At 67.7% G+C, this 57,671-nt stretch carries 47 protein-coding genes and 1 pseudogene (2 of these 48 only partly in view); 26 read left to right on the top strand and 22 right to left on the bottom strand.

Annotated elements, in window-relative coordinates:
* Both AC1DBN_RS15505 and AC1DBN_RS15500 read right to left on the bottom strand, forming a co-directional pair.
* Positions 1–339: the 5' end (the start) of a M56 family metallopeptidase gene (locus AC1DBN_RS15505; protein ID WP_091719561.1), read on the bottom strand. Its footprint begins 654 nt before the window's first position; 339 of the gene's 993 nt are visible here — the first part of the coding sequence; its start codon is at positions 337–339; its stop codon lies beyond the left edge, outside the window.
* Between the two features lie 6 nt (positions 340–345).
* Positions 346–729 carry a BlaI/MecI/CopY family transcriptional regulator gene (locus tag AC1DBN_RS15500; RefSeq protein WP_015936823.1) on the bottom strand — a complete coding sequence of 128 codons (384 nt, stop codon included), beginning with the start codon at positions 727–729 and terminating at the stop codon, positions 346–348.
* A 260-nt stretch (positions 730–989) separates the two neighbouring features.
* Here AC1DBN_RS15500 and AC1DBN_RS15495 point away from each other — a divergent pair, with 260 nt between their 5' ends.
* From AC1DBN_RS15495 to cydD, 3 genes are read left to right on the top strand one after another with little or no spacing between them, the layout of a single operon-like run.
* Entirely contained in the window at positions 990–2,594 is a 1,605-nt protein-coding gene (locus AC1DBN_RS15495) for a cytochrome ubiquinol oxidase subunit I (RefSeq protein WP_314213395.1), read from the top strand.
* Between the two features lie 18 nt (positions 2,595–2,612).
* A complete protein-coding gene (gene cydB, locus AC1DBN_RS15490; protein WP_426766856.1) occupies positions 2,613–3,662 on the top strand; it encodes a cytochrome d ubiquinol oxidase subunit II in 1,050 nt (349 codons plus the stop codon).
* A 1-nt stretch (position 3,663) separates the two neighbouring features.
* On the top strand, positions 3,664–7,179 hold the full coding sequence (gene cydD, locus AC1DBN_RS15485; protein ID WP_477723589.1) for a thiol reductant ABC exporter subunit CydD: 3,516 nt from the start codon (positions 3,664–3,666) through the stop codon (positions 7,177–7,179).
* 107 nt (positions 7,180–7,286) lie between these two features.
* On the opposite strand, the gene AC1DBN_RS15480 is transcribed toward cydD, so the two are convergent.
* The gene (locus tag AC1DBN_RS15480; RefSeq protein ID WP_314213392.1) at positions 7,287–7,805 is read right to left on the bottom strand and encodes a DinB family protein; all 519 of its coding nucleotides are present in this window, start codon (positions 7,803–7,805) and stop codon (positions 7,287–7,289) included.
* A 23-nt stretch (positions 7,806–7,828) separates the two neighbouring features.
* On the opposite strand from AC1DBN_RS15480, the gene AC1DBN_RS15475 reads away from it, so the two are divergent.
* On the top strand, positions 7,829–8,629 hold the full coding sequence (locus AC1DBN_RS15475; RefSeq protein ID WP_314213391.1) for a GNAT family N-acetyltransferase: 801 nt from the start codon (positions 7,829–7,831) through the stop codon (positions 8,627–8,629).
* Between the two features lie 42 nt (positions 8,630–8,671).
* Here AC1DBN_RS15475 and AC1DBN_RS15470 read toward each other — a convergent pair whose 3' ends face one another.
* On the bottom strand, positions 8,672–11,182 hold the full coding sequence (locus AC1DBN_RS15470; protein ID WP_314213390.1) for a DNA gyrase/topoisomerase IV subunit A: 2,511 nt from the start codon (positions 11,180–11,182) through the stop codon (positions 8,672–8,674).
* Between the two features lie 81 nt (positions 11,183–11,263).
* Here AC1DBN_RS15470 and AC1DBN_RS15465 point away from each other — a divergent pair, with 81 nt between their 5' ends.
* The 5 genes from AC1DBN_RS15465 to AC1DBN_RS15445 all read left to right on the top strand — a co-directional run bounded on the left by AC1DBN_RS15465 (position 11,264) and on the right by AC1DBN_RS15445 (position 19,090).
* The gene (locus AC1DBN_RS15465) at positions 11,264–13,948 is read left to right on the top strand and encodes a bifunctional acetate--CoA ligase family protein/GNAT family N-acetyltransferase (protein WP_477723588.1); all 2,685 of its coding nucleotides are present in this window, start codon (positions 11,264–11,266) and stop codon (positions 13,946–13,948) included.
* A gap of 129 nt (positions 13,949–14,077) precedes the next feature.
* Positions 14,078–14,821: a DUF5998 family protein gene (locus tag AC1DBN_RS15460; RefSeq protein WP_043793886.1), complete on the top strand. Its 744-nt coding sequence runs from the start codon at positions 14,078–14,080 to the stop codon at positions 14,819–14,821.
* Positions 14,821–16,071: an alkaline phosphatase family protein gene (locus AC1DBN_RS15455; RefSeq protein WP_477723587.1), complete on the top strand. Its 1,251-nt coding sequence runs from the start codon at positions 14,821–14,823 to the stop codon at positions 16,069–16,071. The genes AC1DBN_RS15460 and AC1DBN_RS15455 overlap by 1 nt, the downstream gene beginning before the upstream one ends.
* Positions 16,064–16,795 (top strand): thymidine kinase, encoded by a 732-nt coding sequence (locus AC1DBN_RS15450; RefSeq protein ID WP_477723586.1) that lies wholly within the window; start codon positions 16,064–16,066, stop codon positions 16,793–16,795. Before AC1DBN_RS15455 ends, AC1DBN_RS15450 begins: the two co-directional genes overlap by 8 nt.
* Before the next feature lie 135 nt (positions 16,796–16,930).
* A complete protein-coding gene (locus tag AC1DBN_RS15445) occupies positions 16,931–19,090 on the top strand; it encodes an HNH endonuclease signature motif containing protein (protein ID WP_477723593.1) in 2,160 nt (719 codons plus the stop codon).
* A gap of 100 nt (positions 19,091–19,190) precedes the next feature.
* Here AC1DBN_RS15445 and sepH read toward each other — a convergent pair whose 3' ends face one another.
* Positions 19,191–20,576: a septation protein SepH gene (sepH, locus tag AC1DBN_RS15440; RefSeq protein WP_477723585.1), complete on the bottom strand. Its 1,386-nt coding sequence runs from the start codon at positions 20,574–20,576 to the stop codon at positions 19,191–19,193.
* A 192-nt stretch (positions 20,577–20,768) separates the two neighbouring features.
* A complete protein-coding gene (locus tag AC1DBN_RS15435) occupies positions 20,769–21,254 on the bottom strand; it encodes a DUF3093 domain-containing protein (protein ID WP_477723584.1) in 486 nt (161 codons plus the stop codon).
* 138 nt (positions 21,255–21,392) lie between these two features.
* On the opposite strand from AC1DBN_RS15435, the gene dut reads away from it, so the two are divergent.
* From dut to AC1DBN_RS15415, 4 genes are all read left to right on the top strand, one after another.
* On the top strand, positions 21,393–21,914 hold the full coding sequence (dut, locus tag AC1DBN_RS15430; RefSeq protein ID WP_091719580.1) for a dUTP diphosphatase: 522 nt from the start codon (positions 21,393–21,395) through the stop codon (positions 21,912–21,914).
* A 97-nt stretch (positions 21,915–22,011) separates the two neighbouring features.
* Positions 22,012–22,725 (top strand): DUF3710 domain-containing protein, encoded by a 714-nt coding sequence (locus AC1DBN_RS15425; protein ID WP_091719582.1) that lies wholly within the window; start codon positions 22,012–22,014, stop codon positions 22,723–22,725.
* A gap of 4 nt (positions 22,726–22,729) precedes the next feature.
* Entirely contained in the window at positions 22,730–23,083 is a 354-nt protein-coding gene (locus AC1DBN_RS15420; RefSeq protein WP_091723939.1) for a single stranded DNA-binding domain-containing protein, read from the top strand.
* Positions 23,080–23,940, top strand: a complete 861-nt coding sequence (locus tag AC1DBN_RS15415; RefSeq protein ID WP_477723583.1) for a DUF3159 domain-containing protein — start codon at positions 23,080–23,082, stop codon at positions 23,938–23,940. Before AC1DBN_RS15420 ends, AC1DBN_RS15415 begins: the two co-directional genes overlap by 4 nt.
* 295 nt (positions 23,941–24,235) lie before the next feature.
* Here AC1DBN_RS15415 and AC1DBN_RS15410 read toward each other — a convergent pair.
* Positions 24,236–24,925, bottom strand: a pseudogene (locus AC1DBN_RS15410) (potassium channel family protein); the annotation flags it as partial.
* Complete coding sequence (locus tag AC1DBN_RS15405; RefSeq protein ID WP_015936842.1) at positions 24,922–25,596, bottom strand: potassium channel family protein; 675 nt, start codon at positions 25,594–25,596, stop codon at positions 24,922–24,924. The gene AC1DBN_RS15405 and the pseudogene AC1DBN_RS15410, both read right to left, overlap by 4 nt.
* A gap of 119 nt (positions 25,597–25,715) precedes the next feature.
* Here AC1DBN_RS15405 and AC1DBN_RS15400 point away from each other — a divergent pair, with 119 nt between their 5' ends.
* From AC1DBN_RS15400 to AC1DBN_RS15365, 8 genes are all read left to right on the top strand, one after another.
* A complete protein-coding gene (locus AC1DBN_RS15400) occupies positions 25,716–27,692 on the top strand; it encodes an APC family permease (protein ID WP_091719588.1) in 1,977 nt (658 codons plus the stop codon).
* Complete coding sequence (locus AC1DBN_RS15395) at positions 27,689–29,074, top strand: class I SAM-dependent RNA methyltransferase (protein ID WP_314213386.1); 1,386 nt, start codon at positions 27,689–27,691, stop codon at positions 29,072–29,074. Before AC1DBN_RS15400 ends, AC1DBN_RS15395 begins: the two co-directional genes overlap by 4 nt.
* A gap of 180 nt (positions 29,075–29,254) precedes the next feature.
* Positions 29,255–32,068, top strand: coding sequence for an aconitate hydratase (locus AC1DBN_RS15390; RefSeq protein WP_314213385.1), 2,814 nt, complete (start codon positions 29,255–29,257; stop codon positions 32,066–32,068).
* A gap of 141 nt (positions 32,069–32,209) precedes the next feature.
* Positions 32,210–34,183 (top strand): 1-deoxy-D-xylulose-5-phosphate synthase, encoded by a 1,974-nt coding sequence (dxs, locus tag AC1DBN_RS15385; RefSeq protein ID WP_314213384.1) that lies wholly within the window; start codon positions 32,210–32,212, stop codon positions 34,181–34,183.
* A 47-nt stretch (positions 34,184–34,230) separates the two neighbouring features.
* Positions 34,231–34,815, top strand: a complete 585-nt coding sequence (locus AC1DBN_RS15380) for a DUF402 domain-containing protein (protein ID WP_314213409.1) — start codon at positions 34,231–34,233, stop codon at positions 34,813–34,815.
* A complete protein-coding gene (locus tag AC1DBN_RS15375; RefSeq protein ID WP_091719595.1) occupies positions 34,812–35,372 on the top strand; it encodes a hypothetical protein in 561 nt (186 codons plus the stop codon). The genes AC1DBN_RS15380 and AC1DBN_RS15375 overlap by 4 nt, the downstream gene beginning before the upstream one ends.
* A gap of 9 nt (positions 35,373–35,381) precedes the next feature.
* Entirely contained in the window at positions 35,382–36,359 is a 978-nt protein-coding gene (locus AC1DBN_RS15370; protein WP_091719597.1) for an aldo/keto reductase, read from the top strand.
* 74 nt (positions 36,360–36,433) lie between these two features.
* On the top strand, positions 36,434–37,459 hold the full coding sequence (locus AC1DBN_RS15365; protein WP_477723582.1) for a nucleoside hydrolase: 1,026 nt from the start codon (positions 36,434–36,436) through the stop codon (positions 37,457–37,459).
* A gap of 97 nt (positions 37,460–37,556) precedes the next feature.
* Here AC1DBN_RS15365 and AC1DBN_RS15360 read toward each other — a convergent pair whose 3' ends face one another.
* On the bottom strand, positions 37,557–38,981 hold the full coding sequence (locus tag AC1DBN_RS15360; protein WP_314213383.1) for a mycothione reductase: 1,425 nt from the start codon (positions 38,979–38,981) through the stop codon (positions 37,557–37,559).
* Between the two features lie 244 nt (positions 38,982–39,225).
* Here AC1DBN_RS15360 and AC1DBN_RS15355 point away from each other — a divergent pair, with 244 nt between their 5' ends.
* The 3 genes from AC1DBN_RS15355 to AC1DBN_RS15345 are packed head-to-tail and all read left to right on the top strand — an operon-like array spanning position 39,226 to position 42,551.
* Entirely contained in the window at positions 39,226–40,068 is an 843-nt protein-coding gene (locus AC1DBN_RS15355; protein ID WP_314213382.1) for an ECF transporter S component, read from the top strand.
* Positions 40,069–40,080: 12 nt separating this feature from the next.
* The gene (locus AC1DBN_RS15350) at positions 40,081–40,830 is read left to right on the top strand and encodes an energy-coupling factor transporter transmembrane component T (RefSeq protein WP_314213381.1); all 750 of its coding nucleotides are present in this window, start codon (positions 40,081–40,083) and stop codon (positions 40,828–40,830) included.
* Positions 40,827–42,551: an ABC transporter ATP-binding protein gene (locus tag AC1DBN_RS15345; RefSeq protein WP_314213380.1), complete on the top strand. Its 1,725-nt coding sequence runs from the start codon at positions 40,827–40,829 to the stop codon at positions 42,549–42,551. The genes AC1DBN_RS15350 and AC1DBN_RS15345 overlap by 4 nt, the downstream gene beginning before the upstream one ends.
* A 22-nt stretch (positions 42,552–42,573) precedes the next feature.
* Here AC1DBN_RS15345 and AC1DBN_RS15340 read toward each other — a convergent pair whose 3' ends face one another.
* The 9 genes from AC1DBN_RS15340 to AC1DBN_RS15300 all read right to left on the bottom strand — a co-directional run bounded on the left by AC1DBN_RS15340 (position 42,574) and on the right by AC1DBN_RS15300 (position 52,838).
* Positions 42,574–44,751, bottom strand: a complete 2,178-nt coding sequence (locus AC1DBN_RS15340) for a 3-hydroxyacyl-CoA dehydrogenase NAD-binding domain-containing protein (RefSeq protein ID WP_477723581.1) — start codon at positions 44,749–44,751, stop codon at positions 42,574–42,576.
* Positions 44,748–46,043: a thiolase family protein gene (locus tag AC1DBN_RS15335; RefSeq protein WP_091719609.1), complete on the bottom strand. Its 1,296-nt coding sequence runs from the start codon at positions 46,041–46,043 to the stop codon at positions 44,748–44,750. Before AC1DBN_RS15335 ends, AC1DBN_RS15340 begins: the two co-directional genes overlap by 4 nt.
* Positions 46,044–46,171: 128 nt before the next feature.
* On the bottom strand, positions 46,172–47,503 hold the full coding sequence (locus AC1DBN_RS15330; protein WP_477723580.1) for an HRDC domain-containing protein: 1,332 nt from the start codon (positions 47,501–47,503) through the stop codon (positions 46,172–46,174).
* 70 nt (positions 47,504–47,573) lie between these two features.
* On the bottom strand, positions 47,574–48,224 hold the full coding sequence (locus AC1DBN_RS15325) for a DUF3000 domain-containing protein (RefSeq protein WP_091719612.1): 651 nt from the start codon (positions 48,222–48,224) through the stop codon (positions 47,574–47,576).
* Between the two features lie 55 nt (positions 48,225–48,279).
* Positions 48,280–49,377 carry a threonine aldolase family protein gene (locus AC1DBN_RS15320; RefSeq protein ID WP_477723592.1) on the bottom strand — a complete coding sequence of 366 codons (1,098 nt, stop codon included), beginning with the start codon at positions 49,375–49,377 and terminating at the stop codon, positions 48,280–48,282.
* Positions 49,378–49,451: 74 nt separating this feature from the next.
* On the bottom strand, positions 49,452–50,186 hold the full coding sequence (locus tag AC1DBN_RS15315; protein WP_314213375.1) for an SDR family oxidoreductase: 735 nt from the start codon (positions 50,184–50,186) through the stop codon (positions 49,452–49,454).
* The gene (locus AC1DBN_RS15310; RefSeq protein WP_477723579.1) at positions 50,183–51,547 is read right to left on the bottom strand and encodes a DUF6421 family protein; all 1,365 of its coding nucleotides are present in this window, start codon (positions 51,545–51,547) and stop codon (positions 50,183–50,185) included. Before AC1DBN_RS15310 ends, AC1DBN_RS15315 begins: the two co-directional genes overlap by 4 nt.
* Positions 51,548–51,783: 236 nt before the next feature.
* Complete coding sequence (gene msrB / locus AC1DBN_RS15305) at positions 51,784–52,332, bottom strand: peptide-methionine (R)-S-oxide reductase MsrB (protein ID WP_477723578.1); 549 nt, start codon at positions 52,330–52,332, stop codon at positions 51,784–51,786.
* A gap of 14 nt (positions 52,333–52,346) precedes the next feature.
* Positions 52,347–52,838 (bottom strand): hypothetical protein, encoded by a 492-nt coding sequence (locus tag AC1DBN_RS15300; RefSeq protein WP_477723577.1) that lies wholly within the window; start codon positions 52,836–52,838, stop codon positions 52,347–52,349.
* A gap of 138 nt (positions 52,839–52,976) precedes the next feature.
* Here AC1DBN_RS15300 and AC1DBN_RS15295 point away from each other — a divergent pair, with 138 nt between their 5' ends.
* Positions 52,977–54,254 (top strand): alpha/beta hydrolase family protein, encoded by a 1,278-nt coding sequence (locus AC1DBN_RS15295; protein ID WP_477723576.1) that lies wholly within the window; start codon positions 52,977–52,979, stop codon positions 54,252–54,254.
* Between the two features lie 93 nt (positions 54,255–54,347).
* Here AC1DBN_RS15295 and ybaK read toward each other — a convergent pair whose 3' ends face one another.
* From ybaK to AC1DBN_RS15280, 3 genes are read right to left on the bottom strand one after another with little or no spacing between them, the layout of a single operon-like run.
* A complete protein-coding gene (gene ybaK, locus AC1DBN_RS15290) occupies positions 54,348–54,842 on the bottom strand; it encodes a Cys-tRNA(Pro) deacylase (RefSeq protein ID WP_314213370.1) in 495 nt (164 codons plus the stop codon).
* A 12-nt stretch (positions 54,843–54,854) separates the two neighbouring features.
* Complete coding sequence (locus AC1DBN_RS15285) at positions 54,855–55,319, bottom strand: SufE family protein (RefSeq protein WP_091723945.1); 465 nt, start codon at positions 55,317–55,319, stop codon at positions 54,855–54,857.
* Between the two features lie 27 nt (positions 55,320–55,346).
* The gene (locus AC1DBN_RS15280; RefSeq protein ID WP_477723575.1) at positions 55,347–56,270 is read right to left on the bottom strand and encodes a sulfurtransferase; all 924 of its coding nucleotides are present in this window, start codon (positions 56,268–56,270) and stop codon (positions 55,347–55,349) included.
* A 229-nt stretch (positions 56,271–56,499) separates the two neighbouring features.
* Here AC1DBN_RS15280 and zapE point away from each other — a divergent pair, with 229 nt between their 5' ends.
* Complete coding sequence (zapE, locus tag AC1DBN_RS15275) at positions 56,500–57,537, top strand: cell division protein ZapE (protein WP_261620543.1); 1,038 nt, start codon at positions 56,500–56,502, stop codon at positions 57,535–57,537.
* Between the two features lie 51 nt (positions 57,538–57,588).
* On the opposite strand, the gene AC1DBN_RS15270 is transcribed toward zapE, so the two are convergent.
* Positions 57,589–57,671, bottom strand: the end of a protein-coding gene (locus AC1DBN_RS15270) for a benzoate/H(+) symporter BenE family transporter (protein WP_091719630.1). Its footprint extends 1,174 nt past the window's final position; the window shows 83 of its 1,257 coding nt (coding positions 1,175–1,257); the start codon falls outside the window, past its right edge — the gene reads right to left on this strand; the stop codon is at positions 57,589–57,591.

Raw genomic sequence — 57,671 nt, 5'->3', positions numbered from 1 at the left:
GTAGGTCAGCAGCAGGGTGAAGACAAGGTGGGCCGTCAGCAAGGCTGCTGCAGACAGTGCGAAGATGTGCCAGAACCCCAGGGCCGTGGTGGGGGCGTTGAAGAGCACCATGCCGGCCAGGGACCGGAGCCCTGCGATCAGGTTGTCCCCGATGGGCTCCAGGCCGTACACCAGCATGGCACCGATCATCGACAGGCCACCTGCCAGGGCGATGGCCTGCCAGAGCAGCATGGCCGTAAACGGCGACCGCGCGGGCCACTGCGCGCGTGACAGCAGGATGGGTACCGGCCACGCCAGTATGATCGCCAGGACCGCCAGCAGGTATGAGGCCCAGAACATGGTGGGCTAGACGTGACCCAGCAGTTTGCGCAGTGTTTCGGCTTCACCTTCGGAGACGGATCCAATGAACCGGGCCAGTACGGCCTCGCGGTCCGGAGCCGAGCCCAGCACCTCGTGCATGAGTTCGGCCGTGTGGTCCGCCCGGCTGGATACCGCCTGGTAGCGGTGCGGACGGGTTCCGCGTTCCCGCTCCACAAGGCCCTTCTTTTCCAGCCTCGACAGCACCGTCAGCACGGTGGTCACCGCGAGTTCCTTGCCCTCATGGCCGGGGCCGCCCTGCGCGGCGGACGTGCGGGCCAACTGGTCCCGCAGCGTGTTGGCCGTGGCTGCTTCCTGGCCCGCCCAGAGCAGGTCCATCACTGCCCGTTCCAGTTCACCAAGACTAGCCATTGCACTTTTCCTTTTTGTCCCCGCACCGCGCGCTTCCTGCGCCGGTGACTGTTCAACGGTTAAACAACTACAGGTTCAAATTTACCCTGAAACCGCCGGACTTTCTACGTTGGGTAGAACACGTGGCGCGTCCGGCCGTTAAGCAGCATGCTGGTAGCGGCGGTGTGTTTTCCGTCGGACAGCAAGTTGTTCTACACTCTGTAGAAGTTGAACTTCTACGAAACGTAGAAGTTTGAGTTGGCCTAGAGTAGGGACCTGCCTTGGACGCCTTGGAAATCGCACGCTGGCAATTCGGCATCACCACCGTCTACCACTTCATGATGGTCCCGCTGACCATCGGCCTGGGCCTGGTGGTGGCCATCATCCAGACGGCCTGGCACCGCACCGGCAAGCCCGAATATCTGCGGATGACCAAGTTCTGGGGCAAGCTCTTCCTCATCAACTTCATCATGGGCGTGGCCACCGGAATCGTCCAGGAGTTCCAGTTCGGCATGGCCTGGAGCGAATACAGCCGGTTCGTCGGCGATGTGTTCGGCGCACCCCTGGCCCTGGAAGCGCTGCTGGCCTTCTTCGTCGAGTCCACCTTCCTGGGACTGTGGATCTTTGGCTGGAAGCAGCTGAAACCCGGCATCCACCTGGCCTGCCTCTGGGTGGCGGTGATCGGATCGGTCTTCTCCGCCTACTTCATCATCGTGGCCAACAGTTGGATGCAGCACCCGGTGGGCGTCGAAATGATCGACGGACGCCCGGTCATGACCGATGCCTGGGCCGTCTTCACCAACAACACCGCCCTTGTTGCCGTCCCGCACACCCTCTTCGGCGCCCTTGCGGTGGCCGGCGGCTTCCTGCTCGGCATCGCCTGGTACCACCTGTGGCGCCGGCGCCGCGACGGCATCGACACCGTCGGTGCCGACGGCAAGGTGGTTCCCGGCGAGTCCGCCACGATCCCCGGCCGTGACCGGGCTGACCACAGTGTCTGGATCCGTTCACTGCGCATCGGCGCCGTGGTGGCCATGATCTCCTTCGCCGGAACCGCCGTCACCGGTGACCTGCAGGGCAAGCTCATGTTCGAACAGCAGCCCATGAAGATGGCTGCAGCGGAGGCGGCCTGCCACGACGGCACCGGGTTCTCCGTGCTGAGCATCGGCAACATCGGCTCCCAGAACTGCGACGACATCGTGGCCGTCATCGAGGTCCCCGGAATCCTGTCCTTCCTGGCCAAGGGCGACTTCACCACCGAGGTGAAGGGCGTGAACACGCTGCTGCCCGAATACAAGGAGAACTACGGCACCCACCTGCCGGACAACCCCATCTACGGTGAGCGTGCCGGCCAGGAAATTGAGTACCTGCCCGTCATGGAGGTCACCTACTGGGGCTTCCGGATGATGATCGGCTTCGGCGGACTCGCCGCGCTGGCGGCCGTGGTGGCCCTGTGGCTGACCCGGAAGGGCACCGTGCCGGAATCGCCGTGGCTCATGCGCCTTGCCATCTTCGGCATCCTCGCCCCGTTCGGCGCCAACGCTGCCGGCTGGATCTTCACTGAGATGGGCCGGCAGCCGTTCGTGGTGGCTCCCAACCCCGATCCCAGCGGCATCGACCAGGTGTTCATGTTCACGGCCGCGGCCGTCTCACCAGGGGTTTCGGCGGGCGAGCTGGTGGCGTCACTGGTCACCCTGACAGCGGTCTACGCCGTGCTGCTGGTTGTGGAGGTCAAGCTGCTGGTGAAGTACATCCGCGGCGGCGTGGTGTCCGCCATGCCCGAACTGGCCCATGTCCCCGCCGACGAGAACGAGGACCAAACGCCGGGCTCCGGCGGACCGGGCGGCGCCAAGCCCGCCGACGACGTCCTGGCCTTCGCCTACTAAGAGCAGAGGAATTCGACAATGGAACTGCTGCCCACCATCTGGTTCATCGCCATTGCGGTGCTGTGGACCGGCTACCTCTTCCTTGAGGGCTTTGACCTCGGCGTGGGGATGCTGATGAAGATCTTCGCGCGGAACAACACCGAACGCCGCGTCCTGCTGAACACGGTCGGCCCGGTCTGGGACGGCAACGAGGTGTGGCTGCTGACCGCCGGCGGTGCCACGTTTGCAGCCTTCCCCCTCTGGTACGCCTCCCTGTTCTCGGCCCTCTACCTGCCCCTCCTGGTGGTCCTTGTGGCCCTGATCTTCCGCGCCGTGGCCTTCGAGTACCGCGGCAAGGTGGACACGGACCGCTGGCGTGCCCGGTGGGACTGGGCCATTGCCCTGGGATCCTTTTTCGCCGCCTTCGGCGTTGGAGCCGCGCTGGCCCTGACCACCACCGGGCTGCCCCTGAATGCCAACGGCGACCGCGAAGGCGGCCCTTTTGCCTGGTTCAGCGGCTACGCCGTACTGGGCGGGGTGGCCGTGGTGGGCTTCTCGCTGGTTCACGCGCTGGCCTTCCTTGCCCTGAAGACCGACGGCGAGGTGCGGCACCGTGCCCGCGCCTGGTTCGTGCGCCTGCTTCCGGTGCTGATCCTTCCCATCGCGGCCTGGGCGCTCAGCATCCAGTTCCTGGACGGCAAACCCTGGACCTGGGCCCTCGTGGTGCTCGCGGTGGCCGCTGCCGCCACCGCCTGGATGCTGGCCCGAGCCGGTGCCGAAGGCAGGGCGTTCCTGGCGCTCGGCGCTTTCCTGGTGCTCGGCACGGCCTCCATCTTCGGCGCCGTGTTCCCCGTGGTGCTGCCCTCCACCCTGGACACCGCCTTTGACCTGACCATTTCCAACGCCTCGTCCTCGGACTACACCCTGGGGCTCATGACCATCGTGGCCGCGTTCGGACTTCCGCTCGTGATTGCCTACCAGGCATGGACGTACTGGGTATTCCGCCGCAGGGTCAGCACCGATTCCATTCCGGAGGCCCACAGCTTCCTGCCTGCCATCGCCGTCAAGGCGTTCACCACCAAGGGCTGACGTGCGGCCCATGCTCCCGGCGGGGCCGGCAACCCGGTCCGCCGTCTACTGGCTCGGCCTTCTCGCGGCGCTGAAGGCACTCTCGCTCGTCCTGATGGGACAGGCGGTGGCGGCCGCGCTTGCAGGGCTGGCGGCCGGCGAAGCCGTGCATCCGGACCAGATCACGCTTGGTATGGCCGGCGTGGTCCTGCGGTCCATCACCGTGTGGGGGCAAGCTGTGGCCGCCCGTCGGGCCGCGCTGGGCATCAAGGAGGAACTGCGGGCCGGGCTCCTGGAGCGGACGCTGCGCAACGGGGTGCGGGAAACCGGCCCGGCGGACGGTGGCCTCGCCGTGCTGGCCACCCGCGGCCTGGACGCCCTGGACAGCTACTACACACAGTTCCTGCCGGCGCTCGTAAACTGTGCCGCCGTGCCGCTGCTGCTCGGCGCCAGGATCCTCTTCGCGGACTGGGTCAGCGCAGTGGTGATCGTCCTGACCGTGCCCCTGGTGCCGCTGTTCATGGTGCTCATTGGCCGCTACACCGAGGACAACGTGCGCGAGGCCCAGACGTCGCTGGCCAGGCTCTCGGCCCACATGCTGGAACTCGCCAAGGGACTCCCCGTTCTGGTGGGCCTGGGCCGGGCCACGGCCCAGCGCAAAGCCCTCGAAGAGATCTCCGAGGAATACCGCTCGCGCACCATGGGGACCCTGCGCACCGCATTCCTCTCCGCCCTGGCACTGGAACTCATTGCCACCATCTCCGTGGCCGTGGTTGCCGTGTTCATCGGCGTGCGACTGGTGCACGGCGACATGCCACTCGAAGCCGGGCTGCTGGCCCTGATCCTCGCGCCGGACTGCTACCTGCCGCTTCGTGAGCTGGGCACGGCGCACCACGCCAGCGACGACGGCCGTGTGGCCCTGGCCGGCGTCAATGCCGTCACGGACGCCCCCGAGGCGAAGCCGCTGCCTGCCGTGCCGGCGGGACGGCCCGGAGCGCCGCTCACCGTCACCGGCCTCACCGTGACCTATCGCGGAAGGTCCCGCGCCGCCGTCGGACCCCTGTCGTTTGAGGCGCCACAGAGCCGGATCACCGCCCTGGACGGCCCCAGCGGTGCCGGCAAGAGCACGGTACTGGGCGTCCTGGCCGGCACCATCGGGGACGGGGCCGGGACCTCCGTTACCGGGACAGTCGCCGGGTTGGACCGGAACGCCGTGGCCTGGGTGCCGCAGCATCCCGTGCTGGTGGCCGACAGAGTCCTGGACGAAGTGCTGCTCTACCTCGGCGCCAACCCCCGCAACGCCCGGGACAGTGCGCTGGCTGAGGAAACCGCCCGCGCCTGCCTCACCCGGGCCGGGGCCGGCCACCTGGCCGCGAAACACCCTGCGGAGCTGAGCCCCGGCGAGCTGCGGCGCGTTGCGCTGGCACGGGGGCTGGCGAGGATTGACGCCGGAGCAACAGTGCTCCTGCTCGATGAGCCCACGGCGCACCTGGACGGCGATTCAGCTCGGGCCGTCGAAGACGCCATCCACGGGCTGCGCGGCCAGGTCACGATCATCCTCGTTGCCCACGAGGAGCGGACCCGCAACCTGGCCGACGTGCTGGTGCCGATCGGTGGCAGTGCCGCAGCGCTGAAACCTTTGCACCAGCCGGACGCTCTGCCGGCCGCGGCATCCTTCGACGGCGCAACCGGCCTTCCCACGCCCGCTTCAGCGGCGCCGTCCGCGGCCACGCGGCCCACCACGAACCCGCGCACCGCGGCCCTGCGCGCTGGCGACGCCAAGGACGGAACCGCGGGCCGCTTCGGCGCAGGCGCCATGGGACTCCTGGCTCCGTTACTGGCGCCGGTGCGGGGTAAATTCGCCGCGGCCGCCATCGTGGGCACTTTCGCAGCGCTCTTCGCGGTGGCGTTGTCCGGGTTGTCCGGCTGGCTGATCATCCGAGCCAGCGAGCAGCCACCCATCCTCTACCTGCTGACCGCCATCGTTGGCGTACGCTTCTTCGGCATCGGCAGGGCAGTGCTCCGGTACTGGGAACGGCTGCTGCTGCACGATGCCGTGTTCGCCGCGCTGACCAGGCTCCGGGGACGGCTGTGGGCGTCACTGAGCCGCCGGGCCCTGGCCCTGCGCCGCCTCCTCCAGGGCGGCAATGTACTGGGCACCGTCATCGACGACGTCGACACCGTCCGGGACCTCCTGCCCCGAGTGGTGCTGCCCCCCGTCACGGCCGTTGCAGTCGCCGTGTTGGCATTGGGAACCACCTGGCTGGTGGTCCCGCCGGCGCTCCCGGCGGTCATCGCCGCCGCCGCGGCCAGCCTGGTGCTGGCGCCCGCGCTTGCGCTCTGGGGCGACCGGAAGTCGGCAACGGCGGAGCAGATACTGCGCTCCGGCGTGCTGCGCCGCATCTCGGCGGCCCTGGATGCCCGGGCAGAGCTGTCCGCCAACGGTGTGGCGCCTCGCGTGCTGGCAGGACTCCGCGGCGAGGACCGCAAAGCAACCCGCGCCTCCCAGCGGTCGGCCTGGGCAGAGGGCTTGGGCCACGCGGTCACCGCTGCCGCCTGCGGTGCGGCAGCGCTCGCCAGTGCGTGGCTGGCCGCCCCCGCCGTCCTGGACGGACGGATCGACCCGGCCACGGCCGCCGTCGTGGTCCTGCTGCTGCTGGCCCTTGTTGAACCCTATTCAGCGATGACGACGGCGGTGCGCCAGTTCCCGGCCCTGCGCGCGGTCCTGCAGCGCGTGGCTTCGTCCGGGGCCCTGGACGTGTCCGGCGCTCAGGACGACGACGGCGGCACCACAGATGGGCTGCAGCCGGTGCCGGAGCGTGACGGCGGCGTTCCGGGGCTGGAGCTGGCGAACCTCGCGGCGGCATGGCCCGGCGGAGCACCGGTCTTCACCGGGCTCAATGCCGTTGCCGGACCCGGGCATTGGCTGGCCGTCACAGGCCCGTCCGGCTCGGGCAAATCGACGCTGCTCTCGGTCCTGCTGGGATTCCTGCCGGCGGCCGCCGGAAGTGTCCGCGTGTCCGGCGGGGTGGCGTGGTGCCCGCAGGAGGCCCACCTCTTCGACTCGACCATCCGCGGCAACCTCCTGCTGGGGCGCGCCGCGGCGGAACCCGACCGGCGGGGACAGGACACCCGGGGACAGGACAATCCGGGGGAGAGCGCAACCGAACAGGACATGGCAGCGGTGATTGCCGCCGTCGGACTCGCCGGGCTGATGGAACGGCTGCCCGCGGGACTGGACACGCGGATCGGTCCCGGTGGTGCTTTCCTCAGTGGCGGCGAACGGCAGCGCCTCGCGGTGGCCCGCACCCTGATGACGGGTGCCGAGGTGATCCTGCTGGACGAGCCCACCGCGCACCTGGATGCCGAATCAGCAAGGGCCATGCTGCAGGACCTGAGGGCCGGCTTGCGGGACCGGACCGTGGTGCTGGTTACCCACCACGCCGCCGATATCCAGGCCGGCGACGTTCGGTTGGCGCTTGCGCCGGCCGCGGAACTCCGGGAGCCCGGCCGGGCAGCGGCGGGGCTGCGGGCCTGACGCGAACGAGCCCTGCGCCGGGTTCCGGCGCCGGCAACCCCGGGCAACCCACCCGCGCAGGCAACCCCGCCGCAGCCGGCCCCGCACGGGGCCGCCTGCCAGCGGAACTATCCGTCGACGTCGTGCAGGTGGTGGACCACGTCGTGCAGGAAATAGCGCGCGAGCGTCAGGACCGTGAACTCGGAACCGTTGCTGCGCAGCCCCTTGCGGTCCCAGTCGGATTCGCGGACCCCGGCGAAGGACTCCGCCACCTGCTGCCCCTCGGCAGCCAGCTCGGTGTTGACCACTGCCGGATCGGCGTTGGCGTAGTCCTTCTCGACGGCGGTCAGGTCCTGGTCCCAGTTCTCAAACTTTGCGTCGTCGGAGTCCAGCATCAGGTTCAGGCGCTGGTCGAACAGGCTGAACACATCGCGCACGTGGCAGGCGTACTCCAGCGCGGACCAGGTGTTGTCATCGGGACGCTCGGCAACCTCCGGCCGGCGCAGGACGGCCCGCCACCGGGGCAACATGTTTTCGATGGTGCCGGGGACCGTTGCCGGTGTGGTGGTGGAGGGGTCGAACGAGCAATCGGGGCAGGGGCGGTCCAGGACCCAGGTCCAGTCCTTCTCATCAGGCACGATAGGCATGGGAGCAGTCTAAAGTACAAGCAATGAAGCATCCGGACGCTGCACGGTTCCTCGCCGCCTACGACTCCCAACTGCGCCTCGCCCCCGAAGTTGCCGGCGCCAGGTCAGTGGTCGCGCTCGGCCCGCTGCGGCTCGCCACGTTCGACGGCGGACGCGGGTTCGTCACCTACGCTGGCCTGGGCGGGGCGTCTGCCGCCATTGTCGCGGAGTGGGTGGGCCAGGCAGTGGCGCACTTCCGCGCGGACCCTGCGGTGCAGTCCGTGGAGTGGAAGACCCGCGGGCACGACTCTGCGCCGGGCCTGCACGGGGCGCTGCTGGCCCACGGCTTCGTGCCCGCCGACGCCGAATCGATCATGATTGGTGCCGCTGCCGCCCTGATGGCGGACGTTCCCCTTCCGCCCGGGGTGTGGCTTCGGCAGGTCACCGGGCCAGCGGACGTCCGCGCCGTGAGCGCCATGCAGGATATCGCTTTCGGGGACAGCATCTCGGAAGCCCGGGCCGAAGACCTGCTGCGGCGGCTGGCCACAGGCGACGGAACCGAGCTGTGGGCAGCAGGCCACGAGGGCCGCATCGTCAGTGCCGGCCGCCTGGAACCGGTGGCAGGGACGGACTTCGCCGGCATCGGGGGCGGGGCCACGCTGGCGCCGTGGCGCGGACAAGGCATTTACCGGGCCCTCACCGCACAGCGTGCCCGATCCGCCCTGCAGCTCGGCAAGACCCTGATCCACAGCGACTCCACCGAATACTCGCGCCCCATCCTTGAGCGGTACGGACTGGTCAAGGTCTCCACCACCACGCCCTACAACTGGAGCAGGGAACCCTGATCCGGCGCAGCGGTGGCGGGCGGACTTTGCCTCGAGTGCGGTTTATGCCTCGGCGGCGGCCTCCGGCCACGCCATCGCGGCACCCACTACATCCACGGCCTGGGACAGGGGGATGCCGGAACCATCGCGGCGGCCGTGCTCCTGCGGAAGTGACCTGGCAACGCCCGCGGACGAGGACGCCTTGGCGGGACCATGACCGGCCCACGCCAGCAGCAACGTGTCCTCGCCCTTCAGGAACCGGTGCGCGCGCACCCCTGCGGTGGCACGGCCCTTCACCGGGTATTCGGAGAACGCAGTCACCTTCGCCGTGCCCGGGGCAGTCCCCGGAAGGGCGCCGTTGGTGCCGGCAATGGTGACCACGACGGCGGCCTCGTCCTGGGCGCGCACCGCGCCGAAGAACGTCACGCGGTCGCCCGCGGCAAGTTTGATGCCGGCCATTCCACCGGCCGTCCTGCCCTGCGGGCGCACGGCGGAGGCGGCAAACTTCAGCAGCTGCGCCTGGGCCGTCAGGAACACCAGTTCGGTGTCATCAGCCGCAGCCGGTGCCACCCCCACCACGAAATCCTTGTCCTTGAGCGCGATGACTTCCCAGTCCTCGCGGTTCAGCGGATAGTCCGGCTGGACCCGCTTCACCACGCCCTGGGCGGTGCCGATGGCCAGAACCTCGTCCAGCGGGGCGAAGGCCACCAGGGTTTCGCCCTTCAGCAGCGTGAGGAAGTCCTTCGCCGGGACACCACCGGCCATGTTGGGCAGGCCCGCCACGGGGGGCAGGACCGGCATGTCCATTACCTGGAGGCGCAGCATGCGGCCCTGGGAGGTGATGGCAGCGATCTCACCGCGCGCTGAGGTCTTCACCACTGTCGTGAACACGTCGTGCTTGTTCCGCGGTCCGGCTTCTGCCAGCGGCTCCTGGTTGCTGGTGCGCCCGATCTGCCCGGAGGCCGTCAGGATGGCCCAGCAGGGGTCGTCGGCGATCTCCAGGGCCAGGGGAGCGGGCTTGCCCTTCTTGCTGCCGGCAAGTTCTGCCGCGACGGTGGGGGAGACGGCTTCGGACTCCAGCAGGATGGTGCGGCGGGGCGTGCCGTGTTCCTCGGCAATCGCTGCGAGTTCATCGGACACCAGCGAACGGAGCAGTTCCTCGGAGTTGAGGATGGCTTCGAGTTCGGCGATCTCGCGGCGCAGCTGGTCCTGTTCCTTCTCCAGCTCGATCCGCGAGTACTTGGTCAGCTGGCGGAGCCGCAGTTCCAGGATGTAATTGGCCTGGATCTCGGTGAGGTCGTAGATGGACATCAGGCGCTCACGGGCTGCGGCCGCCTCATCCGAGGACCGGATGATCTGGATGACCTCGTCGATGTCCACGATGGCGATGAGGAGGCCCTCCACCAGGTGCAGCCGGTCCTTCTTCTTGCCCAGCCGGAAGATGGTGCGGCGGCGGACAACGTCGATGCGGTGGTTGACGTAGACGGAGAGCAGGTCCACCAGGCCGAGGGTCTGCGGCTGCCCGTCCACCAGCGTGACGTTGTTGATGCCGAAGGAATCCTCCATCGGCGTGTACCGGTAGAGCTGCTGGAGCACCGCGGTGGGGTTGAAGCCGTTCTTCAGCTCGATGACCAGCCGCAGTCCGTGCTTCCGGTCCGTCAAGTCCACGATGTCGCTGATGCCGGTCAGCTTCTTGGCGTTGACGGCGTCCTTGATCTTCTCGATGACCTTTTCGGGGCCCACCATGTACGGCAGTTCGGTGACCACCAGGCCGGTGCGGCGGGCCGAGAGCTGCTCCACTTCCACCTTGGCACGGGTCTTGAAGGACCCCCGGCCGGTGGCGTAGGCGTCGCGGATGCCGTCCAGGCCCACAATCCGGCCGCCGCTGGGCAGGTCCGGGCCCGGGACGAACCGCATCAGGTCTTCGAGGGTGGCGTCCGGGTGGGCGATCAGGTGCCGGGCTGCGGAGATGACTTCCACCAGGTTGTGCGGGGCCATGTTGGTTGCCATGCCCACGGCGATGCCGGTGGCGCCGTTGACCAGCAGGTTGGGGAAGGCCGCCGGGAGGACGTCCGGCTGCGTGAGCTGGTTGTCGTAGTTGGGGACGAAGTCCACCACGTCTTCATCGAGGTGGTTGGTGAGGGTGAGGGCGGCGGGCGCCAGCCTGGCCTCCGTGTACCGCGGAGCTGCCGGGCCGTCGTCGAGCGAGCCGAAGTTGCCGTGCCCGTCGATCAGGGGCAAACGCAGCGAGAAGTCCTGCGCCATGCGCACCATGGCGTCGTAGATGGCGGCATCTCCGTGCGGGTGCAGCTTACCCATGACCTCGCCCACCACGCGGGCGCTCTTGACGTGCCCGCGGTCCGGCCGCAGGCCCATGTCGCTCATCATGTACAGGATGCGGCGCTGCACCGGCTTCAACCCGTCGCGGGCGTCGGGCAGTGCCCGCGAGTAAATCACGGAGTACGCGTACTCCAGGAACGAACCCTCCATCTCGGAAGTGACGTCGATGTCGACGATGTTCTCCGTGAAGGGAGTGGTGTCCGCGACGGGTGCTGGGCTTTGGCGGCGGGCCATGGGGGTGGTGAATCCTTCGGTTACTGGGGTTGCCGGGCAGGGTGCTGCTGCGCTGCGGCAGTTTTTGGCTAGGCTAAGCCTATGGTGGATCAGCCCGGGGACGGCGAATATCCGGAACATTGGGAAGCCGATGTCGTCCTGCGCGACGGCGGGACAGCCCATTTGCGGCCCATCCATCCGTCCGATGCAGAGGCCATTCAGACCTTCCATACCGGACAGTCGCAGAACTCAATTTACATGCGCTTCTTCGCCTTCAAGGCACGGCTGTCAGCCAAGGAGCTCAAACGGTTCACCGAAGTGGACTACAAGGACCGGGTGGCGTTCGTCATCACCATGCGCGGGGAAATCATCGGTATCGGCCGCTACGACCGGCTGGATGATCCCACCGAGGCCGAGGTCGCCTTCAACATCGCCGACGCGCACCAGGGCCGGGGAATCGGCTCCATCCTGCTCGAACACCTCGCCGCCGCGGCCCACGAAAACGGGATCCAGCGCTTCAGCGCCGAGGTGCTGCCCGAGAACCGCAAAATGCTCATGGTCTTCTCGGATGCCGGCTATGACGTCAAACGCCACTTCGACGACGGCGTCGTCAGCCTCGAATTCAACATCGACCCCACCGAAAAATCACGGGCCGTCATGGAATCCCGCGAGCACCGCGCCGAGGCGAGGAGCGTGCGGGACCTGCTGACGCCGTCGTCCGTGGCCGTCATCGGCGCCAGCCGCAAGTGGGGGACCGTGGGCTACCAACTGCTGGAGCATATTGTGGAAGGCGGCTTCTCCGGGCCCGTCTACGCCATCAATCCCGAGGCGCTGGAACTGGCCGGCATGCTGTCCTACGGCCGGCTGACCGAAGTACCCGAGCCCGTGCAGCTCGCGGTGGTCGCCGTGCCGTACGAGGAGGTTCCCTCCGTTGTGGAGGACTGCGCCGCCGCCGGCGTCAAGGGCCTGGTGATCGCCTCCGCAGGTTTCGCGGACGACGGCGAACGCGGCCTGCAGCGGCAACGGAACCTTGTGCGCCAGGCACGCGCGAGCGGGATGAGGGTCATCGGCCCGGCCTCCCTGGGCATCATCAACACGCACCCCGAGGTCCGGCTCAACGCCTCCATGGCGCCCACCCTGCCGCGCCGCGGCGGGCTGGGGCTGTTCAGCCAGTCGGCAGCCATTGGCGTGTCCCTGTACGCTGCGTCCAGCCGCAGGCGCCTCGGCATGTCCACGTTCCTTTCGGCCGGGAACCGTGCCGACGTGTCAGGCAACGACATCATGCAGTACTGGGAAGACGACGCCGACACCTCCGCCGTGGGCCTCTACCTGGAATCGATCGGCAACCCGCGCAAGTTCTCCCGCATCGCCCGGCGCCTGGCCCGCACCAAACCGGTGATCGTGGCCAAGTCCGACACCATGGGCCTGCGCCTGCCGCCGGGACACGCCGTCCGCACCACCCAGGCGCCGGGCGGGGCGCTGGACTCCATGCTCCGCCAGTCCGGCGTCATCCGCGTCGGAACCATCGAGCAGCTGGTGGACGTGGCACAGGTTGTCGCGGGCCAGCCGCTGCCCGCGGGGCCCGGCCTGGCCATCCTCAGCAACTCCCAGGCGCTGGGCAAGGTAGTGGCGGACAGTGCAGCAGACCATGGCCTCAGTGTGGAGCAGCTGGTGACCGGGGTGGACCTCGACGCCGGGCGCTCAGTGGCCTTGCCCGCCCTGCGCTCAGCGCTGCTCGAGGCCCTGCGCCCGGCGCATGTCCATGCCGCCGTCGCAGCACTCCTGCCGGCCCGCGGACTCACGGTGGACAGCATTGCGGAATCGCTGGCCGACGTCTCCGCCGAGGCCGGCAAGCCCGTGGTGGCGGCGTTCACCGGCATCCTGGACGACTCCGTCTACGTTGAAGGCATGGTGGGCGCCGCAGACAAAGCCGTGCCGTGCTTCTCCAACCCCGGCGCAGCTGTGGCAGCGCTCGCCGCCGTGGTGAGGTACTCCGAGTGGGTGTCGCGGGACCACGGCCACTTCGTGGAACCGCCGGGCTGCGATCCCGCCCGGGCCCGCGCCGAGCTCGAAGTACAGCTCCGCGACGTCAAGGGGGAGCAGCTCAAGCAGCTGGACCCCGCAGCGGCCGCATCCCTGCTGGGGCACTACGGCATTTCCGTGCTGCCATCCGCGGCCTTCGACACCCCTGACGAAGCGGTGGAAGCCGCCGAGGGCCTCGGCTGGCCGGTGGCCGTGAAGACGACGGATCCCGCCCTGCGGCACCGGCTCGACCTGGGGGGCGTCCGCCTGGACATCCAGGACGCCGAGTCGCTGCGCCGGGATGTGCTTCAGATGCGCCGCGCCCTCGCCCTCTATGGCGATCCGGCTCTCGAGGTGCAGTCCATGGCGCCGGTAGGCCAGGCGTGCACGTTCCGGGCCATTGAGGACCCGCTGCTGGGACCTGTGATCTCCTTCGGCCTGGCCGGCGATGCCGTGAACCTGCTGGATGACTGGTCGCACCGGGTGCCGCCGCTGTCCGCCGCGGACGTCCACGACTTCATCCGGGCGCCCCGGGCAGCGCGGAAGCTGTTCGGCTACCAGGGACTTCCCGCCGTCGACGTTTCCGCCTTGGAGGACCTGGCAGGGCGGCTGGCGTGGATGAAGGACAACCACCCCGAAATCGCCCTGGTGGAGTTCAACCCGGTGCTCTGCGGAACGAACGGTGCCACCATCCTGGCGGCCGACGTCAGGATCGGGAACGCCGCCCAACGCACGGACAGCGCACGGCGGGCCATGCGGGGCTGACACTGCGGTGGTCCACGGGCTGGCCGGCCGCGCCATCTGCCGGTGTTTGTGGCGCGGTTGTCCTGTGTTTCCCCGTTGGGTGGAGCGGGCGGTTGGCAAAGTGAGCGGCGCATCTGTGAAAATGGGGGAATGAGCTCCCAGCCTCCCGCCTCGGCGCCTGAAACGCCCGGCAACGAAAACCAGGCCATCCGCCACCACAGCTCACACAGCCACAGTTCCCAGGGCCAAAGCCTGGAAGGTGCCCTCCAAAAGGCCGGTTTCTATCCCCGCCTCGTGGCGGACGTGGTGGACGACGCCCTGGACGGCCGCGACTGCGTGGCACACCTGGTGCATCTGGAAACCCACTTTGACCGGGCTGAGGTCCGCCGCCACATCACGGTGCTGGTCCTGACTGCTGACATGCTGGTCATCACCCACGTGGACGACCAGCAACTGGATGAAGCAGGCGAGCAGATCGTTGCCCAGATCTCCACGGAGTCCGTTCCCGTGGCCCAGATCCGTTCGGTGGTCCTCAGCTACATGTACGCCCAGCCGCAAAACTACAAGCCGTCCGATCCCGTGCGGGAACTGACACTGTCCATCGCCTGGTCCGGTGGCCAGCGCCTGGACATGGGGCCGGCCAGCTGCGGCGATCCCCAATGCGAAGCGGACCACGGCTATACCGGCACGATTGCGCAGGAGGACATCGTCCTGCGGATCAGCGCGGAGGCGGACGGGCTGCAGGCAGTCCAGGATGCGAAGCTCTTTGCCCGCGCCCTGCGGGCCGTCAACACCGGGTCCACCTCGCCGGTTCCCCACGTGCAGTCACTGCCGCCCCGGCCGCGCGCCGGCGTGTTCGGCACGCGCCTCAGCCGCGGCCACCAGCAGCGCTGATGCCCGACGAGCGCCCCCAAGTACCCCCGGCCGCCCCTTTGGCTGCCGCCGCACTGTCCGGACCGGCGTCGGACCTTCCCCCGGCACCGGCCTACGGACACCGTTCCGTGGCCGAGGTGCTGACCAGCGCCGCAGCCAGCCTCGGAATCGGCGGGTTTGAAAACACGCTGAAGCTGCCGGTGTCGCAGCGGGTCTGCGTCGTGGTGGCGGACGGCCTGGGGCGGAACCTGCTCAAGCAGAAGTCCGCCCACACCCCGTTCCTCCGCTCGGTCATCCAGGCGGGGCAGGGCGAGGTGCCCGTCTGGCTCGACTCCGCGTTTCCTTCCACCACCGCCGCAGCCCTGTCCAGCCTTGGCACCGGCCTGCCGCCGGGCCAGCACGGGATGGTGGGCTACGACGTACTCGATCCGCAGCAGGACAAGGTGGTCAACCTGCTGGGGAACTGGGACCCGGGAGTGGACCCCACCGCCTGGCAGCCCCACCCCACGGTGCTCGAACGGGCTGCCGAACATGCCGACGTCACCACCATCAGCCTGCCCCAGTTCGCGGATTCGCCTATGACCCGCGCCGCCTTGCGGGGCGGGCGCTTCATCTCTGGCACCACGTCCCATGCGCGCACCGCGTCCGCAGCCGATGCAATGTCCGGCAGCGGGCCCTCGCTGATGTACTTCTACCTGAACGAACTGGACAAAGCCGGGCACCGCTATGGCTGCCAGTCCCAGCAGTGGGAACACCAGCTCGAGGAACTCGACGCCACCGTCAAGCGGCTCAGCACCTCGCTGCCGGCCGGGACCACCATTCTCCTGACCGCTGACCACGGAATGCTGGACGTGCCGGAACCGCACAGGATCGACTACTCCGCCGAGCCCGCGCTGGTGGAAGGCGTCCGGCACACCGCCGGCGAACCGCGCATGGTCCACCTCTACCTTGAGGAAGCGGCCGGAGCAGCGGGCCGGGACCGGCTGCTCACCGCATGGCGGGACCGCTTCGGCAGCAAGGTCTGGGCATTCACCCGGGATGAAGCTGTGGCCGCCGGGCTCTTCGGTGCGGTGCGGCCCGCCGTCGAAGGCAGGATCGGCGACGTGATGATCGCAGCCCGGGATTCCCTGGCGCTCTACGACACCCGGCGCAGCCGCCCCACCGCCATGGAAGTGGTGGGCCAGCACGGGTCGCTGACCAAGGCGGAGCGCGAAGTTCCGCTGCTCTGCCTCACCGCCGGCGGCGGCAAGGGTGGCCGCCGCCGTGGCTGAACTCGTCTTCTTCTCCGGCACGATGGACTGCGGAAAGTCCACCCTCGCGCTGCAGATGGACCATAATCACCGGGTCCGTGGCCGCGGCGGCGTACGGTTCAGCCGGAACGACCGCGCCGGTGAGTCACGGATCTCCAGCCGCCTTGGCCTAGAAACCGACGCCGTCGAGGTGGTGGACGGCACCGACTTCTGGGAGGAAGTCATGCGCCGGCGCACCCACGGCCAGCGCGTCGACTACCTCATTTGCGACGAAGCACAGTTCTACACGCCCGAGCAGGTGGAGCAGCTCGCCAAAGTGGTGGACGAGATCGACGTGGATGTTTTCGCGTTCGGGATCACTGCGGACTTCCGGACCAGGCTGTTTCCGGGCTCGCAGCGGCTGATCGAACTCGCTGACCGCGTCCAGGTCCTGCAGGTTGAGGCTTTGTGCTGGTGCGGGCGCCGCGCCACACACAATGCCAGGACGGTCGACGGCGTCATGGTCACCGAGGGCGCCCAGGTGGTGGTGGGCGACGTGGACATGGCAGTGGACGGAGCCGTGGCTGTGGCCGCCCACCACGTCCCGGTGGTGGGGTACGAGACTCTCTGCCGGCGGCACTTCATGCGCCGTGTCACCGCCCATGGGGCCAACCTGATGGCTGAGCAGGATCAGCTCCTGCCGTTCGACGTTGACGCATGCCTCTGGCACGGATCCGGGGGACCGGCCGCTGGGACAGGGGCCTAGCCACTTCTGTTGGCGTTCCCGGACTTGGAGCCGGGTCGAGTGGAGTTCGTCCGACGCGGCTGCACTTCTGCCATCAATGTCAGACCCCCGCGCGAGGATTCTTTTATGGGAAACGCGGGCATTGGAGCGGCAGGCATGGAGGGTCTTCGGGCCTCGATCGTGGGCCTCGACGCGCTGTTCCTTGAGGACTCATGGCTTGAGGGTGAACCCTGTGCGGGCAGTCTGGACCTGGCGGGGACCGGATCTGACGTCCTCGTTGGTCTGGGTGGCACGGGCGCGGCCGGTGTCTCCGGTTCCATTCTTACCGGTGTTGATGCGTTGGAGCGGAGGTCGGAGCTTCGGCTGCAGCGGTTGGCGTTCTGGAAGCAGTTGGAAGCCCAGGTAGCTGCGGGTGAAGCACGGGACGCTGCGGAGTTCGTGGAGTTTCAGGAGGCGATGACACCGCCGGACGCCACAGGGTCGGAGCGGGCGTTTGTGGAGATGTCCACGACGGCGGAGGTCGCCGGGGTCCTGACACTTAGCCCGGGTGCCGCTACGGCGTTCATCAGCCAATCACGCAAGGTCTGCGCGATGCCGGCGGTCGCAGGTGCGCTGGCTTCTGGGTTGATGTCGTGGCGGCATGCGGTGATCGTGGCCGACGAAGCGGACTGCCTCGCCCCCGAGAATGCTGAGGCGCTGGTGGCGCATTTCTTCGACCCGGACGCCCCCAACCGTGCCCGGGGGTCTGCGCCCGGTGACCTGGTGCCGCACCTGTTCCGCCGGAAAGTCCGGACCTGGCGAGAACGCACCTACCCCGCCTCCGTCCAGGAACGGCACGTCAGGTGTGTGGCGGAGCGGCGGATGGAATACCGCCCCGACGCGGATGGGATGGCATCGATCACCCTGATCCTGCCCGGGGACACCGCCTGCGCCATCTGGAACAAGACCACCGCCATCGCCCGCGGCCTCCAGGGACCGCGAGAGACCCGCACCCTCACCCAGTTGCGGCCGGACGTCGCCGCCGCGCTCCTGTTGAGCGCCCACACCGGGGCCGCCGCCACAGGCCGGTTGAACGGGAGCGAAGGATCCGGCAGCGCATCCGGGGTCGATAGTCTTCCCGGTGCCAGTGGCAACGGGAGCGACCCTTACGCACTTGACCTCAGCAAGATCCCCGCCCCGAAAGCCGACGTGCTGGTCACCATTCCGATATTTACAATGTTGGGCAGCACTGACGAACCGGCAGACCTCGACGGGCACGGGCCCATCCCGGCGGCGATGGCCCGCAAACTCGTTGCTGACGGGGCGGCCTCGTTTTACCGGGTCCTCGTCGACCCGCGTGACGGTGCGCCTCTCGAGATCGGCCGGACCAGTTACCGGTTGTCGGAGGCGATGAAACGCTGGATCAGGATGCGCGATGGACACTGCACGTTCCCCGGCTGCACCAACCCCAGCACGGACAACGACACCGACCACCTCACCGCCTGGCAACACCACGGCACAACAGGAGTCAGCAACCTGGCACAGCTCTGCCCGAAACATCACCGCCTCAAACACAACAGCGCCTGGAGCCCCACACCAGCCACCACAACCGAACCACCAGGCTGGACCTCACCCACCGGCCGCCACTACCCAGCACAACACCCCGACCCCCAACCACCCCACTGGCCACCCGCACTCTCTGAACTGGAACAGGAGAGGGCGCTGAATGAAGACACTGGCGCGGCCGGAGAATCTGGCGTGACCGGAGACCTCACGCCGGGCGGCGACGCTGGCGCGGCCGGGGAGCCACGCGCCACCGGAGACGACTGCGGGGCTGGAGAACTTACGATGGCCAGAGACTCTGAGGCGACTGGGGACTTTGGCGCGACTGAGGGGTTTGCCTCCACCGGGGACTTTGGTGCGGGCGACGAACCTGGCCTGTCCGGGGAGCCGCGCGTGGGGGGAGAACGGGCGGTGGGCAGCGACGTTATCTTGACGGGCGGGACTGACGCGGTCGAAAGAATAGCCAGCGCGCAGGAGCCGGTAGGGCAAACGCGTCCCGGGGAACTGCCTGAGGGAACGATTGTTAACGGATCAGCGGAAACGCAGTGGTCGTTGGAGGAGCAGATACTTGCCGGCATTGCAGTCTTTCCGGAACACCTGCTCGCGGACCCACCTGACCACGAGTCACTCGACGGAGAACTCCTCGGAGGGGACCTCATCGAACCCGGCGATCTATCCCCGGACGATCCGCTGTGGGACGCCTTCTACGCGACACCCTTCATACTGCCCGCTGATCCATGGGGAAGCCGGACAGACTGGTTGCTGCACGCCTAATAGCCGCCAGTCCCGCAGGGACCCTGCACAGCACAAGTCGAACTTTTGCCGCTGCATATTCGAAGTCCCCGGTGGAAACCGGAGGTGCTGCCATGTACCGCTATTCGCTGCGGGTGCCGAAAACAATCTCGTCCCAGGATGGGACGCTGGACCGCTTGGGGCGGGAAGGCTGACGCTCGGGCGCCTCGGCTTCCGGCGACTGCCCCTTCACGCTGGACTGGCCGTCGTCGTTCCTCGACGCGAACCGGCGCTGGCCGCCGCCCAGCAACTCGTCTAACCCTGCATTGGTGCTGCTGTCACGCCCGGAGGGAGCGTCGTTGGAGGGCGTGTCAGCCGGGCGTTCCGGAGCGGACTGGCTGTCCTGCTGGGATGCGCTGTTCTGCGGGGACGCGACGATGGTGACCTCGCGCGTTTCCGTGCTGACGCCTTCGTGCAATCGGAGGACGTCATCCTCAACGTCACGGTGAGGCGGGATCAGGCTCAGGCGCGACAGCATGGAGGGCCTCGCATCACGGCGGCGGACGAAGGAATCGCCCTTTGCTGCGGGAGCATCCGGCTGGTCGTCCTGTTGCCCATTGTCAGGTTCTTCGACGTCGGCCTCAGCCTCAGGTTCCGGGACAACCTCTGACGGCCGCGGGTGAGCCGCCGGTACCCCGTGGGTCAGGAGCATGGCGAGGGCATCATCCGAGTCCTCGTCGACGCCCAGGCGCTGGCCCCGGCGGGAACGTAGCATGTCCAGCAGCCCATCAGCTTCCTTGCCGGGCACTGCAACGACACCCTGCGGGCCAGTCCGCACCGCATCGGCGTCGGTTTCGAAATCGAACGGCCGGTCCGAGACGGCCGACAGGCGGCGGGCCGGAACTGGTCCATCCAGGGGCTCCAGTTCACTGAGCTGCTGGGCCCAGCGGTTGGTGTTCTGCAGAGCCTTCCGGACGGGGTTGAAAGTCCACGTGGCCGGCGGTTCCTCGCCGATACCGGCAGTGCCGTCAGTCTCTGCCTGGAAGCTTGCGGTGACGGTCCAGGTTCCGTCCTGCCTGCGCCAGGAGTCCCATTCCACTGATGAGGGGTCGATGCCGTGGGCGGTCAGCCGGTGCGACACCATCTCGTCGAGGGTGGCAGTGTTGTCGCCGAAAGCCGACCTGTATACGTCGTGGCCGGGGGAGGGCGTGGCTACTTCGACCTTGCGGGCCTGCTGCGCAATGTATTCACGTTCGGCAAGGACCGGGCCTTCGTAGCGCTCGACTTTTGCAAGCGGCAGGCCGGAGAGTTCTGCGACATCGGCAGCCGTAGCGCCGGCACGGATCCGCGCCTGGATGTCCCGTGGGGACATCGGAATGGCGGGCCTTTCCGGCGTCGGCTTCGGAGCCGACCGGCCCGCTGTCCGGAGCGCTTCATCGATCGGCAGCCGGAACATCTCGCCGCCGGCCCCGCTCAACAGGAGGTGAGTCCCGTCGTCGTGCACGCCTACAAGCCGTAGATCCTGCATCCAAAATCCTCCACCCTGGCATCACTATCAATCGAAACTCTGCCACCCGGTGGGCGTTATTTGCCTCAAGGGGCAGGGCGCGCCGCGATATTCCGGCCATTCCGGCGATGCCACCGCGTTTCTATCCGAGAGCGACGGTCCCGGCGTTGTCAGCCGTTCCGTTCCCTGGCCCGCACAGGCGTAACTGACGTATCAGTGGCGGGTGAGGGCCGCCGCGAGTTCTTCCGGGTGCCGCGTCGAGGTCAGCCAATAGGGCGTCTTGTCGGCAGGATCGGTGATCTCCACCTTGACTACGGGGTCGATCCACCCGCGGATGCAGAGGTAGGCCAGGCCGTTGAGCCTGGTGCCCCGTTCCGCCGTTGCTTCCCCGCCGCTGAAGTGTTCGACGGCGCCGACGAACTTGCGTTCGATGGTGGCGCGGCCGACGGTGAAGGTTTCCCCGGTGACCAGGAGGGTGGGTGTGGAAACTATGAGGAGTACCGCAATGATGACGAAAAGGACCACTGCCGCAGTAATGCCGGCGAACATGCTGATCGGTGCAAACACCAGGATCCCGGCTGCCGAGATTCCGGCTGCGATGATCCATATCCACACGTTGGGCCAGAGCTTCTCCCTATAAGTGGCCGAAGACCCTGTAGACGGGCTGGGCGTGGGGGCAGGGGAGCTTGTTTCGGGCATAGGCCAAGCTTTCCACCTTTGCCGGGCTATTTCATCTTGGCGTGCAATTCGCACGTGCCGTTCACCCCGGCCACGGGCCTTCGCCCTTCAGGGCCCACCCTAGGTCTGATCCTGAGGCGCGGGTTAGAGTGAGTGACTGTGACTGATCAACCCGCCACAGCAAATACCGTTTTCGACGAAGCGCCGGAACTTTCGGCCTCCGCTCCCACTCTGCAGGTCCAGCTGAAGATGCTGGATCCGGACCTGGAAGCGCCCTCCTACGCCCATCCCGGCGACGCCGGCGCGGACCTCCGCGCGCGGCAGGACGTTACCCTGCAGCCCGGTGAGCGTCGGCTCGTCCCCACCGGGGTGGCCATTGCCCTTCCCGAGGGATTCGTCGCCCTGATCCACCCCCGTTCCGGCCTCGCAACCAAGCACGGCCTCACCATCGTCAACGCCCCGGGAACGGTCGACGCCGGCTACCGCGGCGAGATTTCGGTCACCCTCCTGAACACTGATGTGAGCCAGGCCATCGAGCTGCGGCGCGGCGATAGAATTGCCCAGATGGTCATCCAGCGCGTCGAGTATGCACAGTTCGTTCCAGTCACGGAATTGAGCGGGTCCGTGCGCGGCACCGGGGGCTTCGGCTCCACGGGCGGGTTCAATCAGCCCGGAGCCTGATTCGGTCCGTGGCAGCTGGTGCCACGGGCAACGCAGTACGGCGACGGTACCTTCCAGGGCCGGACCGGAACTTTCACACTAAAGGAGAAACATCCTCATGGCCTTTGGGTTCGGCAGGAAAGCCAAGACGGAGCAACCGGACGCACCGGACGGGTTGCTCGCTGACGATGCGCCCGCAGACGGCGATGCGGAGGCAGTCGACCAGCGAGCCAACGGCCCCTTGGATGAGTCTGAAATCAGCAGCCGCGACGGTTATGTGGATCTCGGCGCCCTGCTGATCACCCCCAGCGAGGGCCTCCAGCTCCGCCTCGAGGTTGAGGAAGCCACCCAGCGGGTCGTGGCAGTCACCCTGGACCTCAATGGATCCAGCCTGCAGCTGCAGGCCTTTGCCGCACCCAAGACCGAAGAGCTCTGGGAAGAAATCCGCACCCAGATCGGCCAGTCGGTCGGTGCGCAGGGCGGGCAGGTGGAGGACATCGAAGGACCCTTCGGAACAGAACTCGTGGCCAAGCTTCCTGCCGGGCTCCCCGACGGCAGCCAGGGATTCCGCGTGGCGCGCTTCATCGGCGTCGACGGACCCCGCTGGTTCCTTCGTGGCGTGCTCGGCGGACCTGCTGCGCTTGAACGTGACGCGGCCGAACCGCTCGAAGAACTGTTCCGGAAGGTGGTTGTGGTCCGCGGGGACAGCCCCATGCCCCCACGCGACCTCCTCCAGCTGCGCCTCCCCAAGGACGCAACCACCACACCGCCTCCGGGCGCTCCCAACCTCCAGGAGCCGGAACGCGGCCCCGAAATCACCCAGATTGGCTGAAGCCATGGGTGGGGGATCACCGGCGTCGCACGGCAGGGCTCCGGTTCCCCTGGACCAACTGCCGGACAAGGGGCGCGTTCTGTGCCAGGGCCGCATCGAGTCCGTCACCTATGTTCCAGCCGACCGGACGGCGGCCTTCAGCGCTATTGTCTCCGACTCCGGCGCCCTCCGTCCGGGATCCGGCCGTGCCAGCGCGGCAAGGGCGCGCCTCAGGGTCGTGTGGCTGGGCCGGCGCCGCGTTCCCGGCATTGAAGCCGGGACCGAACTCAAGCTCGAGGGCATGCTGTCCAGGAGCGAGGGGATGCCCACCATCTTCAACCCGCGCTACGAAATACTTTCCCACCAGGAGAACGAATGACCGCGCACCAGCCAGACCCGTCGCCCGGCGCGGCCCACCCTGACACCACCGGAAACTCCGGAGCTAACGGCGCGCAGGCCGGTCAGTCCCGGTCCACAAGGGACCAGGCCGGCAACTTCCCGGCCGACAACACCCGGGACAACGGCCCACGGGACGGCGGAGAGTCCTCTCCAATGGCAGGCTTGGCCGCCGACTACGCGGCCAAGGCTGGACTGCACAGGACCCACGACGGGCGCGTTGACGTCCTGAAGAGCGCGGGCGGGGTCCAGGGCATTGCCGAGAGCATCCTGCCGGGTCTGGTCTTCCTCATTGCCTTCACCGTGACCCAGGATCTCACCCCGTCGCTGGTGGCGGCGCTGGCCTCAGCGGCGGTGTTCACTGTGGCGCGGCTCGTGCAGCGGCGGCCGCTGACCCAGGCACTCGCCGGCGTTGTCGGCGTCGGCATTTCCGCGTGGCTTGCCAACACCACAGGCAAGGCCGAGGATTTCTACCTGCCCGGGTTCTTTACCAACGGGGCGTACATCATTGCGATGGTCATCTCGATCTTCGTGAAATGGCCGGTTGCGGGGCTGCTGTTCGGTTTTATCCGCAATGAAGGGCTGGACTGGCGCAAGGATCCGGCCCGCGTTCGTGCCTACCAGCTGGGCACTTGGATCATCGTCGGCGTCCTGGCACTGCGGCTCCTGGTGCAGGTCCCGCTCTACCTGATGGGACCGGACGGGCTCGCAGCCCTGGCGACCACGCGCCTGATCATGGGCGCCCCGCTGTACATCCTCGGCGTCTGGATCGCCTGGCTGGTCACCCGCCCCGCTGCCGCCGCAGATGCAGCAGGCAGCGAAACGCCCGCGAAAGGCTAGGCTCGCCGGGGATTCCAGCACCACGGGCCCTGTTCAGGCCGGCCACCGCTGGCCCGGGCGGCTCACGCCACAGGTGCCGGCCCCGCTACCCGTCGAACCCGTCGTCCTCCAGGGACGACTGCCGGGCCTGACGGGAATCCTGCGTCGTGCCGGAACGCGCAGTATCAGCGGATGCGGCGCTGCCATTCCCAGTAGCAGCATCGGCGTGCCCCGCGCTGCCATTCTCAGTGCGGCCGTGATCCCCGCCGCCAGCGGCAGCGCCGGCGCCTGAAGGCACCTGACCGCCGGGCGTTTCTTCTTCCTCCGGCTGTGCCGACGAATCGGCAGCATCGGGGGAGAGGAGGGCACGCAATTCATCCTCCGCCGCGATGGTGGTGACGAAGAACAGTTCGTCACCGCCGTCGATGACGTCATCCCGGCTGGGTGTGATTGGTGCATGGTCCCGCAGGATCGCCACCAGGGTGGAATCATCGGGCCATTCGATGTCGCCCACGGTGCTCCCAATGACATGCGAGTCGTGCGGAACAGTGAATTCCACCAGGGAGGCAACACCCGTCTGGAGGGTCAGGAGCCGTACCAGGTCGCCGATTTCCACGGCCTCTTCCACCAGTGCTGTCATCAGCTGTGGGGTGTTGACAGCCACGTCTACGCCCCAGGAGTCGTTGAACATCCAGTCGTTCTTGGGGTTGTTGACGCGGCCCACCGTACGGCCCACGCCGAACTCGGTTTTCGCCAGCAACGAGACCACAAGATTGACCTTGTCATCGCCCGTGGCGGACACCACCACGTCGGCTTCCTCAACCTTCGCCCCTTGGAGCGTGCTCAGCTCGCAGGCGTCACCCACCAGCCAGTGCGCGCCCCGAAGGCCGCTGCGGCCGATGACCTCGGGCTTGAGGTCGATCAGGAGGATCTCGTGCTTGTGGGACAGCAATTCCCTGGCAATGGACGATCCGACGCTGCCCGCGCCAACGATCACGACTTTCACTGCAGCTCCTTAGCGGGGGCTTTGGCCAGGACCTGGGCGACGTGGGACGTGCGGTCCACCTGGAGCATGGCGTGGACGGTGTCGCCGTCCTGGTAGGCCGTGCCGGCATCCGGCAGCAGCCCTTCTCCGAAACGGGTGAGGAACGCCACGCGAACGCCGGCAGCCTTCTCGATGGCGCTGATCCTGTGGCCTACCCACCCGGCGTCCAGGTCCAGTTCGGCCAGCACCAGGCGTCCGGACGGTTCGCGGTAGTCGCCGGCAAGATGCTGCTCCGGAAGGATCCGGCGGAGCACCTGGTCGGCGCTCCAGCGGACGGCCGCCACGGTGGGGATGCCCAGGCGCTGGTAAATTTCGGCGCGGCCGGGATCGTAGATCCTCGCCACCACATGCGGCACATGGAAGGTTTCGCGGGCCACCCGGGTGGCCAGGATGTTGGAGTTGTCGCCGCTTGATACAGCTGCGAAGGCGTAGGCCTCTGCTACTCCGGCCTGTTTGAGCGTTTCCCTGTCGAAACCGACGCCGGTGACCTTCCGCCCCGTGAACCCCTGCCGGAGCCTGCGGAACGCGCGGTCGTCCTGGTCGATGATGGCCACTGAGTGCCCGGCATCTTCGAGCGTGTGCGCCAGTGTCGCCCCCACCCGGCCACATCCCATGATCACGAAATGCGCCACCGTATCTCCTCTGTATTCCGGTCCAGCTTCTGCAGCTAGAACTCTACCGGCAGCGCCCCTGCTTCCTGCCGCCTGGCTGCCGTCATGACATCATCCGGGAATCAGACTAGCTTTGTGGAGTGCTGACAATATTCAACGCGGTTAAGCGCGTTCTGGTGGGCAAGCCGTTCCGGAATGACAGGATGGCCCATACCCTGCTTCCGAAGAAGATCGCCCTTCCGATCTTCGCGTCTGATGCACTGTCCTCCGTCGCGTACGCGCCGGACGAAATCCTGCTCACCCTGGCCCTGGCCGGTGTCAGTGCCGTGGCCTTTTCCCCGTGGGTTGGCCTGGCCGTCATGGTGGTCCTGCTGACCGTGGTGGCGTCCTACCGGCAAAATGTCCATGCCTACCCGTCCGGCGGTGGCGATTACGAGATCGCCAATGAGAACCTGGGCAAGTACGCCGGGCTCACTGTCGCCTCAGCACTCCTGGTGGACTACGTCCTCACCGTGGCGGTATCCATGTCATCGGCCGCGGCATACTTGACGACGGCGGTGCCCTCGCTCCACGGGCAGCAGGCCACCATCGCCACCATCGGCGTGATCATCCTGGCCCTGGTTAACCTCCGGGGCATCAAGGAGGCCGGCAGCGTTTTCGCCGTCCCCACGTACATCTTTATGGCTTCGATCTTTGGCATGACGGCGGTGGGCGTTTACCAGGTGGCCACCGGACAGGTGGGTGAGGCCCCCTCCGCCGCCTTCACGATCGTCCCGGCGGCAGGCTTCGACGAGGGCCTCGTGGGACTTGCCGGCGCCTTCCTCCTGCTGCGTGCCTTCTCCTCGGGAGCGGCGGCCCTCACCGGCGTTGAAGCGATCAGCAATGGCGTGCCCAACTTCCGTCCGCCCAAGAGCAAGAATGCCGCCACCACGCTGCTTCTGCTGGGCGTTATCGGCGCCTCGATGCTGGCAGGGATCATGTTCCTGGCCCAGGCAACAAAGGTCCACATTGTCCTGGACCCGGCCAAGGAGTTCCTGCTCAACGGCAGCCCGCTGCCCGAGGGGTACATCCAGAACCCGGCCATCAGCCAGATCGCGCAGACGATCTTCGGCCCGGGCTCGATTCCGTTCTACATCGTGGTGGCCGCCACCGGCGTCATCCTGGTGTTCGCCTCCAATACCGCGTTCAACGGGTTCCCGGTGCTGGGGTCCATCCTCGCCCAGGACGGGTACCTGCCGCGCCAGCTCCGCACCAGGGGTGACCGGCTGGCGTTCAGCAACGGTGTCCTGGCCCTGGCCGCCGGAGCACTGGTGCTGATCATCGCGTTCAACGCCGATGTCACCAAGCTCATCCAGCTCTACATCGTCGGCGTCTTCATCTCCTTCACGGCCAGCCAGCTCGGCATGATCCGGCACTGGGGCCGGGAGCTGAAGCTTGCCAAGGACAAAGCAGTGCGGCGCAGGATGATGAAGTCCCGCACCATCAACACCATCGGCTTCGGCATGACAGCGCTGGTCCTGGTGATCGTGCTCATCACCAAGTTCGAACAGGGTGCCTGGATTGCGCTGCTCGCCATGTTCATCCTGTTCCTCATCATGTGGAGCATCCGGGCGCACTACGACAACGTGGCCAAGGAACTGGCCGTGGACGAGGACTCGTCTCCCCGCGCGCTGCCCACCCGCGTCCACGCCGTCCTCCTGGTGTCCCACGTGCGCAAGCCGGTGCTCCGCGCGCTGGCCTACGCCCGCGCGTCGCGCCCGTCCCGGCTGGACGCCATCACCGTTGACATCGACGCCGCCGAAACCGCGCACACCGTCAACGACTGGGAGAAACTGGACATCCCCGTTCCCCTGACGGTGCTGGCGAGCCCGTACCGCGAAACCGTCACGCCCATCATGGAATACATCAAACAGATGCGGCTCGACTCTCCGCGCGACCTGGTGGTGGTCTACATCCCCGAGTACGTGGTGGGCAAGTGGTGGGAGCAGCTGGTGCACAACCAGACGGCCCTGCGCATCAAGACCAGGCTGCACTTCGAACCCGGAGTCATGGTGGCCAGCGTGCCATGGCAGCTCAAATCATCCGAAGAAGCCAAGAACCTCCAGGACGTGCAATGACCTCCAGAACTTCCACCACCGCCGCCAACAGCACAGCAGATGCGCATGCGGGGGAGGAACTTGTCGTCGAGGTGGGGCCCGTTGCCCACGGCGGCCACTGCGTAGCCCGCCACGAAGGCCGCGTCATCTTCGTCCGCCACGGCATTCCCGGGGAAAAGGTCCGGGTGCGGCTCACCGACGCCGGGGACAACGCGAAGTTCTGGCGCGCCGACGTCGTGGACGTACTGGACGCCTCCCCGGACCGCGTGGACCACTTTTGGCATGCGGCGGATTCCACCCGGGCCTGGGGGCACGGACATCCTCCGGTGGGCGGTGCGGAGTTCGGCCACATCAGCCTGGACCGGCAGCTTCGGCTCAAAGCCGAGGTGCTGGACGAACAGCTCAGGCGGCTGGGCGGGACGGGACAGTCGCCGGCCGGCTGGAGCGGCGTCGTTGAGGCCGTGGGGGAAGCGGCCGACGGCGGGCTAGGCCTTGGGTGGCGCACGCGCGCCAGTTTCTCGGTGACCCCCTCGGGGAAGCTGGGCATGCACGCGCACCGCTCCACCCAGGTCCTCCCGGTTCGGGAGATGCCGCTCGCCACGGACGCCATCAATGCCCTGCAGCTGTGGAACATCGACCTGCAGGGCATCGAACGGGTGGAAGTCGCGGCCCCGGCCAACGGTTCCCGCCCGCTGGTGCTGCTGGCTCCGGCGGAGGGAACAAAACCCAAACGACTGGCTGCTGTTGCCGCGGCCCTGCCGGATGACGTGTCGGCGGCAGGGTTCGACGCCGCCTCGGGGGAGGTGACCCGGTTGCGGGGCCGTTCGTGGGTACAGGAATCCGCGGCGGGCCACGACTACCGGGTCACGGGCGCCGGGTTCTGGCAGATCCACCGCGACGCGCCCGGGACACTTGTGGGGGCTGTCACAGATTTCCTGCACGGGGGCGGGTTCCTGCACCCCGGTGCGGTGGTTGCGGACCTTTATGCCGGCGCCGGACTGTTCACCGCAGTGCTGGCCGACGCTGTCGGGGAGACCGGCTCGGTACTGTCCGTCGAGGGAGCACCGGGAACCAGCAGGGATGCGCGCAAGAACCTCCACGCTGCCCCGCAAGTGGAAATTGTCCAGGGCCGGGTGGAGCGTGTCCTCCGCCAGAAACCGCGGAATTTCGACGCCCTGGTCCTCGACCCGCCGCGCGCCGGTGCCGGCAAGGCAGTGGTGCGGCAACTGGTGGATGCGCACCCGCGGGCCATCGCCTACGTATCCTGCGATCCGGCGTCGTTCGCCCGTGACGTGTCCTACTTCCGGGACGCGGGCTGGGAGCTCGCCAACCTGCGGGCCTTCGACATCTATCCGCACACCCACCACTTGGAGACAGTGGCGCTGCTGACGCCCCGTTCATGACGGCGGCATCCATGATGGCCACGGCGTTTTCGACTACGATGGCCGTAGTAGTCCCACGTCGCGCCCCGTATTCGCGGGCGGCTGTGTGCCATTTTCGGGTCCTGAGCTAATTAGGACCACCTAACTAGCAGGCGGTCAACCGCGCGACAAAGATGAAACTGTTGCGAGAGGAGTCCTGCGATGAGCACTGTGGACAGCTTCGGTTCAAAAGGCAAACTTAATGTAGCCGGAACCGAATATGAAATTTTCCGGTTGAACTCCGTTGAAGGTGCAGAAAACCTTCCGTTCAGCCTCAAGGTATTGCTTGAAAACCTGCTGAGGACCGAGGACGGCGCGAACATCACTGCCGATCACGTCCGCGCCCTGGCAGGCTGGGATCCCAATGCGGAACCCGATACAGAAATCCAGTTCACGCCGGCACGCGTGATCATGCAGGACTTCACCGGCGTCCCCTGCGTGGTGGACCTGGCGACGATGCGTGAAGCCGTCAAGGAACTTGGTGGCGACCCCAAGCGCGTCAACCCGCTGGCACCGGCCGAAATGGTCATCGACCACTCGGTGCAGATCGATGCCTTCGGTAACTCCGGCGCGCTGGAGCGCAACATGGAGATCGAATACCAGCGCAATGGTGAGCGCTACCAGTTCCTGCGCTGGGGCCAGACCGCGTTTGACGATTTCAAGGTCGTCCCCCCGGGAACCGGCATCGTGCACCAGGTCAACATCGAGTACCTGGCGCGCACGGTCATGACCCGTGAAGTCAACGGCGCTTTGCGTGCCTACCCCGACACCTGCGTCGGCACCGACTCCCACACCACCATGGTCAACGGCCTGGGCGTTCTCGGCTGGGGCGTCGGCGGCATCGAAGCCGAGGCAGCCATGCTCGGCCAGCCCGTCTCCATGCTCATTCCCCGCGTCGTCGGCTTCAAGCTGACCGGGTCCATCCCGGCCGGCGCCACCGCCACCGACGTCGTTCTCACCATCACCGAGCAGCTGCGCCAGCACGGCGTGGTGGGCAAGTTCGTTGAGTTCTACGGCGAGGGTGTCGCGGCCGTGCCGCTGGCCAACCGCGCCACCATCGGCAACATGAGCCCGGAGTTCGGCTCCACCGCCGCCATGTTCCCCATCGACGACGTCACCTTGGACTACCTGCGCCTCACGGGCCGCTCCGATGAGAATGTTGCCCTGGTCGAGGAGTACGCGAAGGAACAGGGCCTCTGGCACGATCCTTCCCGCGAGATCAAGTTCTCCGAGTACCTGGAACTGGACCTGTCCACGGTTGTTCCGTCGATCTCCGGCCCCAAGCGTCCGCAGGACCGGATCATCCTCAGCGAGTCCAAGGACCAGTTCCGCGAGGATCTCCGCAACTACGTCAAGGTTGACCTGGCCGACGGCAGCCTGGACGAAGCCATCGACGAGAGCTTCCCGGCGTCGGATTCCCCGTCGTTCACCGCTTCGGCAACGCACCTCACGGAGCAGGCGCCCCACAGCCACGGCCCCAAGGCCAATGGACGCCCGTCCAAGAAGGTGGCCGTCACGACCGCGGACGGCCGGGAGTTCGAGTTGGACCACGGTGCGGTGTCGATCGCGTCGATCACCTCCTGCACCAACACGTCCAACCCCTCGGTGATGCTGGCTGCTGCCCTGCTTGCGCGCAACGCCGTGGAAAAGGGCCTGGCCGCGAAGCCGTGGGTCAAGACCTCCGTCGCCCCGGGCTCCAAGGTGGTGACCGACTACTACAACAAGTCGGGCCTGACCCCTTACCTGGAGAAGCTCGGCTTCTACATCGTGGGCTACGGCTGCGCCACCTGCATCGGCAACTCCGGCCCGCTCGACGCCGAGATCTCCGAAGCCATCCAGGCCAACGACCTCTCCGTCACGGCTGTGCTTTCCGGCAACCGCAACTTCGAAGGCCGCATCAACCCGGACGTCAAGATGAACTACCTGGCTTCCCCGCCGCTGGTCATCGCCTACGCCCTGGCCGGAACCATGGACTTCGACTTCGAAGCCGATGCCCTGGGCCAGGACGAAGCCGGCAATGACGTCTTCCTCAAGGACATCTGGCCGAACCCGGTCGAGGTCCAGCAGGTCATTGACTCATCGATCGACAAGGGCATGTTTGCCCGCGGCTACGAGGGCGTCTTTGAAGGCGACGACCGCTGGAAGGCGCTGGACACCCCTGCGGGCGACACCTTCGCCTGGGATGCCAAGTCCACCTACGTCCGGAAGCCCCCGTACTTCGAAGGCATGAAGGCCCAGCCTGAGCCGGTCAAGGACATCAGCGGCGCCCGCGTGCTGCTGAAGCTCGGCGACTCCGTCACCACGGACCACATCTCGCCTGCCGGTTCCTTCAAGTCCGACACCCCCGCCGGCCAGTACCTGCTGGCCAACGGCGTGGAGCGCAAGGACTTCAACTCGTACGGTTCCCGCCGTGGCAACCACGAGGTGATGATCCGCGGTACGTTCGCGAACATCCGCATCAAGAACCAGATCCTCGACGGCGTGGAGGGCGGCTTCACCCGCGACTTCACCCAGGAAGGCGGCCCGCAGGCCTACGTCTACGACGCCGCCCAGAACTACCAGGCAGCCGGCACTCCGTTGGTGGTCCTGGCAGGCAAGGAATACGGTTCGGGTTCATCGCGTGACTGGGCTGCCAAGGGTACCGCCCTGCTGGGCGTCAAGGCCGTCGTCGCCGAGAGCTACGAGCGCATCCACCGCTCCAACCTCATCGGCATGGGCGTCCTGCCGCTGCAGTTCCCGGCCGGCGAGAACGCTGCCAGCCTGGGCCTCACCGGCACGGAAACCTTCTCGGTTGAGGGCGTCACCGCCCTGAACGAAGGCACCACGCCCAAGACCCTCAAGGTCACGGCAACCGCCGAAGACGGCTCCTCGAAGACCTTCGACGCCGTCCTTCGTATCGATACGCCGGGTGAAGCGGACTACTACCGCAACGGCGGCATCCTGCAGTACGTGCTGCGCCAGATCTCCGCGAACTAGCGGAGCCTGCCAGCAGGCAGAACCACTCCGAAGCCCCGGCCGGTCACCGACCAGCCGGGGCTTCGGCCGTCCGGCTGAGCTTTGTCCGCGGACCAAGGCGTTAGAGTTAAACGGCACGTCTACCACCCGAAGGAGGGGTCATTGGGAATCTTGGACACCATCCGGAATCCGCAGGACCTGAACGATTTATCCGAAGAGCAGCTGGAACAGCTGGCCTCGGAGATCAGGGAATTCCTGATTACTAACGTTTCCCAGACGGGCGGCCACCTCGGACCCAACCTCGGCGTCGTGGAACTCACGCTGGCCGTGCACCGCATTTTCGACTCTCCGCGGGACAGCATCGTCTTCGACACCGGGCACCAGTCCTACGTACACAAGCTGCTGACCGGCCGGCAGGATTTCAGCACTCTCCGCCAGCAGGGCGGCCTCTCCGGCTACCCCTCGCGGGCCGAGTCGGAACACGACATCGTGGAAAGCTCCCACGCGTCCTCGTCACTGTCCTGGGCTGACGGGATCTCCCGCGCCCGGCAGCTCACCGGCGAAGGCGACCGCCACGTCGTCGCCGTCGTGGGGGATGGCGCGCTGACTGGCGGGATGGCCTGGGAGGCCATCAACAACATTGCAGCCGACAAGAAGCGGCGCGTAGTCATTGTCGTCAACGACAATGGCCGCTCTTACGCACCCACAGTGGGTGGTTTCGCCGATTACCTGGCGTCCCTGCGCCCCACCATCGACTCCTTCCGTGCAGCACCTGCCTACGAGAAGGCGCTGGACTGGTGGAAGAAGAAGCTCCAGAACGGGGGCCCGGCGGGCCAGTTCACCTACAAGAGCCTCCACGCCATGAAGAAGGGCGTCAAGGACTGGTGGGCCCCGCAGGGCATGTTCGAGGACCTCGGTATGAAGTACATCGGCCCTGTGGACGGGCATAACCTGCAGGCCCTGGAGCACGCCCTCGCCACTGCACGGAACTACCACGGCCCGGTGATCGTCCACGCCATGACCGAAAAGGGCCATGGCTATGCGCCCGCCCGCGCCCATGAGGCAGACCAGTTCCATGCCGTCGGCATCATCGATCCGGAGACCGGCGAACCCACCGGTACTGCGGGCGCAAAGTCCTGGACGTCGGTTTTTGCCGACGAAATCGCTGCCATCGCGGACGAGCGCAAAGACATCGTGGGCATCACCGGAGCCATGCTCATCCCGGTGGGCCTGCACAAGTTTGCCGCCAAGCACCCGGACCGGGTTATCGATGTTGGAATTGCTGAACAGCATGCCCTGACGTCCGCAGCCGGCATGGCCTTCGGCGGACTGCACCCCGTGGTGGCCGTCTACGCCACCTTCCTCAACCGCGCCTTCGACCAGCTGCTCATGGACGTGGCCCTGCACAAGGCCGGCGTCACGATCGTCCTGGACCGGGCAGGCGTCACCGGCCCGGACGGCGCCAGCCACCACGGCATGTGGGACATGTCCATGGTCCAGATCGTCCCCGGCCTCCACCTCGCCGCGCCCCGCGACGCCTCACGCCTCCGCGAGGAGCTGCGCGAAGCCGTGGCCATCAATGACGCACCCACCGTGGTCCGTTTCTCCAAGGGATCCGTCGGCGCTGAAATCGAAGCGCTGGAACGCCTCAGCGACGGCGTTGACGTGCTGGCACGCCGGCCCGCTGGCTCCACTGCCAACGATGTCCTCATCGTCAGCGTCGGCGCCATGTCCGAGCTCGCCCTCGACGTGGCCAACCGGCTCGGCGCGCAGGGGATCAGCACCACTGTGGTGGACCCCCGCTGGGTCCTTCCGGTCCGCCGTTCCATCATCGCCCTGGCCTCGCACCACCGCCTGGTGGTCTGCATCGAGGACGGCGTCCGCGCCGGCGGAGTGGGGTCGCGGATCCGGCAGGAAATGCGGGCAGCAGGCGTGGACACCGCCCTGAACGAGGTGGGCCTTCCCGTCGCGTTCCTGGACCACGGAACCCGCAGGGAGGTGATGGAGCGCGTGGGCCTCACCGCCCAACAGATCACGCACGACGTCGTCGCCCAGGTCTTGGGGACAAAGGTCCCCTTCGCGCGTCCATTGCCGGGGCAGGAACACCCCACCACCGGCAGCCTCCCCATCCTGTGAGGGGAGAAGAAAGGCTGGAGGACCAAGGCGGGCGCGCTTATCCCGGCATGCTGGGGGACCAACACGAAGCCGGCCACCCCGGGGCAACCCGGACACCGCAGGGACTCGAACCCGGACAGTTGGTGGTGGCCCGCAACCGCAAGTGGAACGGCAAGGCACACTGGGTGGTGCCCGGCCGCTACCTCGGCGAGGACCGGCACGGCTGGTGGATCTTCCAGGGCACCAACGAGTTCTGTTCCCGGCCGGGCGCGGCGTTCTACACCAGGTCCGACGCCGTCCTCCTGGTTCCGCGCGACGGCGACTGGGTAGCCACCTTCTACGATGATGCCCACCCCGGCGGCGTCCGGATCTACATCGACCTCGCTGTGGCCCATGAATGGAACCCCATCCGGCCGCACGTCACCGAGTTCCACGTCATTGACATGGACCTGGACGTGGTGAGCACAGCGGGCCGCGGCGTTTTCATCGACGACGAGGACGAGTTCGAGGACCACCGCGCCGCCATGAACTACCCCGCAGCACTGGCGGAGTCCCTCGAGGCTTCCGCCGCAGAACTTTTCCAGGCCGTTAAGGCGCAAGAGGCACCGTTCGACGGCACGGACGTCGGATGGTTTACCAAGGGACGAATATGAGCGACAACATGCGGGTCTACAAACGCGACGACGAAGGCGCCCTCCACTTCCGGGAGGCCTGGTACGACGAAGAGTACGGCCAGTTCGTCATGAACTTCGGTGCTGTGGGGCACCAGAGCAAGACCCAGGAGACAGACGTACCGGATGCTGCCGCCGCAGAAGGGCTGATGGATGCCTTCGCCGTGCAGTGCACCGAGGATGGCTACGCCGAGATCCCCGCCGAAGACCAGTTCTGGGTGGTGGCCCAGTTCGCCCTGAAAACCCGTGAAGGCACCGCCCGCGACCACCACCTTGCCCAGAAGGCGTCCGACGCCCTCATCAGCCACCTCGCCTGGCGGGGCCTGGGCACCGTGGACCGCAGCGGGTTCAGCGACTTCAAGCTCAACATCTTCTGCCTCTGCCCGGACGTGAACAAGGCCGTCGCCGCCATCAAGGTATGCGCCCGCAACGAGGACCTCGACTTCACCAAGCTCAGCATCGGTGCTGCCCCCTTCACCGACGCGGAAAACTTCAAGCTCAAGCACTCCGCCAAACCCGCCAACAGCTTCAGCCTCTAGGAGTTCCCTGTGACAACGTACCGCCGCGTCGGAAAATCAGGCCTGACCGTCTCCACGGTGGGCCTCGGATGCAATAACCTGGGCCGCGCCAACACCGTCACCGAATCCCAGGAAGGCACCGACGCCGTCGTTTCCGCGGCCCTTGATGCCGGCATCACGCTGTTCGACGTCGCGGACAACTACGGCCGCGAGCCCGGACTCAGCGAAACGATGCTGGGCAAGGCGCTCGGCAGCCGCCGGGGCGACGTTGTGGTGGCCACGAAGTTCGGAATGGATGCCAAGGGCGTCAACGGCCCGGACTTCGGTGCGCGCGGTTCCCGCCGGTACATCATCCAGTCCGTCGAAGCGTCCCTGCGGCGCCTCGGCACCGACTGGATCGACCTCTACCAGTTCCACACGCCGGATCCGCAGACGCCCATCGACGAAACCCTGTCCGCGCTGGACGACCTTGTCCGCAGCGGGAAGGTCAGGTACATCGGCCACTCCAACCGCGCCGGCTGGCAGATCTCCCAGGCCGAGTACGTGGCGCGCGAACTCGGCGGGGCCCGCTTCATCTCCACCCAGAACCACTACAACCTCCTGGACCGCCGGGCGGAACTGGAGGTCACTCCCGCGGCTGAGGAATTCGGCCTTGGCGTCCTGCCGTACTTCCCGCTGGCCAACGGCCTGCTGACCGGCAAATATGCGCCGGGCCACGCGCCGGACGGTTCCCGGCTCAGCCACACACGCACCAACATGGTGGACGACGCCGACTGGGACCAATTGGGCAAGTTCAGCCTGTTCGCCAAGGAACGCGGCCTGGGCGAAGTGGAGGTCGCCTTCTCCTGGCTCGCCGCCCAGCCGTCCGTGGCCAGCGTCATTGCCGGCGCCACGAAACCGGAGCAGGTCCGGCAGAACGCGGCTGCGGCCCACTGGCAGCCGTCGGCGGACGACCTCGCGGAACTGGACAGCATCTTCCCGGCCGTGCCCAAGGTAGCCCTCTTCTAGGCGTCCGAAAACCGGCACCAGCCAACCCGTGCAGCTGAACCCCAACCAACCGAACCACGTAACCCGGACCAACCATGACCGCATTCCTGCTGGACGTCGACACCGGCATCGACGACGCCCTGGCCCTTGCTTATCTGGCCGCCCTGCCGGACACGGAATTCGTGTCCGTCACGGCAACCCCCGGAAACGTGGACGCGGACCAAGTGGCACGGAATACCCTGGCGCTGCTGGAACTGTGCGGACGCCCTGGCGTTGAGGTGGCCATCGGGGCACGGGTACCACTGTCCATCCCGTTGGTCACCACCCCGGAAACGCACGGTCCGCAGGGCACCGGCTACGCCGTCCTGCCCGAACCGGACGGGCAGGTCTCGGCGCGGAACGCCGTCGACCTCTGGATCGACCATGCCCGCGCCCGGCCGGGCGAACTCACCGCGCTCATCACTGCGCCGTTGACCAACTTCGCCCTGGCCCTCCGCAAGGAGCCGGACCTGCCCGAACTGCTGGCCGGCGTCGTGATCATGGGCGGAAGTTTCTATTACCAGGGGAACACCACGCCCACCGCCGAGTGGAACACCCACGTGGATCCGCATGCCGCAAAGGAGGTGTACGCCGCCTACCGCGGCAGGCCCGCCGCGAAGCTGCCGGTGGTCTGTTCGCTGGACACCACCGAGCGGATGGAGATGCGGCCTGACCATGTCCGGCAGCTTGCTGAGGCGGCCGGTGCCTCCGTTCCCGAGCTTGTGCTCCCGGACCAGACAGAGGGCCGGCGCAGCACCTCTGACAACCGCGTCATCCGGCACCTCTCGGACGCGCTGCGGTTCTACTTCGAGTTCCACCGGCTGTACGACCAGGGCTACCTGGCGCACGTCCATGATTTCTTTGCCGCCGGAGTTGCCGCGGGCACCCTCGAGTACAGTGCGCGGCCGGCAACCATCGACGTCGAGACGGACTCGCCGCTGCTGATGGGAACAACTGTGGCGGACTACCGGGGACTGTGGGGGAGCGCACCGAACGCCCGGATCGTCTCGGCCAACAACCCGGAGCAGGCGTTCCGGGAACTCATCACGGCCGTCGGGAACCTGGCCGCCCGGTTGGGCTGACACGGCCCGGTTGGGCTGGCACCGCGCGGTAACGCGGACCCGGCTGAAAGCTTTCCGGGCGGCGCAGACGTCCGGCTGACGGGACCGGGCCGGACCGCTAGAGCGGGGCGTCCGCCGGTACGTCGGTGTCCAGGGCCAGCAGGGCGTTTTCCACCACTTCCATCAGCGCCGGGTGGATCCAGTACGGGCCGCGGGCCAGCACATGCACGGGTGTCTCCTGGTACATGGCCTGCACCAGCGGCTGGATCAGGTTGGACGCTTCGTGGCCCAGGATGTGGGCCCCCAGCAGGCGTCCTGTTGAGCGCTCGGCGATGAGCTTGACCACCCCCTCCTGGTCCTCCATGGCCCAGCCGTACGCGGTGCTGCCGTACTCCTGCAGGGCGGTGACAACCTCGGATCCGGACGCAGCGCCGGACCGTGCCTCCTCTTCCGTCAGTCCCACCGAAGCGATCTGCGGATTGGAGAACACTGCGGACGGGACGGCGGTGTAGTCGATGCTGCGGAGCCTGTCCGGGTGCTCAAGATTGTGGGCCACCACCCGGGCCTCCCTGTTGGCCACGTGCTTGAGCTGATACGGGTTGGCGGCGTCGCCCAAGGCATACACGCCCGGAAGGGGTTCGCCTCCGGAGAGGACCCGAAGCCTGGAGTCCACGGCGAGTATCCCGTCGTCGCGCAGGTCAAAGCCCGCAGCTTCGGCGCCCAGCCTGTCGGTGTTGGGAACCCGGCCGGTGGCCATCAGCACGAGGTCCGCCGGCACCCGCAGCTGCCCGCCGCCGCGGCCCGTGAAGACGGCGGTGACGCTCCCGTCGCCGTTGTCCTCCACGGACTGGATCGCGAAACCGGTCCGGAGCGTCCAGCGCTCGGCGGCGGCGGCCGCGAAACGCTCCGCGATGTCTGCATCATGGCCGCGGAGCAGGCGTTCGGACCGGTTCACCTGCGTCACATCGGAGCCAAGGCCGGCAAAGACGCTGGCGAACTCCGCGGCGATGTAGCCCCCGCCAACCACCACCACGCGCCGGGGCAGCCCGTCCACCCGCATCACCGTGTCCGAGGTGTGCACCTGGGGCAGGTCCATGCCGTCAACGTCCGGCACCACGGCCCGCGAACCCGCGGCAACCACTACCTGGTCCGCCGTGATCTCCACCCCGGAGTCCGTCCGCAGTGACCGCGGACCGGTGAAGCGCGCGTGCTCCTCGTACAGTTCAACGTTGTCCAGCTCGTCCGCCCGGTACCGGCGGCCTGATGCTGAGATGGCGTCAATCCGGCCGAAGATCCGGTCCCGGATGCCGTTCCAGTGCACCTTGTCCAGGTTCAGGTCCACGCCCAGCCGGCGGGCCTCGGCCGGTGCGGCGGCGAGCCCGGCGGGGTAGACGAACATCTTGGTGGGGATGCAGCCCACGTTCAGGCACGTTCCGCCGAACACGCCGCCGTCGATCAGGGCCACCCGCTTGCCGTCCCAGTACGGGGTGATCAGCGAGTTCCCTGATCCGGATCCAATGATGGCGAGTTCGTAGTGGGGCATGCGGCCGACTTTCAGTGGAGGACCCTCTGCCAGGGAGGGCCGATGTTCTTTGGGCGGGCCGGCAGCCCAACTGCCGGTGTCCCTTCCCGCAGTCTAAGGGAGGACACCTGCCGGCACGCTGCAGCGCCGGTAGACTGGTTCCGTCTGCCGGTTCATTCCGGCCCCTGCCGCCGAGGTGACATAGGTGGCGCTCCGCACGGCCCGGTTTTTCGTGCCGTCCGTGCCGCACCCCAAAGGAACCTTCATGTCATCGCCCTCCCTGACGCTGCCGTCCCCGGCGCCCGCCGCTGCCCGCCGGCGCCGGCTCCTGGAAATCCTTGGTGCCCTGGCCATTGCCGGCACCTACGTCTTCCTGGTCCTCAACCAGCCCGCGGACATCACCGGCGGCCCCGGCAGTGCGTCGGCACTGATTGCCCTCTCCGGCTTTCTGGTGGGTGCCATCCTGCTGATCGTTGCCGTGCTGCCCAGCCTGCCGGCGTCCACCGTCGTGCTGATTCCGGTGGCCCTGGTCCTGAACATCGTGCTGGGCCAGTTCGTCGGCAGCACGCTGGTGCCGTTCTACCTGGACGCGATCGGTACTGTCCTGATCGCCGTCCTGGCCGGTCCCGCCGCGGGTGCGGCCACCGGGGCACTCAGCAGCATCGTGTGGTCCTTCTTCAATCCCACGGTCCTGCCTTTCGCCGCGGGCGCTGCGCTGATCGGCTGCCTCGCCGGCCTTGCTGCCCGGTACGGCCTGTTCCGCCGTTTCTACCTGGCCCCCGTTGCCGGCTTCGCCACCGGCATCATCGGCGGCGTCGTCTCGGCACCGGTGGCCGCCTTCGTCTTCGGCGGCACCTCCGGGGTGGCAACCGGCGCCATCGTCAGCGCCTTCCGCTCGATGGGCGACACCCTGCTGGCCGCCATCACCAAGCAGGCACTCATCTCCGACCCCATGGACAAGGCCATCGTCTTCACCGTGGTGGCCATCCTGGTGTACGCGCTGCCGCGCCGGACCAGGTTCCAGTTCCCGTTTGTCCGCCGGCACCACGTCCTGGCCGGAAAAGCGCCGGGACAGGCAGCAGGACAGGATTCCACGCCCGCATCCTGAATCCCGTTTCCCATGCGCGTCCACCCGCTGACCGGCCTCGCCGCGGCCGGCAGCACAGCAGTGATCACGACGGCGGCAGGCAGCTGGCCGCTGTCCCTCGCCGTCGTTGCGGGTGCCCTCGCCGTGTCCGCCGCGGGTGGCACGGCCCGCCGGTTGCTGCCGGCGGCTGCGGCAATACTGGTGCCGCTCACGCTGTCCCTGCTGATGGTGCACGGGCTGGCGTATCCCGAGGGCCGCACTGTCCTGGCCGAGTGGGGCCCTGCCCGGGTCACGGCCGAAGGGCTGGGCTTCGCCCTGCAGCGGGGTGCGCAAGTGTGGGGTGCCGTCCTGGCGCTCCTTGCCTTCTCCTTCAGCGTCAGCGTCCCTGACCTGGTGGCTGCCCTGAATGCCAAGGGAGTCCGCGGACGCTTTGCCTTTGTGGTGGCCTCCACGCTCACCCTGCTACCGGCCATCGCGGCACAGGCGGAGCGTATCCGCACCGCCCAGGAAGCCCGCGGGCTGGTGATCCGCAGGGGGCTGGTCCATCGGGCGGCCGCGTTCCGCCTGCATGCTGTACCGCTGGTCCTGGCACTGGTGGACGATGCCGGTACCCGCGCCGCTGCACTGGAAGCGCGTGGATTCAGCAGCAGCGGACCGCGGACCAGCTACCGCACCGTCCCGGACTCCACCGCCCAGCGCCTCTTGCGGGCTGTGCTGTTGCTCGCAGCGGCTGCCGCAGTCGTCCTGCGCCTGTGGGCCGCAGCAGCAGGGGGGTGGGCGTGACCCTCTCATCCCGTCCGGTCCTGCAGGCCGGCATCCAGAGCTTCACATTCCACGACGGCGGCGGGCCAGTCCTGGAGACGATCGGGTTCGCCGCCGCGCCGGGCACCCTGACCGCGGTACTGGGTGCGTCCGGCAGCGGAAAGACCACCCTCGGAAGGTTGCTGGCCGGGTGGCTGACGCCGGGAAGCGGAGGAACCCTGGCTGGCTACCTGGAGCTGGCAGGCACGCGGCTGGACTTCGGTAGCGGAATGGCTGGCGGTGACGGAAAGAGTCACCACCGGGTTGAACCGCGCATCGACCCCGCCGCGTGGGGCTGGCAGGTGGGCTTCGTCCCCCAGGACGCGGCCGCGGCACTTTCCACTGTCCGGGCGACGGTCGCCGAAGAACTGGCCTTTGGGCTGGAGAACGCAGGAGTGCCCCGCGCGGCCATGGTTGCCGCGGTGGACCGCACGGCAGGCCTCCTGGGGCTCACCGGGCTGCTCGACCGAAACCCTGCCAGGCTCTCCGGCGGGCAGCTGCGGCGCCTGGCCATTGGCTGCGCCGTCATCTCCGGGCCCGCCGTGCTGGTCATGGACGAGCCGTTCGCCTCGCTGGACGCGGCAGGGGCCCAGGAGCTGGCGGCCCTGGTGCGGCACCTCGTGGCGTCAGGAACCGCCGTCGTGATCCTGAGCCAGGTGATCGATGGGCTCCTGCTCGCGGCAGACCAATGGCTGGTGCTCGCTAACGGGACCATGGCGGCCGCCGGCGATCCTGCCAGCCTCGGCCCGGAGACCGGCCTTGTTCCTGCAGGAATCCGTCGGGTGGGCGGAGCTGCCCAAGCCGCCGGAGCTGCCCGAGCCGCCCGAGCCGCCGGAGCTGCCCGAGCCTCCCGGCTGCCTTCCCGGACCATGCGGCCGCCCGCCACAGCCGCCCGCCCGGCTTCTCCAGACACTGCGGAGGTTTCAGCCGCCGCAGGCACGGCCGCAACTCCAGCGGCTCCGCGGAAGGCGGCCGGAGCGGACGCGGCGCTCGAGTTGCGTGACGTCTCCTTCAGCTACGGTCCGGAGGCCCGCCGGGCCGGCAACAAAGGCCGGTGGCCGACCCGCAGCAGGAACGTCCCTTCGCCACCCCGGCAGCCCTTGGTCCTGGCTGGCATCAACCTGGCGGTGTACCCGGGGGAGATCGTTGCCGTGACGGGGCCCAACGGAGCGGGTAAGTCGACGCTCCTGCGGCACTTAAACGGGCTGCTGCAGCCGACAGCCGGCTCCGTGCTGGTGAACGGCAGTGACGTCGCCCGGCGTGCGGTAGGGGAGACGGCCGCTGAGGTGGGTTTGCTCTTCCAGCATCCCCGTGACCAGCTGTTCGAACGGACGCTCCTGCGCGAGGTCCGCTTTGGCCTGGAACGCCTGGTGGGTACCGCCCTGGCCGGCGAACGTGCTGCGGCCGCGCTGGCGGCGGTCGGACTCGAACATGCCGCCCACGGACACCCGGCCGAGCTGTCCGCGTCCGGCCAGCGGCTCCTGGCGCTGGCCACCGTCCTGGCCCGGAGGCCCTCGGTCATCGCCCTGGATGAGCCCACCGTGGCACTGGACGGCGACGGCCTGGCCGTGCTGGACGCAGCCGTCCGTTCCGCGGCCGCGGAGGGGGCCGCCGTCGTGCTGGTCACCCATGATCTGGACTATGCACGGACGGCGGCCCACCGCCTGGTGGCGCTCGACGGCGGCCGGCTCGCCGAGTGCTGAGCGGCGGCCGGCTGCGGCAGACTTAGTTGGAGGCCGGACCCGCGGCCACGCCGGACGCCACGCCCGGCGGGAGGAACCGCTTGCCGTTGACCCTTTCGGAGGCACCCACCCGGTCGAGGTACGGCGTGATGCCGCCCAGGAACATGGGCCACCCGGCGCCCAGGATCATGCAGAGGTCGATGTCCTCCGGCCCTGCCACCACTCCTTCGTCCAGCATGAGGCCGATTTCTTCGGCCAGGGCGTCCTGTGTGCGCCGCAGCACCTGGCCGGCAGTTGAGGGGCTGGTACCGAAAGACATCAGTGACAGGGTGGAGTCCGGGATGGCAACGGAACCGTCCGGCGCGGTTTCCCAGAGGCCCTTCACACCGTTGTCGATCAGTTTGTGCAGGTTGGCGGAGACCGGGAACCGGTCGCCGAAGGCACTGTTCAGCGACTCCTGAACGTGCTGGGCCACCGGCAGGCCCACCATGGCCAGCAGCGTGAAGGGGGACATCGGCAGCCCCATGGGTTTCAGGGCACTGTCCGCCACGTCGGCCGGTGTCCCTTCATCGAAGGCGGCCGTCACCTCGCCCATCAGGCGCAGCAGGATCCGGTTGACCACGAAGGCGGCGGCGTCCTTGACCAGCACGCCGGTCTTCTTCAACGTCTTTGCGAGTTCGAAGGCGGTGGCCAGGACGGCGTCATCGGTCCGCGGGGCGCGGACGATCTCCAGGAGCGGCATCACGGCAACCGGGTTGAAGAAGTGGAACCCTACCAGCCGTTCCGGGTGCTGCAGGTCCTCGGCCATGGCCGTCACCGAGAGCGACGACGTGTTGGTGGCCAGGATGCAGTCTCCCGAAACGACGGCCTCCAACTCCGCGAACACCTGCTTCTTGACGCCGAGTTCCTCAAAGACCGCTTCGATCACGAAATCAGCATCCGCAAAGGCTTCCTTGGACACTGAACCGGACACCAGCGCCTTGGTGCGGTTGGCGGCGTCCGCGCTGATCCGCTTCTTCGCCAGCAGTTTGTCCACCTCGCCGTGGACGTAGCCGACGCCCTTGTCCACCCGGGCCTGGTCAATGTCGGTCAGTACCACCGGCACCTTCAGCTGGCGGGCAAACAGCAGCGCCAGCTGGCCGGCCATCAGGCCGGCTCCCACCACACCGACTTTGGTGACAGGGCGGGCGAGTTTGCGGTCAGGGGCACCGGCGGGACGCTTGGACCGTTTCTGGACGAGGTCCAGGAAGGCGTACACGGTGGCGCGGAACTCATCGGTCTGCATCAGCCCGGCCAGTGTCTCGCATTCGAGGGCTGCCGATTCAGCCTGGCTCATGGTGCGGTTGGCTTCCATCAGCTCCAGGACCTTGGCCGGGGCGGGCGCCGCGTTCGACGTCTTGGATTCCACGAACTTCCGGCCCGCAGCCACCGCAGCGGCCCAGCGTCCGGCGGTGTCCGGGTGGGAGGGGTCGACGGCGTTGGCGCGTTCCGGAACCAGCTCGCCGGAGATCACTTTCGCGGCCCACGCAAGGGACTGCTCCAGGAAGTCGGCGGGTTCGAACAGGGCATCCGCGATGCCAAGGTCGAAGGCCTGCGGGCCGCTGAGGGTCCGGTTGTTGCTGAGCGGGTTCTCGATCATCACCTTGACGGCGTTCTCGGGCCCGATCAGCCGGGGGAGCAGGTAGACGCCTCCCCAGCCCGGGACCAGCCCCAGGAGGGCTTCGGGGAGGGCCAGGGCACCGGCGCCGGTGGATACGGTGCGGTAGGTGGACTGCAGTGCGATTTCCAGTCCGCCGCCCAGGGCGGTGCCGTTGATGAAGGCGAAGCTGGGAACGCCCAGGTTGGCCAGCGTTGCATATACATCGTGGCCCAGTTGGGCCATGTGGAGTCCGTGCTCGCGCTCCTCCAGCGACTTCACGGCAGAGAGGTCGGCTCCGGCCACGAGGTAGTAGGGCTTGCCGGTAACCCCGACGCCGGCGATCTCACCGCGGGCGGCCCGGTCCCGCAAGCCTTCCAGCACCGAGCCGAGTTCCACGAGGGTGTTGGGCCCCAGCGTGGTGGGTTTGCTGTGGTCCAGTCCGTTGTCGAGCGTGACCAGGGCAAACGTTCCGGGGCTTTCCTTGCCGGGGGCAGCGGGAAGCGGAATGTCCTGCACGTAGGAATGCGTGACTGTTTCGGTGGGGAACAGGCTGGCGAATCCGGTGAAATCTGCGGCGCTCATGCTGTGGCTCCTTCGGTGTGGACTGCTGCCGGGGCGGTGGTTGCGGTTCCTGTGGTGCCGGTGCCGCCACTGTAATCGGCGTGGTGCGGGTTTTCCCAGATAACGGTCCCGCCCATGCCGAGTCCCACGCACATGGCGGTGATGCCGTAGCGCACTGAAGGGTCCTCTTCGAACTGGCGGGCCAGCTGGGTCATCAGCCGGACACCGGAGGAGGCGAGGGGGTGGCCCACGGCAATCGCGCCGCCGTAGCGGTTAACCCGGGGGTCGTCGTCGGGAATGCCGAAGTGGTCCAGGAAGCTCAGGACCTGGACCGCGAAGGCCTCGTTAATCTCGAAGAGGCCGATGTCTTCAATGGTGAGGCCCGCGTTCTGCAGTGCTTTCTCGGTGGCGGGGACCGGGCCGATGCCCATGACTTCAGGCTCCACGCCGGCGTACGCGTAGCTGACCAGCCGCATCTTCACGGGGAGGCCAAGCTCAGCCGCCGCTTCGCCCGAGGCCAGGACGGCGGCAGTGGCACCGTCATTGAGGCCCGCCGAATTGCCGGCGGTCACGCGGCCGTGCGCGCGGAAGGGGGTGCGGAGTCCGGCGAGGTCGGTAGCGGTGGTCCCGGGGCGCGGCGGTTCGTCCACGCTGTGCACGGTCCAGCCCTGGCCCGGCTTCCGGCCTGCCACCGGCACCAGGTCGGGCTGGATGCGGCCCTCGCGGTAGGCTGCGGCCAGCTTGTCCTGGGATGCCACGGCGTAGGCGTCGCTGCGCTCCTTGGTGATGGCGGGGAAGCGGTCGTGCAGGTTCTCGGCGGTGTTGCCCATGTTGAGGGCGGCAGGGTCCACCAGCCGTTCGGACATGAACCGGGGGTTCGGGTCGGCGCCGGAGCCCATGGGGTGGTTGCCCATGTGCTCCACGCCGCCGGCGATGACGACGTCGTAGGCGCCGAAGCCGATGCCGCCGGCCGTGGACGTTACGGCGGTCATGGCCCCGGCACACATGCGGTCCACGGCGAAGCCCGGTACGGTGCGGGGCAGTCCGGCCAGCAGCGCGGCGGTCCTGCCCAGCGTGAGGCCCTGGTCGCCGGTCTGGGTGGTGGCGGCGATGGCCACCTCATCCACCCGCTCGGGCGGCAGCGAGGGGTTCCTGCGCAGCAGCTCGCGGATGCACTTCACGATCAGGTCGTCGGCGCGGGTACCGGCATGGATCCCCTTCTCACCGGCCCGGCCGAAGGGCGTGCGGAGGCCGTCAATAAAGACGACGTCGCGGACAGTGCGCCGGGTGGCGCCGCTTCCGGTGTGGCTCACGTGTAACTCCTCATCGAGACGTAGGCGCCGCGCACATGCCGGAGGACGGCAGGGTGTGCGGCAGTACGTCCGATGTTACTCGCGAGTAACTTAGGCTGCAAGGCCGGTGTGGAAGGGGCGCCGGAAGGCTAGCTTCCCGCGGTGACCGCGGCTTTCGGCTCTTTGGGCGGAAGCGGCTGTGGATCCAGGAAGGCACGGGTGATAAGCGGGGCAGTGAGCTCCACCTGCCACTCGCGCGCACCGAGTCCGCGAAGCTCCGAGGCCACCGATTCCTCGCTCATCGCAGCCGGCGGGCGCCAGGCAACCCGGCGAAGGTAGTCGGGCGTGAGCAGGTTTTCCACCGGGAGGTTCAGCTGGTCGGCCCGCTCCTGAAGCAGCGGCCTGGCCGTGGCGAGCCGCGCGGCAGCCTCGGGGTCGCGTTCGGCCCAGACCCTGGGCGGCGGCGGGGCGTTCGTTGCCAGGTGCAGCGGGGGAAGATCGTCCAGGTCCCGGGCGGCGGCGATGCAACGGAGCCAGCGCGGCGCCTCGCGCTGCGCCGCCCGGCCATGGAAGCCCTTGGTCCCCAGCAGCTGGGGAACGGTGGAGGGCATGGCCTTGGCAGCGGACACCAGCGCGGAGTCCGGGATCAGCCGGCCCGGTGCGACATCGCGCTTGCGGGCCAGCGCGTCGCGTTCCAGCCACAGTTCCCTGACGGCGGCCAGCTGGCGCCGGTCCCTGATCTGGTGCAGGCCGGAGGTCTTCCGCCACGGGTCCAGACGCGGCGGAGCGATGCCCGCTGCCAGGATCGCGGCAAACTCCTGCTCGGCGTATTCCAGCTTGCCGTCGGTCTGGAGCAGTTCCACCAGCTCTTCCCGCAGCTCGCTGAGGACCTCGACGTCCAGTGCTGCGTAGCGCAGCCACGGTTCCGGGAGGGGGCGGGTGGACCAGTCGGCGGCGGAGTGTTCCTTGGCCAGGCCGAAGCCGAGAAGCTGTTCGATGACCGCGGCAAGGCCCACGCGGGGAAGTCCGGCCAGGCGGGCAGCAAGTTCCGTGTCGAAGAGCTTGTCCGGCCACATGCCCAGCTCCGACAGGCACGGAAGGTCCTGGGTTGCGGCGTGCAGGATCCACTCGACGCCGCGGAGGGCGTCGTTAATGATGGCGAGGTCATCAAAAGGCTCGGGATCGATCAGCCAGGTGCCGGCGCCTTCGCGGCGGATCTGCACCAGGAAGGCGCGCTGGCCGTAGCGGAACCCGGAGGCCCGTTCCGCGTCCACCCCTGCCGGTCCGGTTCCTGCGGCGATGGCGGCTGCGCAGCGTTCCAGTCCGGCCTGGGTCTCGATGACCAGGGGGACGCCCTCACGGGGTGCGTCGAGTTCGATGATTTCGGGGATGGGGCTGTCGAAGCCCTCCACGGTGATATGGGGTGCGGTATCAGCAGCCGGAGCGCCGGCCGTGGTGTTTTCCGGGTTGTTAGGGGTCATGATGCCCCCAGTTTACCGGTCCTGCGCGCCGAAGGTCCGCTGGCACGCTCCCGGCAGGGCTGCATGGGAGTCAGTTCCGGCGCCGCTGCGGCAGGGGCGTGACGCCGTCGGGCAGGGGCGGGAGTCCCGCGAAGGTGCACACCATGTCGGACCAGGCTTCGAGGTGCGCCGTAACATCCGGCGTGGCGGGGGTCCAGGACGCCCGCAGTTCAATATCAATGGTTCCGGGCCGTTCGGAGAGGGTCCCGAAGCTTTCAGACAGCACCCGGGTGGCGGTCCCGCCGGCGGCCCGGTAGGGCGCGTCGTGGTTTTCCAGTGCCTCCACCAGCCAGGTCCAGGCCACCGTTCCGAGCATCTCGTCGTTGCCCATATCCGGTTCGAGCTCGGCACGGATGTAGGTGACGATCCTGAATTCCCCGTCCCACACTGCCGAGCCTTCGGGATCGTGCAGCAGGATGAAGCGCCCGGTGGCGAGCTCCGTGTCGCTGTCCTCCCCGGTCCCGGCGGCGGCCAGGGCCATTGCGGCCGGTCCGTGCAGGGGAGGTGCCGCGGTCCCGGCGCCCTGGGCCATGACTTCCGCGCCCAGGGCGACGGCGAAGGGTGCCAGGCGCGCCGGCGCGGGAATTTCCGCGAGGTGGAGTTCCTTGCGGCACTGGGCTTTCCTGAGGGTTCCCAGAGCATGGAGGAAATCCGGGGGAACCTGGTCAAGTGCGTTCACCATGGCAGATTACGCAACCCTTCAGTGCTGTCCGGGGAGGCTCGCCGTCCCGTGCGCCTCAGCCGGCCTGCCCGCCGTCGTAGTCGCGCAGTTCGTGGCGGATGGCGGCGATGAACGAATCCACGTCCTCTTCGGTGGTGTCGAACGAACACATCCAGCGCACTTCCCGGGCAGCTTCGTCCCAGTCATAGAACCGGAAGGATGCACGGAGCCGGTCCGCCACTCCTTCGGGGAGCACGGCAAACACCCCGTTGGACTCTGTCTTCTGGGTGGGCCGGATGCCGTCGATGGTGTCCACGGCGGCGCGGAGCCTGGAAGCCATGGCGTTGGCATGGGAGGCCGAGCGTAACCAGAGGCCACCTTCCAGCAGGGCAATGAACTGGGCGGACATGAAGCGCATCTTGGATGCCAGCTGCATGTTCATCTTGCGCAGGTACACCAGGCCGTGGGCGGCTTCGGGGTTCAGCGCCACCACCACCTCGCCAAACAGCAGGCCGTTCTTGGTGCCGCCGAAGGACAGGATGTCGACGCCGGCGTCCCGGGTGAAGACACGCAGCGGCACCTGCAGGTGGGCTGCGGCGTTCGCCAGGCGGGCACCGTCCATGTGCAGCTTCATGCCCTTCGCGTGGACATGGTCGGCGATGGCGCGCACTTCCTCCGGTGTGTAGCAGGTGCCCAGTTCGGTGGTCTGGGTGATGGACACGGCCAGCGGCTGTGCGCGGTGCTCGTCACCCCAGCCCCATGCCTCCCGGTCGATCAGCTCCGGAGTCAGCTTCCCGTCCGGGGTGGGGACCTGCAGCAGCTTCATGCCGCCGATGCGTTCCGGTGCCCCGTTTTCGTCCATGTTGATGTGGGCGGTGGAGGCGCACACCACGGCTCCCCAGCGGGGGAGCAGGGACTGCAGCGAGAGGACGTTCGCCCCGGTTCCGTTGAACACGGGGAAGCATTCGATGCCCGGCCCGAAGTGCTCCTCCATGACCCCGTGAAGCCGGGAGGTGTAGTCGTCCTCGCCGTAGGACACCTGGTGGCCTTCGTTGGCTGCGGCAAGCGCCGCCAGGATCTCCGGGTGGACGCCGGAGTAGTTGTCCGAGGCGAAGCCCCGCACGTTGGGGTCGTGCAGCCGAAGGGCCGCACCGGTCTCTGCTGTGGTTGTCATGCCTTTGCTCACATTCCCAGTCTATGTATGGCTTGCAGCGGTGGGGTGCCCCTGTGCGGTGGGGCGCTGCCGGGTCACGGAGCCAGCCGGACCCGGGTGCCGTTCAGATCGGCCGCCGGGGCGTCGAACAGCCCCACCACCGCTTCCGCGAGTTCGGCCACGTCCGTGGCTCCCGGGAACGTCCGCTCCGGGTGGCTGCGGCGCAGTCCGTCGTCCACGAGGGACTTCACAACGAGGACGACGGCGGCAGCCTGCCCGCCGCCGTCGGCCGCGGCTGTGCGGCGGAAACCGTCCGCCACGGCCATGGTCCACGCCTCGGCTGCAGCCTTGGCGGCCACGTAGTTGGCCACGCCGGCCGCCGGCTTTTCCACGGCAGTGGAGGAGATCATGGCGAACCTGCCGTGCGGGGAGGCGGCAATGTCGTCAAAGAACACCCGGGTGATGTTGCGCAGCGTCGTGACGGCTCCCCGCTCGAGGAAATCCCAGTCCTCGTCGGATTGATCGGGGATTCCCTGCGCACCCCGCCATCCGCCCACCAGGTGGATGACGGCGTCCACGGTCCCGGCCTGGAGCGCGACGTCGCCGCGGAGCTGCCTGACGTCGTCGAGGCTGGCGAGGTCGCACGTGAGGTGCGTGACGCCGTCGCCCGCCTGTTGTGCTGCTGCCTCGATCCGCTGCTGGTCGGAACCCACCGTGATGACCCGGTGCCCGGCCATGTGGAGGGCACGGGCGACCGCTACGCCGGAGGCTCCGCTGCCGCCTGTGACGAGGACGGTGAGTGCCGGAAGCGTGCCGGCGGTTCCCCTCACAGCGCCGAGCTGCCGGTGATGCCTGCGGTGGACTCGATGACAGGGCGCATCTTCTTCTCCAACGCCTCGTAGAACATGGACAGCGGGAATTCATCGTCCAGCACCTGATCGGTCAGGCCCCGCGGGGCACCGGACAGGGGGAGGGCGTCCGGGCCCTTTGCCCAGACGGACGCGGGGTTAGGCGTGACCGTGCCGGAGATGAGCTCGTAGGCTGCCAGCCAGTGGGCGGTCTTGGGCCGGTCGATCGAGCGCCAGTAGAGGTCGTCAATCCGTGCCCCGAGCGCCATGACGGCGTCCGGCACCCCGTCCCAGTCGATGGTGAGCCGGGTATCGGTCCAGTGCAGGACGTGCTGCTGGTGCAGCCACGCGAACAGCAGTTGGCCACCCAGGCCGTCGTAGTTGCGGACGCGGCTCCCGGTGATGGCGAAGCGGAAGATCCGGTCGAAGATGACGGCGTACTGCACCAGTTTGGCGTGCCGGCGGGCTTCAGGATCGGCGTCGTCGTCCTTCTCGATGCGCACGGATTCCCGGAAGGCTGTGAGGTCGCAGCGGAGTTCTTCCAGCGAGTACAGGAAGAAGGGCATGCGCTGCTTGATCATGAACGGATCGAAGGGCAGGTCGCCGCGCATGTGGGTCCGGTCGTGGATCAGGTCCCACATGACGAAGGTGGCCTCGGTCAGGTCCTGGTCGGCCAGCAGCTCAGCGGCGCCCTCGGGCAGTTCCAGGCGGGTGGTCTCAGCAGCGGCCTTGAGCACGCGCCGGAAGCGCGCGGCTTCGCGGTCGGCAAAGATGGCACCCCAGGTGAAGGTGGGGGTGGTGCTGACGGCCACGGTTTCCGGGAAGAGGACCGCTGAGTTGGTGTCGTAGCCTGCGGTGAAGTCGACGAACCGGATGGGAACAAACAGTTTGTTGGAGTAGTCGCCTGCCTCCAGGCCGGCGATGAACTCGGGCCAGATGACCTCGATCAGCACGGCCTCCACCAGCCGGCTGCTGCTGCCGTTCTGGGTGTACATGGGGAAGACCACCAGGTGCTGGAGGCCGTCCTGCCGGAGTTCCTGGGGCTGGAAGGACAGCAGCGACGAGAGGAAGTCCGGAACGGCGAACCCGCCGGCCACCCAGGCCGTGAAGTCGGCGCAGACCGCGTCAAGGTAGGCGGCATCGTGCGGGAAGGCCGGGGCAAGGGCCCGCACGGCGTCCACGATGCTGTCAACGTGCAGTGCCGCCGTGCTGTGGCTGGCCACGTCCGGCACGGAGCCGTCCGCCGCCTGCAGGCCCTGGAGGGCTGACGCTGCGGTCCGGAGGCGGATCCAGTCCTGGTTGTCCGCGGAAATCCGGGGGACGGCGGTGAGGGTTTCAGTCATCGTCGCTGCCTTTCTGGGCGTTGCTTGCTTCTCTCTTCGGAGCGTAGCAAGCAACAAGCAGAACTAATCTGAAAAGCGGTTGAGGCTAAGAAAGACTATTTCTCAGCTCCGTGCTCTGCGCGTTGAGCCCGCCCTGCGCTGGGGGATCGTGGTTCTGGGCGCGCCCTGTGAACGGACCGGCGGGCGGACCCGGCAGGGCTGACTGCCGCGCCCGCCCGCCGGCACTGGCTGCTGAATCAGCCCGCCGCAGTACCGTCCGTCCGCACCGTGCCGTCCGCCGCCTCTGCCCCGTCCTTCGGGACGAGCCGCAGCGACACGGAGTTGATGCAGTAGCGCTGGTCCGTGGGAGTACCGTAGCCCTCGCCGTCGAACACGTGGCCCAGGTGCGAATCGCAGGCGCCGCAGCGGACCTCCACGCGGTCCATCCCCATGGTGCGGTCGTGGATGTAGCGGACCGTGCCCTCGGCCAGCGGGGCCCAGAAAGACGGCCAGCCGCAGTGCGAATCGAACTTCTCGTTGCTGGTGAACAGTTCGGTCCCGCAGGCCCGGCACTGGTACACGCCCGCAGTGTGGGTGTCCCAGTACTCGCCGGTGTACGGGCGCTCGGTCCCAGCCTGCCGGAGGACGCGGTACTCCTCGGGCGTCAGTTCCTCGCGCCACTGCGCGTCGGACTTCTGCACGGCGGCCGCGCCGTCCTCCCCGCCGGTGCCGTGGGAATCGGCTGCCGGGTCCGCGACAGCGTGGGTGGCCTTGTTTCCGAAAATGTTGTTTCCGAAGATACTCATGTTGTGGTCAACGCCTAGGAGTCGCCGATAAATCCCGATCCTGCGTACAGGTGCAGGACGGGGATGCCGAGCTGGTCCTGGGCCTTGTTCGCCCAGTCGGTGTGGAAGGTATCGGACACAGCGTGTGGCCGCGTGATCACCACTGCCTGCGTGGCGCCGGTGTCCCTAACCCTGGCCACCAGTCCGTTGACGGCACCGCCGTCCACCACTTCACCGTCCACTCCGGCGCCCAGTCCTTCCAGGGCGGCAAGTGAGGCTGACAGGGTCTCCGTGGCGTGCGCGCGTTCCTCGGCGGGGTCCGGCGCGCGGGAGGTCAGTTCGCGGAAGGCCGCGGCAATTTCCAGGAGGGAGAGGTGTTCGAGGAAATCCACCAGCAGGTGCCGTTCGGTGTTGGCCGGCACAAGGACCAGCAGCCGGGAGTCTGCTCCGTCCACCAGGCGTTCGATGTTCAGGCGGTCGTCCGCCCCCAGTGGCGCTTCGGTCAGGATGACGATGGGTTCGCTCATGGCCTTAGCCTAGCCCTGTGCGTGGGGAGCCGCACTCACCTGTACACGGGGCTGTCACGGTGTACGGGGGACCGGTCCACACAGGACCCGCCCTCACCGGAATGCGGTGATCCTTCCGGTGACGGTAAGAATAGGAGCATGGCTTCTTATCTGCGGACGCGCCCGGAGCACACTGCCCACACCCCGGAAACAGGGGGCATGTCGCTGGGGACCCGATGGGCTATCGCCGGTGCCATCGCAGGTAGTTCCCTCACTGGGCTGCTGGCTGCGGGTTCGTCAGCGCTCGCCGTATATTTCGCCCGCCGCGTCATTACGCCGGCGCGGCAGCGGACATCAGACCAGGAGGTCCTTGCGGTCATCCGCGACGGGCAAAAGCAGCAGGTGATCCTGGCCGCCACGGACGACACCACGGTGGACGGCCGTTACGGCTTCTATTTCGATGGCGGCAGGGGACACGCCAGGATCGGCCGCATCATCTCCTATTCGCCGGCGGAACGGACTGTACTGCGCGAAGTCGAAGCGGTTTACGCCGGGGACCTTTCTGCCGCCCGGTGGGGCTGGTGGAGCGGCGCTCTCTACCCGGACCCGGCCGCCGTCGGCTATGCAGCCGAGGAGGTGGCCATTCCCGTGGGACGCGGCGAGGCGCCGGCCTGGCTGGTCCGCGCCGGCGGAACCGCACGGACATGGGCGCTCATGGTCCATGGGCGAGGCGCCAGCCGGCAGGAAGCGCTGCGGGCGGTGGGTCCGGCGCTGGAGCTGGGGCTGACCAGCCTGCTGTTGTCCTACCGCAATGACGGCCTTGCGCCTTCGGCGGACGATGGCCGGTATGGACTGGGGTCTACGGAATGGCAGGACATTGAGGCGGCCATCGGATACGCACTGGACAACGGCGCCGAGGAGGTTGTGCTCTTTGGCTGGTCCATGGGCGGGGCCATCTGCCTGCAGGCAGCGGACCTGTCCCGGTACCGGCACCTGATCCGGGCCATGGTCCTTGACGCCCCCGTCATCGACTGGGTCAACGTCCTGGCCCACCATGCACAGCTGAACCGGATACCCTCGCTGGTGGGCCGGTATGGGCAGCTCATGCTGGGGCATCCGCTCGGACGCAGGCTGACGGGCTTGTCCGCGCCCGTGGACCTCAAGGCCATGGACTGGGTATCACGCGCCGTCGAACTGCGGACCCCTACACTGATCCTGCACAGCGTGGATGACGAGTATGTGCCCTATAAGCCGTCCGCGCTGCTGGCCGAGCGGAACCCTGAAATGGTGACCTTCGAAGCCTTCAACCACGCGCGGCACACCAAGGAATGGAACGTGGACCCCGAGCGCTGGGAGCGGCTGGTAAAGGCATGGCTGCGCCAACAGCTCGCGCCGCGCCTCAACCCGGGCGCCCGGCCGGGAAACCAGCCTGGCTGATCAGCCCGGCTGGTCAACGTGGTTAGTCAGCGTGGTTAGTCAGCGTGGCTCGTCAGCCTGCCGGCTGCCCGCATTGGCAGCCCCGACGAGCAGCTAGGCCTTGCTGCCGATCGGTGCGGTGACTGCGTCGGTCAGCCGGACAAGGTCCAGCGGTGCAAGTTCGATATCAAGGCCGCGCCGGCCGCCGGAGACGAGCATGGTGTCCAGCTCCAGGGCGGAGGAGTCGAGCACCGTGGGGGAGGGGAGCCGTTGGCCAAGCGGTGAGATACCGCCCAGTACGTAGCCGGTCCGGCGTTGTGCGGCGGCCGGATCTGCCATGGTGGCCTTCTTTGCCCCCATCGCCGCAGCGAAGGCTTTCAGGTCCAGGGTCCCGCTGACGGGAACGATGCCCACGGCCAGCCTGCCTTCAACCTCCACCATCAGTGTCTTGAACACCCGTGCCGGATCGATCCCCAGGACTGCGGCCGCCTCCGCTCCGTAGCTGGCCACGGCCGGATCATGGGGATAGGGGTGCAGCACGAAGGGAACCCCGGCGGCGGCGAGTGCCGCCGTGGCCGGGGTTCCCTGTGCAGTGCTTTTTCGTGCCACGCGTCCGTGGCGTCAGGCGCGGACGCCGGACGCTGCAGCTACCTTGCGCTTGATCCTGCCCAGCATCGCCGTCATGCCCCTCATCCTGAGCGGGGTGATGGCCCGGGTGAGGCCCAGCAGTTCGGGCATGTCGTCCGGTACTGAAAGGATTTCCGCTGCCGAGAGTCCATCCAGGCCTTCGTGCAGCACTCCGGCGAAGCCACGCGTGGTGGGCGCTTCGGCGGGGGCCTTGAAAAAGAGCCGGACTGCGGTGCCGGGACCGTCGCTGCCGTCCTTTTCCGTTTCGATGGTCAGGAACAGCGGCGACTGGCACTCCACTACCTGCTCCAGGAGCTCGGGGTGGTTGGTGAGCCGTTCGGGAAGTTCCGGAAGCCCCTCCGAGAATTCGAGCAGCAGCTGCAGCCGCTCGGGCTCGGACAGGGCCTGGAAGTCGTCCACAATCGCCGCAAGGGCGGAAGGCAAGGCTTGAGTAGTCATCATGGCCAGTTTACGCGGGAGCTTTCGTCAGACTCCAACGGTGACGGGGAAGGAGCCGCGCTCGGCACCCTTGACGATGGGGACGCGGACGGCGTTGCCCCACTCGGTCCAGGAGCCGTCATAGTTACGGACGGACTCGAAGCCCAGCAGGAACTTCAGTGCAAACCAGGTGTGGCTGGAACGCTCGCCGATGCGGCAGTAGGCCACCACGTCGTCGCCCGCGGCAAGGCCGGCCTCGCCGAGGTAGATGGCGTCAAGTTCTTCCCGGCTGCGGAACGTGCCGTCCTCGGCCGCTGCGCGGGCCCACGGTACGGAGGCAGCAGTGGGGATGTGGCCGCCGCGCAGTGCACCCTCTTCCGGGTAGGCCGGCATGTGGGTGCGCTGGCCGGTGTACTCCTCGGCGGAGCGGACGTCGATCAGGGGCTTGCCCAGGTGGGCCAGCACGTCGTCCTTGAAGGCGCGGATGGGGGCGTCGTCGCGCTCCACCACGGGGTAGTTGCCCTGGGCGGGCGCAAGCTTGTCCTTGGTCAGTTCCCGGCCTTCGGCGATCCACTTGTCCCGGCCGCCGTCGAGCAGGCGCACGTCCTGGTGGCCGAAAAGGGTGAAGACCCACAGGGCGTAGGCGGCCCACCAGTTGGACTTGTCGCCATAGATCACCACGGTGCTGTCGCGGGAGATGCCCTTCGAGGCGGCCAGCTCAGCGAAGGCTGCGCCGTCAACGTAGTCGCGGGTGACGTCATCGTTCAGGTCGGTGTGCCAGTCGATCTTCACTGCGCCGGGGATGTGGCCGGTCTCGTAGAGCAGCACGTCCTCGTCCGATTCCACGACAACCAGCTCACCGTTGGCAACGGCGCCGCTCTCCAAAGCGGAGGCGAGCCACTCGGTGGAAACCAGCCGCTCCGGGTGGGCGTAGGCGGCGAACTTTTCATTCTGTTCAACGGGGTAGGGCATGGTGTTGGCCTTTCATCGAGGACACGGGAGGGCCGCGCAGTGCGGTAAACGGCTCCTGCATGGGGACCTTTCCCCACACTATCCAGCGGCTGATGCGTTGTCCGTATTCCGTTAACAGGACGAAATGTTGGCTTCATCACCCCGGGTGGTCCCGCCGACGCTGCGCCGGGACGGGGACCGTGAAGCCGGTATCCTTTCTGGGGACCACCTACCAGCAGAACGGACCACCTTGGTACAGATCGAACAGCTTGCGGCGCGCACTCCTGCAGTGTCGGTGAACGAACTCCTTAAGGGTTTCTATCCATCGCCGCGGTTTGGCCAGGTGTCCTTCGCCAGCTACCGTCCGGACCCGAAGCAGCCCAGCCAGGCTGCTGCCGTCCAGGCGCTGGAGGGGTTTGCCGGCAACGTGGCACCGTCTGACGGCGGCGGGCTCTTCAAGAAACTGTTCGGCAAGAAGGACAGCTCGCGTGCCGGCATCTACCTCGACGGCGGATTCGGCGTGGGCAAGACCCACCTCCTCGCGTCGCTCTGGCACGCCGCCCCCGGACCGAAGGCCTTCGGCACCTTCGTTGAGTACACCAACCTGGTGGGCGCCCTGTCCTTCCGCAAAACGGTTGACGCACTCAGCAGCTACAAGCTGGTGTGCATCGACGAATTCGAACTCGACGACCCGGGCGACACCGTCCTGATGTCCAGGCTGATGCGGGAACTGGCCGACGCCGGCGTGAAGCTGGCTGCCACCTCCAACACCCTGCCCGGCTCACTGGGTGATGGCCGCTTCGCTGCCGTGGATTTCCAGCGCGAGATCCAGGTCCTGGCGGACCAGTTCGACGTTATCCGCATCGACGGCGAAGACTTCCGCCACCGCGGCTTGCCGGCAGCCCCCGCCCCGCTGAAGAACAGCGAACTGTCCTCCCACATGAAGGCCGAATTCGACGGCAAGACGGTGGCCCAGGACGAGTTCAGCACCCTGATCCACCACCTCGCGGGCGTGCACCCGAGCCGGTACCGCCAGCTCATCGACGGAATTGACGGCGTGGTGTGGCGCAACGTGGAAACCATCACCGAGCAGGCCGTGGCGCTGCGGTTCGTGGTCTTGGCGGACCGTCTTTACGACAAGGACGTCCCTATCCTTGCCAGCGGCGTTCCGTTCGACAAGCTCTTCACAGAGGAAATGATGGCCGGCGGCTACATGAAGAAGTACTTCCGTGCCGTGTCCAGGCTCACTGCACTGGCCCGCGAAGGCCAGAACCACGAACCGTCCTAGTCCGTCCGGCGGGGCGGCGATGCCCCGCGCTGTACCCCTCGCCGGCAGTTCCTAGGCGCGGTCCTTCGCGCCTGCGTGCCCACCGTCCAGCAGTTTCCGTTCCCGGCGGGGGACCAGCAGCGTCCTGACCAGCA

The sequence above is a fragment of the Pseudarthrobacter sp. 10T415 genome (assembly GCF_056394175.1).
Note: the sequence above shows the minus strand (reverse complement) of the source record. Positions and strands in the feature narration are given on the sequence as shown.

What these genes read in the sequence shown, in the direction of transcription:
- AC1DBN_RS15435 (WP_477723584.1), bottom strand. Translation starts at nt 21,254, where the DNA reads ATGCCCGAAACAAGCTCCCCTGCCCCCACGCCCAGCCCGTCTACAGGG.
- AC1DBN_RS15395 (WP_314213386.1), top strand. Translation starts at nt 27,689, where the DNA reads ATGACCTCCAGAACTTCCACCACCGCCGCCAACAGCACAGCAGATGCG.
- cydB (WP_426766856.1), top strand. Translation starts at nt 2,613, where the DNA reads ATGGAACTGCTGCCCACCATCTGGTTCATCGCCATTGCGGTGCTGTGG.
- AC1DBN_RS15330 (WP_477723580.1), bottom strand. Translation starts at nt 47,503, where the DNA reads ATGACCCCTAACAACCCGGAAAACACCACGGCCGGCGCTCCGGCTGCT.
- AC1DBN_RS15300 (WP_477723577.1), bottom strand. Translation starts at nt 52,838, where the DNA reads ATGAGCGAACCCATCGTCATCCTGACCGAAGCGCCACTGGGGGCGGAC.
- AC1DBN_RS15365 (WP_477723582.1), top strand. Translation starts at nt 36,434, where the DNA reads ATGACCGCATTCCTGCTGGACGTCGACACCGGCATCGACGACGCCCTG.
- AC1DBN_RS15420 (WP_091723939.1), top strand. Translation starts at nt 22,730, where the DNA reads ATGGGTGGGGGATCACCGGCGTCGCACGGCAGGGCTCCGGTTCCCCTG.
- AC1DBN_RS15500 (WP_015936823.1), bottom strand. Translation starts at nt 729, where the DNA reads ATGGCTAGTCTTGGTGAACTGGAACGGGCAGTGATGGACCTGCTCTGG.
- AC1DBN_RS15380 (WP_314213409.1), top strand. Translation starts at nt 34,231, where the DNA reads ATGCTGGGGGACCAACACGAAGCCGGCCACCCCGGGGCAACCCGGACA.
- AC1DBN_RS15320 (WP_477723592.1), bottom strand. Translation starts at nt 49,377, where the DNA reads ATGACAACCACAGCAGAGACCGGTGCGGCCCTTCGGCTGCACGACCCC.
- AC1DBN_RS15480 (WP_314213392.1), bottom strand. Translation starts at nt 7,805, where the DNA reads ATGCCTATCGTGCCTGATGAGAAGGACTGGACCTGGGTCCTGGACCGC.
- AC1DBN_RS15465 (WP_477723588.1), top strand. Translation starts at nt 11,264, where the DNA reads ATGGTGGATCAGCCCGGGGACGGCGAATATCCGGAACATTGGGAAGCC.
- AC1DBN_RS15325 (WP_091719612.1), bottom strand. Translation starts at nt 48,224, where the DNA reads ATGGTGAACGCACTTGACCAGGTTCCCCCGGATTTCCTCCATGCTCTG.
- AC1DBN_RS15310 (WP_477723579.1), bottom strand. Translation starts at nt 51,547, where the DNA reads ATGACTGAAACCCTCACCGCCGTCCCCCGGATTTCCGCGGACAACCAG.
- sepH (WP_477723585.1), bottom strand. Translation starts at nt 20,576, where the DNA reads ATGCAGGATCTACGGCTTGTAGGCGTGCACGACGACGGGACTCACCTC.
- AC1DBN_RS15360 (WP_314213383.1), bottom strand. Translation starts at nt 38,981, where the DNA reads ATGCCCCACTACGAACTCGCCATCATTGGATCCGGATCAGGGAACTCG.
- AC1DBN_RS15280 (WP_477723575.1), bottom strand. Translation starts at nt 56,270, where the DNA reads ATGCCCTACCCCGTTGAACAGAATGAAAAGTTCGCCGCCTACGCCCAC.
- AC1DBN_RS15470 (WP_314213390.1), bottom strand. Translation starts at nt 11,182, where the DNA reads ATGGCCCGCCGCCAAAGCCCAGCACCCGTCGCGGACACCACTCCCTTC.
- AC1DBN_RS15355 (WP_314213382.1), top strand. Translation starts at nt 39,226, where the DNA reads ATGTCATCGCCCTCCCTGACGCTGCCGTCCCCGGCGCCCGCCGCTGCC.
- AC1DBN_RS15285 (WP_091723945.1), bottom strand. Translation starts at nt 55,319, where the DNA reads ATGACTACTCAAGCCTTGCCTTCCGCCCTTGCGGCGATTGTGGACGAC.
- AC1DBN_RS15375 (WP_091719595.1), top strand. Translation starts at nt 34,812, where the DNA reads ATGAGCGACAACATGCGGGTCTACAAACGCGACGACGAAGGCGCCCTC.
- AC1DBN_RS15350 (WP_314213381.1), top strand. Translation starts at nt 40,081, where the DNA reads ATGCGCGTCCACCCGCTGACCGGCCTCGCCGCGGCCGGCAGCACAGCA.
- AC1DBN_RS15390 (WP_314213385.1), top strand. Translation starts at nt 29,255, where the DNA reads ATGAGCACTGTGGACAGCTTCGGTTCAAAAGGCAAACTTAATGTAGCC.
- AC1DBN_RS15475 (WP_314213391.1), top strand. Translation starts at nt 7,829, where the DNA reads ATGAAGCATCCGGACGCTGCACGGTTCCTCGCCGCCTACGACTCCCAA.
- AC1DBN_RS15295 (WP_477723576.1), top strand. Translation starts at nt 52,977, where the DNA reads ATGGCTTCTTATCTGCGGACGCGCCCGGAGCACACTGCCCACACCCCG.
- AC1DBN_RS15445 (WP_477723593.1), top strand. Translation starts at nt 16,931, where the DNA reads ATGGAGGGTCTTCGGGCCTCGATCGTGGGCCTCGACGCGCTGTTCCTT.
- AC1DBN_RS15340 (WP_477723581.1), bottom strand. Translation starts at nt 44,751, where the DNA reads ATGAGCGCCGCAGATTTCACCGGATTCGCCAGCCTGTTCCCCACCGAA.
- AC1DBN_RS15455 (WP_477723587.1), top strand. Translation starts at nt 14,821, where the DNA reads ATGCCCGACGAGCGCCCCCAAGTACCCCCGGCCGCCCCTTTGGCTGCC.
- AC1DBN_RS15460 (WP_043793886.1), top strand. Translation starts at nt 14,078, where the DNA reads ATGAGCTCCCAGCCTCCCGCCTCGGCGCCTGAAACGCCCGGCAACGAA.
- AC1DBN_RS15425 (WP_091719582.1), top strand. Translation starts at nt 22,012, where the DNA reads ATGGCCTTTGGGTTCGGCAGGAAAGCCAAGACGGAGCAACCGGACGCA.
- AC1DBN_RS15415 (WP_477723583.1), top strand. Translation starts at nt 23,080, where the DNA reads ATGACCGCGCACCAGCCAGACCCGTCGCCCGGCGCGGCCCACCCTGAC.
- msrB (WP_477723578.1), bottom strand. Translation starts at nt 52,332, where the DNA reads ATGAGTATCTTCGGAAACAACATTTTCGGAAACAAGGCCACCCACGCT.